A 54,103-nucleotide genomic window follows, 5' to 3' on the forward strand; every position below is an offset into this window, starting at 1 on the left:
GTGAAAACCTAGGGGGCGGGTGGGCCTTCGAAAGACCCCGACAGACGGAAACAGGTGAGTTCGCTGGTCGCCAAGACTCCGGACGGTCCCGCGCCGCCGCCGGTCGTGCAGCGCGTGCGCGTGTGTTACGCCAAGCGCGGCCGACTGAGATTCACCAGCCATCGCGACATCCAACGGGCCTTCGAACGGGCGCTGCGGCGCGCCGAGGTACCGATGGCGTATTCGGCCGGGTTCTCGCCCCATCCGAAGATCTCCTGGGCCGGCGCCGCGCCGACCGGGACGGCCAGCGAGGCCGAGTACGTGGAGCTTGGGCTGTCCGTGACGGTCGACCCGGAGCGGCTGCGGCGCGATCTCGACGAGGCGCTGCCGCCCGACCTGGACGTGCTCGAGGTGGTCGAAGCCACTGGTGTCGCCCTCGCGGAGCAGTTGGAGGCCTCCATTTGGCGGATCGAGCTGCCCGGGGTCTCCGACGCCGACGCGCTCGCCGCCGTGGGCGCCTTCACCGCGGCCGAGCGGGTGGAGGTCAGGCGGATGACCAAGAACGGAGTGCGTGTGTTCGACGCGCGCGAAGCCGTCCTCGAGTTCGCGACTCTCGACGGGTCGACGCCTGCGTGTGCGATACTGCGAGTGGTTGTCCGGCATACCACCCCCGCGGTGCGTCCCGACGACGTACTGACCGGCCTCGGCGAGGTCGCGGGCCTGGTGCCTCCGGTTCCCCCCAGGGTGACCCGGCTGGCGCAGGGACCGCTGGCCCAGCTGGTGGCGGACGTGCCGACAGCCCCGGATCGCGGCGCTTCGCCGGTGTCCGGGCCGACGGATGTCGCGGCCCCAGGTGTGGAAAACCCAACGCCCGGGGATTGACTAACCGACCGGCCCGGTGAGCGGACCCCGCGTTCCGAGCCGCCACGACTTTTTGCGTACGACGAGCCCCTGCGCGGCGCCGACGCCCTCTCGTATCCGGGGGAGCGCCCCGAGCGCCCGGGGGCCATGACGGGAGAACCGCCCGAATGCTCGACCATGAGCCTGTAGAGAACAACGACAGCGCACCCGAATCCAGGGACGCGTCCGCCGGGGGCGAGGCCTCCGGTACCCGGCCCGCCGCCAAGCGGGTCCGTCGCCGTGCGGCCAGCCGCCCGGCCGGATCGCCCGACGGCCCGAACCCGGCCGCGGACGCGCCGCAGGAGAGCGCCCCGAGCGCGCCGGAGCCGGCCGCCGAGGCCGCGCCCGAGACACCCGCCCCGGCCAAGCGCGCCGCGCGCAAGCGCACCGCCAAGAAGACCGCCGCGGCGCCCGAGGCGCCCGTCCCGACCGAGGTCGAGGCCGAGCCCGCACCCGCCGCCGCACCGGAGCCCGAGCCGGCCCCGGCCGCCGAGGAGCACGCCGAGGCCGCCAAGCCGGTGGCCAACGCCAAGCGCACCCGCAAGACCGGGGTGAAGCCGGCCAAGCGCGTCTCACGCGCCGCGGCCGCCGCCGAGGCCGAGGCACGGCCCGAATCCACGCCCGAGCCCGCCGCCGAGACGCCCGCCGTGGTGGTCCCGCTGCCGGAGGATCTCGACGAGGACGAGGCCGAGCAGCTGGTCGAGGCCCTCGCCCAGACCGAGGGTGCCGAGCAGCAGGACGAGAAGTCGGCCACCACCCCGATGGTGCCGGCCTGGTCCGGCAACCTGTTCCAGGCGCCGGTCGTGCCGATCTCCCCGTTCCGCCCGGCCGGAGCCCGGCCCGAGCCGCAGCCGCAGCCGCAACCGCAGGCCCCGGCCGCCGAGACCACCGAGGAGGCGGAGGACGGCGAGGAGAACGAGCAGTCCTCCACCGCCGCCAGCCGGCGCCGCCGCCGCTCGCGCAGCCGCCGCGGTGAGACGGGCGCGCCGGGCGCGAACGCCCCGGAGCAGCCGGCCGAGCACGCCGCCGAGTCCGACGCCGAGGACGCCGAGCCGTCCGGCGAGAAGGACAAGGCCGCCGCGCAGCACCCGGATGCCCTCGACCTGCCTGAGGAGTCCAGCCGTCGCCGCCGTCGGCGCCGTCGCCGCCAGACCGCCGAGGATCTCGCCTCGGGCAACGCGGAGACCGCCGACGACCCGCCGAACACCGTGGTGAAGGTGCGCGAGCCGCGCCAGCGCCGCTCCTCCGGCGGCCCGGACACGGTGACCACCGAGGACGACGTGATGGGCCTGCGCGGCTCGGTCCGCCTGGTCGCCAAGCAGCAGCGCCGCCGCGAGGGCCGGGCCACCCGCTCCCGCCGCGCCCCGATCGTCACCGAGGCCGAGTTCCTGGCCCGGCGCGAGTCGGTGGAGCGGATCATGGTGGTGCGCCAGTCGGCCGGCCGCACCCAGATCGGCGTGCTCGAGGACGGCGTGCTGGTCGAGCACTACGTCAACCGGGAGTCCTCGGTCTCCTACGTGGGCAACGTCTACCTCGGCAAGGTGCAGAACGTGCTGCCCTCGATGGAGGCGGCGTTCGTCGACATCAACAAGGGCCGCAACGCCGTGCTCTACGCGGGCGAGGTCAACTTCGACGCGGCGGGCCTGAACGGCCAGCCGCGCCGGATCGAGTCCGCGCTCAAGAGCGGGCAGTCGGTGCTTGTGCAGGTCACCAAGGACCCGATCGGCCACAAGGGCGCCCGGCTGACCAGCCAGATCTCGCTGCCCGGCCGCTTCCTGGTGTACATCCCGGGTGGCTCGATGATGGGCATCAGCCGCAAGCTGCCGGACACCGAGCGGGCCAGGCTCAAGCAGATCCTCAAGAAGGTCGTGCCCGAGGACGGCGGCGTGATCGTGCGCACCGCCGCGGAGGGTGCGAGCGAGCAGGAGCTGTCCCAGGACGTGGCCCGGCTGGTGGCGCAGTGGGAGGAGATCGAGCGCAAGGCGAAGACCGCCTCGGCTCCGGCGCTGCTGTCCGGCGAGCCCGACCTGACCGTGCGGGTCGTGCGCGACATCTTCAACGAGGACTTCAGCAAGCTGATCGTCTCCGGCGACTCGGCCTACAAGACCGTGCACGAGTACCTCACCGGGGTCGCGCCGGAGCTGGCCGAGCGGATCGAGCACTGGACCAGCGAGACCGACGTGTTCTCGGTCTACCGGATCGAGGAGCAGCTGGCCAAGGCGCTGGACCGGAAGGTCTGGCTGCCCAGCGGCGGCTCGCTGGTGATCGACCGCACCGAGGCGATGGTCGTCATCGACGTCAACACCGGGAAGTTCACCGGGCAGGGCTCCTCCTCGCTGGAGGAGACCGTCACCCGCAACAACCTGGAGGCGGCCGAGGAGATCGTCCGGCAGCTGCGGCTGCGCGACCTCGGCGGCATCGTGGTGATCGACTTCATCGACATGGTGCTCGAGTCCAACCGCGACCTGGTGCTGCGGCGCCTGCTCGAGTGCCTGGGCCGGGACCGCACCAAGCACCAGGTGGCCGAGGTCACCTCGCTGGGCCTGGTGCAGATGACCCGCAAGCGGGTGGGCCAGGGCCTGCTCGAGGCCTTCTCCGAGCCCTGCGAGCACTGCAACGGCCGCGGCGTGATCGTGCACACCGAGCCGGTGGAGCACCCGGGCAAGCGGCCCGAGCAGCAGCAGTCGGGCAAGCAGGGCAAGGGCCAGAACCAGCCCGCCGCCGCGCACGTGGAGCACGAGCACGCCGAGAGCCCGGCGAGCCCGGCCGAGGAGGCGCGGTCGCAGGACGGCGCCGGCGAGCAGCACGCGGAGTCGGCCGGCGAGGGTCGGCGCAGCCGGCGCCGGCGCAAGGCCGCCCGGGCCGCGGGCGCCGCCGAGCAGTCCGACGAGCAGGGTGTGGACGAGGAGCAGGCCGAGCAGGTCGAAGCCGCGGACGCGGTGGAGGCCGAGGCTCAGACCGAGCCCGAGGCTCAGGCCGCGGACGAGGACGAGGCCGAGCAGGTCGAGACCGCGGCCGAGCCCGAGGAGCCCGAGGAGCCGGCCGAGCCGCTCAACCTGCGGGCCCACGCCGAGGACCCGGACGCGTTGGAGAACGCGCTGGCCGACTCGGGCCGCCCGCGGCGCCGGGCGCGCCGGGCGGCCTCCCGTCCGGCCGGGGCCCCCTCGGCCTGACCCGCCGTGGCCACGCCTCCCGCGTGACCAGCACCTGAACGAAAACCGCGACCCGGCTTCGGCCGGGTCGCGGCGCGCCAGGGCCGGTTTGACCCGGATGCGACAAGCCACGTAATCTGGAGCGTCGGCGTGTCGTGGCCGCTCAAGCCACAGACTCGCCTTTTATTGACCAGCCTCGCGTTGGCAGACTCCGTGTCCGGATCCCAGCGGCGCCCTGCGCCCGCCCCCGTGACAGTCGGGAGAGAGTTGCGCGCTGGCCAGACGCAGACCCGCGCAGCGACGCGGGTGGGAAGTGGTAAATCGTGTACGCGATCGTCCGCAGTGGCGGCAGGCAGCACAAGGTCGCCATCGGCGACATCGTCGAGGTCGACCGTATCGTCGGCAAGCCCGGCGCTCCCGTCGACTTCAAGGCGCTGCTCGTGGTGGACGGTGACCAGGTCACCTCCGACCCGTGGGTGCTCGAGGGCGTGAAGATCTCCGGCGAGATCGTCGCCGAGGTCAAGGCCGCCAAGATCGACATCCTCAAGTACAAGAACAAGACCGGCTACCGGGTGCGGCAGGGTCACCGCCAGAAGTACACCCAGGTCAAGGTCACGTCCATCGAGACCGGGAAGAAGTAACGACATGGCACACAAGAAGGGCGCCTCGTCCACCCGGAACGGGCGCGACTCCAACGCTCAGCGACTCGGCGTCAAGCGCTTCGGCGGCCAGGTCGTGAACGCCGGCGAGATCATCCTGCGCCAGCGCGGCACCCACTTCCACCCGGGCGTGAACGTCGGCCGCGGCAAGGACGACACCCTGTTCGCGCTGGCCGGCGGCGCCGTCCAGTTCGGCACCCACCGTGGCCGCAAGGTCATCAACGTGGTGGCGTCCGTCTGAGCACGGTGCACACGAACGCGTGAGGCGAACTCACGCGACGCGCATCCTTCGGTGAGCCGGGTCCATCGGACCCGGCTTATCGTTTTTTCACACGCCTCACCCGCCTTATCGTCAGGAGAAATACCGATGGCCAGCTTCGTGGACCGCGTGGTGCTCAGTGTCGCCGCCGGCAAGGGCGGCCACGGCTGCGCCTCGGTGCACCGGGAGAAGTTCAAGCCGCTCGGCGGCCCGGACGGGGGCAACGGCGGGAACGGCGGCGACGTCGTGCTTGTGGTGGACGCGGGTGTGACCTCGCTGCTCGACTACCACTTCTCCCCGCACCGCACCGCCGGCAACGGCCGTCCGGGCGCGGGCGGGCACCGACAGGGGGCGAACGGCGCGGACGTGGTGCTGCCGGTGCCGAGCGGCACCGTGGTCAAGACGCGCGCGGGCGAGCTGGTGGCCGACCTGATCGGCGCAGGCTCCCGGCTGGTACTCGCTCAGGGCGGGGCCGGCGGGCTCGGCAACGCCGCGCTGTCCAACACCAAGCGCAAGGCTCCCGGCTTCGCCCTGCTGGGCGAGGACGGCGAGGGCGGCGGCGAGTACGTGCTCGAGCTCAAGTCGGTGGCCGACGTGGCCCTGATCGGCTACCCCAGCGCGGGCAAGAGCTCGCTGGTCGCGGCGATGAGCGCGGCCAAGCCGAAGATCGCGGACTACCCGTTCACCACGCTGGTGCCGAACCTGGGCGTGGTGCAGTCCGCCGGGCACGTGTTCACCATGGCGGACGTGCCCGGCCTGATCCCGGGCGCGAGCCAGGGCAAGGGCCTGGGCCACGAGTTCCTGCGCCACATCGAGCGGTGCGCGGTGCTCGTGCACGTGCTGGACTGCGCGACGCTCGAGTCGGACCGGGACCCGATCAGCGACTTCGACACGATCGAGGCGGAGCTCGCCGCGTACGAGGCGACCATCCCGGACGACCAGCACGGCGACTACGGCCGGCTGACCGAGCGCCCGCGCCTGGTCGTGCTCAACAAGACCGACATCCCCGACGGCAAGGACCTGGCCGAACTGGTGCGCACCGAGCTCGAGGGCCGCGGTCTGCGCGTGTTCGAGGTCTCCGCGGTCAGCCACGCGGGCCTGAAGGAACTCGGCTACGCGCTGGTCGAGATCGTCGAGCAGGCGCGCGCGGCCCGGCCCGAGGTGGTCGAGGAGCGGATCGTGCTGCGGCCGCGGGCGGTGGACGAGGCCCCCTTCAAGCTGCGCTTCGAGGACGACCACTACGTGGTGCTCAGCCGCAAGGCCGAGCGCTGGATCAAGCAGACCGACTTCCAGAACGACGAGGCCGTCGGCTACCTGGCCGAGCGGCTCTACAAGCTGGGGATCGAGCAGGCGCTGCTGGAGATGGGCGCTCGCGAGGGCGACGAGGTCGTCATCGGCGACGGGCCGGAGGCCGTGGTCTTCGACTGGCGCCCGACGCTGTCCGGCGGCGCGGAGCACCTCGGGCCGCGTGGGCAGGACGACCGTCTTTACGGTTAAGAGGTTGAGCCGGGTGAGCCGGGGCGTCTCGCCATGAGGCGCGCGCCCGCTCACTCTGTGAAATCGGTTTGGGTCGCTTCGCCCGGCGCGGGCACAATGGCCTGGTGAGCACGTTGCAGCAGGTCGTCGGCGCGCGCCGGATCGTGGTCAAGGTGGGTTCGTCCTCGCTGACCACCACGGGCGGCGGGCTGGACGGCAGCCGCGTGGACGCGCTGGTGGACGCGCTGGCCGAGACGGTGCCCGGCGCCGAGGTGGTGCTGGTCTCCTCGGGGGCCATCGCGGCGGGCCTGGCTCCGCTGGGGCTGACCCGGCGGCCGAAGGACCTGGCCACGCAGCAGGCGGCGGCGAGTGTGGGGCAGGGGCTGCTGATCGCGCGCTACACCCAGTCCTTCGCGCGGCACGGGCGGCGGGTCGGGCAGGTGCTGCTGACGGCGGACGACGTCACCCGTCGCTCGCACTACCGCAACGCGGTCAACACGCTCAACAAGCTGCTCGAGCTGGGCGTGGTGCCGATCGTGAACGAGAACGACACCGTGGCCACGCAGGAGATCCGCTTCGGCGACAACGACCGGCTGGCCGCGCTGGTGGCGCACCTGGTGGACGCGGAGCTGCTGCTCCTGCTGTCCGACGTGGACGCGCTCTACGACGGGGATCCGAGCCGGCCGGGCACCAGCCCGATCCGCGAGGTGCGCGGGCCACAGGACCTGGCCGGGGTCTCGGTCGGCTCCGCCGGGAAGGCCGGCGTGGGCACGGGCGGCATGGTCACCAAGGTGGAGGCAGCCCGGATCGCGACCGGCGCCGGGATCCCGGTCGTGCTGACCACCGCCGCCTACGCCGCGCGGGCACTGCGCGGGGAGCCGGTGGGCACGCTCTTCCACCGCACCGGGGAACGCGGCGGCGCGCGGCGGCTGTGGCTGGCACACGCCACCGCAGGGCGCGGAGTACTCACCCTCGATCAGGGCGCAGTGGCGGCCGTCACCGAACGCGGGTCCTCGCTGCTGCCGGCCGGGATCACCGAGGTGACCGGCAGTTTCGTCGCCGGAGAGCCGGTGGACCTGCACGGGCCGGACGGCCGGCTGGTCGGGCGCGGCCTGGTCAACTACGACGCGGCCGAACTGCCCGCGCTGCTCGGCCGCTCCACCCGGGAGCTGGCCGCCGAACTCGGCCCGCACTACGAGCGCGAGGTGGTCCACCGGGACGACCTCGTGGCGTTCCCCTGACCGCGCATCCCTCCCATCCTGAGGATCGAAGATGACGAATACGGTGACCGACGCGGCACTGGCCGCGCGCGAAGCGGCTGCCGAGCTGGCCGTATGCACCCGGGCGCAGAAGGACCGGGCGCTGCGGGCGATGGCGGACGCGCTGGTGGAGCAGGCGCCGCGGCTGCTGGCCGCCAACGCCGGGGACGTGGCGCGGGCCGAGGCGGCGGGGACCGACACGGGCATCGTGGACCGGCTTCGGCTGACCCAGGCCAGGATCGAGTCCATCGCCGAGGCGCTGCGCGAGGTCACCGCGCTGCCCGACCCGGTCGGCGAGGTCGTGCGCGGCTCTACCCTGCCGAACGGGCTCGAGCTGCGGCAGGTGCGCGTGCCGTTCGGCGTGGTCGGGATCATCTACGAGGCCAGGCCGAACGTGACCGTGGACGCGGCGGGCCTGTGTCTGAAGTCCGGCAACGCGGTGCTGCTGCGCGGCTCGTCCTCGGCCAGGGAGTCGAACACCGCGCTGGTCGCGGTGCTGCGCGAGGCCCTGACGAGCAGCGGTCTTCCGGCCGACGCGGTGCAGCTGGTGCCCGGCGACACGCACGACTCGGTGACCGAACTGCTGCGGGCGCGCGGACTGGTGGACGTGGTGATCCCGCGCGGCGGGGCGGCGCTGATCCGCAACGTGGTGCAGAACGCGATCGTGCCGGTGATCGAGACCGGGGTCGGCAACTGCCACGTCTACGTGGACGCCGACGCCGATCCCGAGCTGGCGGTGGAACTGCTGGTGGATTCGAAGGCGCAGCGGCCCAGTGTGTGCAACGCGGCCGAGACCTTCCTGGTGCACAAGGACATCGCGGACGTCTTCGTGCCGAAGGCGTTGGAGGCGCTCAAGGACGCGGGCGTGACCGTGCACGGCGACGCGAGCATCGCGGCGTACTCGGCCGACGTGGTCGCGGCGCAGGAGTCTGATTTCGAGGACGAATACCTCTCGCTGGACATCGCGGCGACGGTGGTGGACTCGCTGGATGCGGCGGTGGCGCACATCCGCAAGTACTCCAGCGGCCACACCGAGGTGATCGTGACCCAGTCGCAGGCGGCGGCACGGGCGTTCACCGCGCGGGTGGACGCGGCGGCCGTGATCGTCAACGCCTCCACCCGGTTCACCGACGGCGGCGAGTTCGGATTCGGCGCGGAGATCGGCATCTCCACCCAGAAGCTGCACGCGCGCGGCCCGATGGGACTGCCGGAACTGACTTCCACCAAGTACATCGTGATCGGCGACGGCCAGACCCGCGCCCGCAACGCCAGCAGCTGAACCGTGGAAGGGGTCTGGTCAGTCGAGGTCCGATCAGTCTCGTGAGACGCGGATCGACGTGCGGGACTGTGACACAACAGAGGGAAACACGCCACAACTTCACCAAACCCTACTGATCAAGCTACAAATTGGTTACAGTGCGGCAATGGCCGATAGTGAGCTTTCAGGCAACGGTGCCTCGGAGCCAGGCCGCATTCCCGGGCAGCGCAGCCGCCACTGCGGAGCCCCCGAAAGCGACGTGGAATGGGTGCCGGCGAACGTCACGACCACGACGGACGCCCGTGTCGAAGAGATCGATTACGTGGAGCTGGACGAGGCTTTCGTGCGAGCGGCGCACGTGCACGAAGCCTCGGCCGAGGCACGCTGGATGGAGAGCTTCTTCCAGTGCGAGAGCGTGGATCCGCACACCCCCGCCCCCGGGGTGAGCTGGACCGTACGACCGTCCCGACATCTCAGAGCCCTGCGTCCGAGCTCGGTGTGGCTGCTGGTGGGCCTGTTCACGGTGACCACCTCGCTGCTCGTCGGCCTCGGCTCCGTGCGCTGAGCCCGGTACTGGGCACGGCACAGGGCACAGCACGGCGCGCCGACCACCGGACGCCGCAGAGCCCTGACCCACAACCCAACAGCCCCCTGATCTACGCGAGCGCGGCCACCGCCATCGCGGACTCGTCGTCGGGCTGGTTCTGCGCGGCCCGCTCCCCGGCGATCCGCGCCTCGTAGGACGCGACCTCGGACTCGACCCGGGCCGCGTCCCAGCCCAGCGCGGCCGCGAGCAGCTCGGCGGCCGGACGGGCCGCGCGCACGCCGCGGTCGAAGGTCTCGAAGCAGATCCGGGTGCGCCGGGTGAGCACGTCCTCCACGTCGAGGGCGCCCTCGTGCGTGGCCGCGTACACCACCTCCGCGCGCAGGTAGTCCCCCGCGCCCTCGAGCGGTCGGCCGAGCTCGGGCGCGCTCTCCACCAGCTCGAGCAGTTCGGCGGTCGCGGTGCCGTAGCGGCGCAGCAGGTGCTCGATCCAGGCCACGTGCAGCCCGGCCGCGGCGGCGAGCTTGCCGCGGGAGTTCCACAGGGCCGGGAAGCCGTCCGCGCCGAGCAGCGGGACGCTCTGGGTCACCGAGGCAGGCACCCGCCGGTCCAGGCCGTGTACGGCCGCGTCCACGGCGTCCTGGGCCATCACCCGGTACGTGGTGTACTTGCCGCCCGCGACGACCACGAGGCCCGGCACGGCGTGCGCCACGAGGTGCTCCCGGGAGAGCTTGGAGGTCTCGTCCGACTCACCCGCGAGCAGCGGCCGCAGGCCGGCGTAGACGCTCTCCACGTCGGCGCGCCCGAGCGGGGTCTTGAGCACCTTGTTGACGTGGGCGAGGACGTAGTCGATGTCGGCCGCGGTGGCCGCCGGGTTGTCCTTGTCCAGCTGCCAGGCGGTGTCGGTGGTGCCGATGATCCAGTGCCGGCCCCACGGGATGACGAACAGCACGGACTTCTCGGTGCGCAGGATGATCCCGGAGTCCGACTGGATCCGGTCCCGCGGCACCACCAGGTGCACGCCCTTGGACGCGCGCACGTGGAACTTGCCGCGCTCCCCCACCATCTCCTGCACGTCGTCGGTCCACACGCCGGTGGCGTTGATCACCTGCGCGGCCCGGATCCGGTGCTCGACGCCGGTCAGCTCGTCGCGCACGACCGCGCCGGTGACGCGCTCGCCCTCGCGCAGGAACCCGACCACCCTGGCCCGGTTGGCCACCTGGGCGCCGTAGCCCGCGGCCGAGCGCACCAGGGTGGCCACGAAGCGGGCGTCGTCCACCTGGGCGTCGTAGTACTGGATGGCCCCGACCAGGGACTCCTTGCGCAGCGAGGGCGCGATCCGCAGGGCGTGGCGGCGGGTGAGGTGGCGGTGCTGGGGCAGACCGCGGCCGTGGCCTGAGGACAGGCTCATGCCGTCGTACAGGGCCACTCCGGAGCCCGCGTAGGCCCGCTCCCAGACGTGGCCGGTGAGCGGGTAGAGGAAGGGCACCGGGCGCACCAGGTGCGGGGCGAGCCGGTCCAGGAGCAGCCCGCGCTCCTTGAGGGCCTCGCGCACCAACCGGAAGTCGAGCATCTCCAGATAGCGCAGGCCACCGTGGATGAGCTTGGAGGAGCGGCTCGAGGTGCCCGCGGCCCAGTCGCGCGCCTCCACCAGGCCGACGGTCAGGCCGCGGGTGACCGCGTCCAGGGCACAGCCCGCCCCGACCACCCCGCCGCCGATCACCAGTACGTCGAGTTCCCCGGCGCCCATGGCGGCCAACGCGGCGGAGCGCTCCTGGGGTCCGAGCTTCGCAGTCTGCTGCATGGCAGCAGTTTATTACCCATCAGTAGCGAGTGCGCTCCGCGGGCCTGCCGCGCCGGCGACAGGCCCGCGGAGCGCACTCCGGCCGACCAGTGTGCGCTAGCGAACGGTCAGCTCGCAGCGCTGGAACTCCTTGAGGTCGGAGTAGCCGGTGGTGGCCATGGCCCGGCGCAGCGCGCCGAACAGGTTCATCGTGCCGTCGGCCGTGCTCGAGGGGCCCACCAGGATCTGCTCGAGCGTGCCGACCGTGCCCAGGTTGGTGCGCACGCCGCGGGGCACCTCGCGGTGCCAGGCCTCGGCGCCCCAGTGGTGGCCGAGGCCGGGGGCGTCCACCGCGCGGGCCAGCGGGGAGCCGATCATCACGCCGTCGGCGCCACACGCTATGGCCTTGGCGATCTCGCCGCTGCCGCCCATCGCGCCGTCCGCGATGACGTGCACGTAGCGGCCGCCGGACTCGTCCATGTAGTCGCGGCGGGCCGCGGCCACGTCCGAGATCGCGGTGGCCATCGGGACCGCGATGCCCAGCACGTTCTTGGTGGTGTGCGAGGATCCGCCGCCGAAGCCGACCAGCACGCCGGCCGCGCCCGAGCGCATCAGGTGCAGCGCGGCCTTGTAGGTGGCCACCCCGCCCGCGACCACCGGGACCTCGAGCTCATAGATGAACTGCTTGAGGTTGAGCGGCTCGCTGCGGCTCGAGACGTGCTCGGCCGAGACGGTGGTGCCGCGGATGACGAACAGGTCCGCCCCGGCGGAGACCACGGCCTTGGCGAACTGGGCGGTGTGCTGCGGGGAGAGCGCGCCCGCGGCCACCACGCCGGCCGCCCGGATCTCCTTGATCCGCTGGACGATCAGCTCTTCCTGGATCGGCTGGGTGTAGAGCTCGCGCATCCGCTTGACCACCTGCTCGGCCGGGAGCTCGGCGATCTCCTGCAGCAGCGGGGCCGGGTCCGGGTAGCGGGTCCACAGGCCCTCGAGGTCGAGCACGCCCACGCCGCCGAGCCGGCCGATGGCGATCGCGGTGGCCGGGGAGACCACCGAGTCCATCGGGGCCGCGAGGAACGGCAGCTCGAGCTCGTACGCGTCGATCTGCCAGGAGATCGAGACCTCCTCGGGGTCGCGGGTGCGACGCGCCGGCACGAGTGCCACGTCGTCCAGGCCGTACGCCTGTCGGGCCCGCTTGGCCCGGCCGATCTCCACCTCAGTCAACGCAGCTCCTCTTTCCACACCGCCGTCGTGCCTGCTTACTGTGAGTTTCTATCACCGGGAGTGGTAGTTGGGCGCCTCGACCGTCATCTGGATGTCGTGCGGGTGGCTCTCCTTCAGGCCCGCCGAGGTGATCCGGACGAACTGGGCCTGCTGCAGCTCGGCGATCGAGCGCGAGCCGGTGTAGTGCATGGCCTGGCCGACGCCGCCGATCAGCTGGTGGGCCACCGCCGCGACCGGGCCGCGGTAGGGCACCTGGCCCTCGACGCCCTCGGGGATGAGCTTGTCGTCCGAGCTCACTTCCTGCTGCGCGTACCGGTCGCGGGAGTAGGACTTGCCGTCCGCCTTGCCGCGCGAGGACATGGCGCTGAGCGAGCCCATGCCGCGGTACTGCTTGTACTGCTTGCCGTTGATGAAGATCAGCTCGCCGGGCGACTCCTCGCAGCCGGCCAGCAGGGAGCCGAGCATGACCGTGTCCGCGCCCGCGGCCAGGGCCTTGGCGATGTCGCCGGAGTACTGCAGGCCGCCGTCGCCGATCACCGGCACGCCGGCCGGCCGGGCCGCCTTGGCCACCTCGTAGATCGCGGTGATCTGCGGCATGCCGACGCCCGCGACCACGCGGGTGGTGCAGATCGAGCCGGGGCCCACGCCCACCTTGACCGCGTCCGCGCCGGCGTCGATCAGGGTCTGCGCGCCCGCGGCGGTGACCACGTTGCCCGCGATGACGTCCACGTGCGAGTTCGCCTTGATCTTGGCCACGGTCTCGGCCAAGGCGCCGGTGTGGCCGTGCGCCACGTCGGAGACGATGAAGTCCACGCCGGCCTCGATCAGGGCCATCGCGCGCCGGTAGGCGTCCTCGCCCACGCCGACCGCCGCGCCCACCACCAGGCGTCCCTCGGAGTCCTTGGTGGCGTTCGGGTACTGGTCGGACTTGGTGAAGTCCTTGACGGTGATCAGGCCGTGCAGCCGGCCCTCGTCGTCCACCAGCGGCAGCTTCTCGATCTTGTGCGCGCCCATCAGCGCCATCGCCTCGACGCCGGTGGTGCCGACCTTGCCGGTCACCAGCGGGGCCTTGGTCATGACCTCCTGCACCCGCCGGGTGTGGTCGGTCTCGAAGCGCAGGTCGCGGTTGGTGACTATGCCGATGAGCAGGCCCGCCTCGTCGACCACCGGAAGGCCGCTGATCCGGTACTTGCCGCACAGCGCGTCCACCTCGGCCAGCGTGGCCTGCGGCGAGATCGTCACCGGCTGGGTGATCATGCCAGACTCGGAGCGCTTGACCAGGTCGACCTGGGCCGCCTGATCGGCTGCCGGGAGGTTGCGGTGCAGCACCCCCGCGCCGCCCTGCCGGGCCATGGCGATGGCCATGCGGGCCTCGGTGACGGTGTCCATCGCCGCGGAGATCAGCGGGATGTTGACGGTGATGTTCCGGCTCAACCGCGTGGTGGTGCGCGCCTCGCCCGGGGCGAGATCCGAGAACGCCGGGACGAGCAGCACGTCGTCGAAGGTGAGTCCTTCGAGGACGAACTTCTCACTGAAGATGTCGGACGCGGACACGAATGCCTCCCAGGCGGCGATGGAGTGGGATGCACTCCAGTCTAACCTGGGCAAGCCGTGCCCCAGGACGCGTTCCACGCATCCGCGGTGGGTCAGGCCGGAGGGACGGGGTAAGTCCCTCCGGTTCGCCTGGCCCGCTACGTTCTGTGGTGCGCGTGCGCCGGCTAGCGCACCAGGCCCCAGCGGAAGCCGAGCGCCACCGCGTGGGCCCGGTCCGAGGCGCCGAGCTTCTTGAACAGACGCCGCGCGTGCGTCTTGACGGTGTCCTCGGACAGGAACAGGTCCCGCCCGATCTCCGCGTTCGAGCGGCCGTGGCTCATCCCCTCGAGCACCTGGATCTCCCGGGCGGTGAGGGTGGGCGCGGACCCGACCTCGGCCGGGCGCAGCCGCCGTGGGGCGAGCCGCCAGGTGGGGTCGGCCAGGGCCTGGGAGACGGTCGCGCGCAGCTCGGCGCGCGAGGCGTCCTTGTGCAGATAGCCGCGGGCTCCCGAGGCGACGGCGAGCGCCACCCCGTCGAGGTCCTCGGCCATCGTCAGCATGACCACGCGGGCGGTCGGATCGCTCGAGACGAGCCGACGCACGGTCTCGACTCCGCCCAGGCCGGGCATTCGTACGTCCATGAGCACCAGATCGGCTCGGTCGGCGGTCCAGCGGCGCAACACCTCCTCCCCGCTGCTCGCGGTCGTGACCCGGTCGACGCCGGGCACGGTGGCGACCGCGCGGCGCAGGGTTTCACGGGCCAGGGGTGAGTCGTCGCAGACCAGAATGGATGTCATGGGGTGCCTCCACGCACTGCGGACCAGGATCCGTCAGACTCAACGAGCGTCACCCGAAAGCGTTACGCCCCGGCCGCACTCTTCTCCGGTCCGTCCCTGCTCATGATCGATTTCAGCCCGTTCCGGTGATCACCTGATCGAGCGACGGCGGGCGCCGGACCGAACACGCCACGCGACCGTGTGGTCACCGCGAGCTGTACTCAATCTAGCCCGCGACGGGCGGGTTCGGACAGATGAAGGGTGATTTCGCCACCGGAGGACCGGGATCATCCGGCCATGCGCCCCCCGGACTCGGCGAGCTCGTCCAGGCGCCGCGCGGCGCTCTCCGCGGTCAGCCCAGCGCGCACCAGCCGGGCAAGCGCCTCCAGCCGGACGATGTCGTACGGGGTGTAGCCGACCACTCCGCTCGGACCGGTCAGATGCCGCAGCTCCCAGCCCCGCAGTGTGCTCGGCGCCACACCGGCGCGTCGGGCCGCCTCCGCCCTGCGGCATCCGCCGGAGGCTGCTACCGGCCGCCGCGGGCCGGGCAGGCGCTGGTCAGGGCGTCGGGGGGCGGGCAGGACGACGGGATGCGCCCCGGTCCGGGCTGCGCCATTCGGAGGGTGCGGGCTCGGCCGTTCGAACTGCGTCGACATACCGGGTTCATACCGAACCAAGCGGTGGGTATAGAGCCCATACCGACAAATCCACTCGAACCGGGGAAGAGCCGGTCACTGGACGTCCAATCACTGGAACACTCGAGATCATTCAAGGAGTGCTCATGGCGGACTACTCCCGACTGCCGGGTCCGAACGCGGATCTGTGGGACTGGCAGTTGCGCGGTCTGTGCCGCGGCAAGGACAGTTCGCTGTTCTTCCACCCCGAGGGCGAACGGGGCGCGGCGCGCGCGGCCCGCGAGCAGTCGGCCAAGGAGATCTGCCTCAACTGCCCGGTCCAGAAACAGTGCTGTGAGCACGCACTGCGGGTGCGCGAACCGTACGGGGTGTGGGGCGGCATGACCGAGGAGGAGCGCGAGGCCCACTACCAGCGGCACAAGGCGCTGGCCCGGGCACGCGCGGTGCGGGAGAAGGCGGCACTGGCCGAGAAGGCGAAGCTCAAGGAGAAGCTGCTGCGCGACCACGAGCGGCAGTCGGCCCGCCAGGTCGAGCCGACTCCGGCGCAGCAGGAGGAGCTCGAGCTCGCCGAACTCGAACCGGCCGCGCTCGAGGCCGCCGAGGCCGAGCCGGCGGGGGTCACCCGGGTGGCCGGTGCGGTGGCCGCGGAGGCGGCGGCGCCCACGCTGCCGGTCGGGCCGGTCAAGAAGCTGCCGACCGTGGCCAAGCCGGTCGGCCCGCGCAACCGGACGGGCCCGAACAAGCCCGCGGGGCAGAACACCCCGGCGCCTCCGGCGAAGAAGCGCGCGCCGGCGAACGTCTAGCCGCGTTCCTCAACTACACAGGCGCCCTTGCGCACGTCGGAGGACGTGCGCAAGGGCGCCTGTGTTCAGTCAGCCGTGCTCAGCCAGCGACTAGTGGCTGTGCCCGTGGCCGCCGTGCGAGTGCCCGGCGGGCTCGTCGGCGGACTCGGGCTTCTCCACGACCAGGGCCTCGGTGGTCAGCAGCATCGAGGCGATGGAGGCGGCGTTGGCCAGGGCCGAACGGGTCACCTTGACCGGGTCGATGACGCCGGCGGCGATCAGGTCGACGTACTCGCCGGTGGCGGCGTTCAGGCCGTGGCCGTCCTCGAGCCGGGAGACCTTGTCGGTCACCACGTAGCCCTCGAGGCCGGCGTTCTCGGCGATCCAGCGCAGCGGCTCGACCATGGCCTTGCGGACGATCGCGACGCCGGTGGCCTCGTCCCCGATCAGGCCGAGGTTGTCGGCCAGCGCGGCGGCGGCGTGCACCAGGGCGGAGCCACCGCCGGAGACGATGCCCTCCTCGACCGCGGCGCGGGTCGCCGAGATGGCGTCCTCGAGACGGTGCTTCTTCTCCTTGAGCTCGACCTCGGTGGCCGCGCCGACCCGGATGACGCAGACGCCGCCGGCCAGCTTGGCCAGGCGCTCCTGCAGCTTCTCGCGGTCCCAGTCGGAGTCCGAGTTCTCGATCTCGGCCTTGATCTGCTTGACCCGGTCGGCCACGGCCCCGGCGTCGCCGGCACCGTCGACGAGGGTGGTGTCGTCCTTGGTGATGGTGATGCGGCGGGCGGTGCCGAGCACCTCGATGCCGACCTGGTCCAGCTTCAGGCCGACCTCGGGCGAGACGACCTGGGCGCCGGTGAGGATCGCCATGTCCTGCAGCATCGCCTTGCGGCGGTCGCCGAAGCCGGGGGCCTTGACCGCGACCGAGTTGAAGGTGCCGCGGATCTTGTTGACCACCAGGGTGGACAGGGCCTCGCCGTCGACGTCCTCGGCGATGATCAGCAGCGGCTTGCGGGCCTGGGCGACCTTCTCCAGGATCGGCAGCAGGTCGGTGATCGCGGAGATCTTGCCCTGGTTGATCAGCACGTAGGCGTCCTCCAGGACGGCCTCCATGCGCTCCTGGTCGGTGACCATGTACGGGGACAGGTAGCCCTTGTCGAACTGCATGCCCTCGGTGAACTCAAGGTCGAGGCCCATGGTGTTGGACTCCTCGACGGTGATCACGCCGTCCTTGCCGACCTTGTCCATGGCCTCGGCGATCAGCTCGCCGATCGCCTTGTCCTGGGCGGAGAGCGAACCGACCTGGGCGATGGCCTCCTTGGACTCGACCGCCTTGGCGGAGGCCAGCAGGGCCTCGGAGACGGACTTGACCGCCGCGTCGATGCCGCGCTTGAGCGCGATCGGCTGGGCGCCGGCCGCGACGTTGCGCAGACCCTCGCGGACCATGGCCTGGGCCAGGACCGTCGCGGTGGTGGTGCCGTCACCGGCGATGTCGTTGGTCTTGGTGGCCACCTCCTTGGCGAGCTGGGCGCCGAGGTTCTCGTACGGGTCCTCGAGCTCGATCTCGCGGGCGATGGTCACGCCGTCGTTGGTGATGGTCGGGGCGCCGAACTTCTTGTCGATGACGACGTTGCGGCCCTTGGGGCCGATAGTCACCTTGACCGCGTCGGCGAGGGCGTTGACACCGCGCTCGAGCTTCCGGCGGGCGTCCTCGTCGAACTGCAGCTGCTTGGCCATGCGTGCCAAGTCCCTTCTTGATCCTGGGGATGCGTGCGGGGGATTACGTAGGGGCGCGACGCGCGAAGGCCGCGCCCCGCCGCTGTCAGTCGATGCGGGACGGAACGCGGCCTACGCGCAGGAGCGCTAGCTCACTTCGAGACGACGGCGAGCAGGTCGCGCGCCGACAGGACGAGGTACTCCTCGCCGTTGTACTTGACCTCGGTGCCGCCGTACTTCGAGTACAGGACGACGTCGCCTTCCTTGACGTCCAGGGGCAGGCGGTTGCCGTTCTCGAAGCGGCCGGGGCCGACAGCCAGGACGGTGCCCTCCTGGGGCTTCTCCTTGGCGGTGTCCGGGATCACCAGGCCGGAGGCGGTGGTCTGCTCGGCGTCCAGCGGCTTGACGACCACACGGTCCTCAAGCGGCTTGATGGCAACGTTAGCCACGGTCGTGACCTCTCCTTCGGAGACGTTCGCATGTCTGGGAGCGAGTAGTCCGGGTCCTGTCGTCGCGGGTGCCAGGAGCGGGTTCGCGTTGGCACTCTCGGGCTGAGGGTGCCAGTCCGCAGATTATGCCGAGCGCTGGCACTCGGTCAACCCGAGTGCCAACCCCGGCACGCGGGCGCAATCCCTGTTCGCGGCCGAGGTATCCGGACCGCCGCGGGTGCCCGCGGACAGGCCGCGGTCCGACGTCTCGGTGAACGGGAGAGTGGCTCAGAATGGCCGGAACCGGTCATGATAGGCGTTGGCGTGCTCGCCGCCCGGTGCGACACGCCGCACCGGTAGGACGAAAGAAAGATCAGGGAGCGACGTGCTCGGCATACTCGGCCTCGACGAGCTGACCGAGCGCGTCTACCGCGAGCTGATCCACCTCGGTCCGAGCAGCGTCGAAGCCCTGGCGCTGCGTCTCGGGCTGGACCGGGACCGGGTGCACCGGGCGGTGCGGATGCTCGAGGCCAAGTCGCTGGCGAACCGCAACCCGGTCGGCCAGGTGCAGACGGCGCCGCCGCAGCTGGCCCTCGGCGCGCTGCTGACGGCGCAGCGGCACGCGCTGGGCCAGGCTGAGCTGACCGCGGCCGCGTTGGCCGAGGCGTACCACGCGGCCAGCGCGCGCACCTCGCACGACCTGGTGGAGATAGCCGTGGGCGCGGACCAGGTGCGCCAGCGCTTCGAGCACATCCAGATGAGCGCGGAGACCGAGCTGCTCGCGCTGGTGCAGTCAAGGCCCGAGGTGGTGGACCCGGGCGAGAGCGCGGCCGAGGCGGACGCGGTGCGCCGCGGCGTGTACTACCGGGTGGTGATCGAGCGGCCCATGCTCGAGGAGCCCGGCTCGGTGGAGTTCCTGCTCGGCGAGATCCTCGGGCCCGAGCGCATCCGCGTGGTCGAGACGGTGCCGACCCGGCTGCTGATCGCGGACCGCAGCACGGTGATGCTGCCGCTGACCGACAACCCGCTGCGCGGCGCGGACGGGCACGAGGACGGCCGGCCGCGGCGGCTGGAGGAGCCGGCCGAGCCGATGGCGCTGGTCTCCCGGGCTCCGGGCCTGGCCACCGCGATGCTGAGCCTGTTCGAGGGCGTCTGGCAGCGGGCCGTGCCGGTGCGGCTGACCGACGACGGCCAGGACGCCTCCGCCCCGGACTTCGCGCCCACCACGCTGGACCTGCGGATCCTGTCGCTGCTGCTGGTGGGCTCCACCGACGCGGCCATCGCCAAGCAGCTCGGGCTCGGCCTGCGCACGGTGCAGCGGCGGGTGGCGCACATGATGGACCTGGCCGGGGTGACCACGCGGCTGCAGCTGGGCTGGCAGGCGCACGAGCGCGGCTGGCTGGCGTAGGGACAGTGCGCGCCGCGGGCGGAACCCGCGTGCACGACGCGGTGAGACAATAGGTGGAGCAGGTAGGAGATCCGCACGGTGGAGGGCACGTGAGCGCGGCGAATTCCGAAGAGACGGCGGGCGAGTCGCTCTACGACCGGATCGGTGAGAAGCCGTTCCGGCGCATCGTGCACGGCTTCTACCAGGGCGTGGCCTCGGACCCCGAGCTGCGGGCGATGTACCCGGAGCAGGATCTGGCTCCGGCCGAGGACCGTCTGGCGATGTTCCTGATCCAGTACTGGGGCGGGCCGCGGATCTACTCCGAGCAGCGCGGGCACCCGCGGCTGCGGATGCGGCACGCGTCGTTCCACATCGACCTGGCGGCGCGCGACCGCTGGCTGGCGCACATGCGCGTGGCCGTGGACAACGAGAATCTGGCCCCGGCGGACCGTGACGAACTCTGGAACTACCTGGAGCACGCCGCCGACTTCATGGTCAACGCCTGAGCTCGTCGAACATCAGCGCTCTGGGAAGCCGGGCGCGTGTCGGGAATCCGCGCGCCCACCACCGAAGATCCGAGACCGTTGCCGGGCTCGGAGAAGCCTGATACCAATGAACCATGACGACGGACAGCGCCATAGCCATCGCGCTGGTCACCCGTGAGCACATCGATCTGTGCCGGGTGTGGTCCTCGTCGTGTCGCTGCTCCCTCTGACAGCCGCACGCACGAATCCGTCGTTTCCTTTTCCTCAGAGGTGAATCTTCCATGCGCACGCTGCTCGCGCCCTCCCCTGCTCTGATCGAACCGCCCGACCTGCTGCTGCTCGAGTCCGCCGACGCCCTCGCGGTCGAGCTCGCGGCCTGCTTCCTGGCCGAGGAGTCGGCCCGCGGCGGCGGGGCGGCCGCCCGCTACCTGGAATCCGATCCGCGCGAATACGAGACCTGGCTCGGCGGCGGCCTGATCGGCGTGCGCGGCGCCGACGGCTCGCCCGCGGCCGGCGGCGGATTCCGCCGCTACGACACGACCACCGCGGAACTCGTGCAGCTGTGGACCCGGCCCGAGCTGCGCCGCACCGGCCTGGCCCGGCGGGTGCTCGGCCAGCTCGAGCCGCTGGCCCGGCGCGCGGGCTACCGCCGGCTCTACGCCGTGGCCGAGCCGGGGCAGGACGCGCTGCGCCGTACGCTCGCCGCGTGCGGCTACGAGCCGCTCGGGATCGCGGAGTGGGAGTACCTGGGATTCGTCAAGGCTCTGTGAAAACGGCGGCCTGACACGTGCCGGGTGGGAACGGTGCGCGCCGGATCGTGTTGGCGCGCACCGGGATCGGCGCAAGGGGACCGGGTGGAACGACGGGCGTGGCGGCGGGTCAGTCCCGCTGCAGCACCGTTCCGTAGGGCGCGTCCAGCCGCAGCCAGCGGCCGATCCGGGCCAGCGGCGCGAACTCCTCGCAGGCCTCGGGGTCCGGGCCGAGGAAGCCCAGCGCGTGCGCGGCGTGCGCCGTGCGCAGCGTCAGGGTGCTGTCTCCGTCCTCGCCCTGCACCGCGTGCACCGGGCGCGACCAGATCTCCTCGCCCAGCGCGTCGAGCGCGGCGCGGTCCAGGCCGAGCGCACGGAAGCGGAAGTCGGCGTTGCCCTCGTTCGCGGCCTGCGCCAACGCGCGCACCCCGACCAGGCCGAGCCGGGTCCAGCCGGTGCGCGGCGGCAGCAGCCCGGCCCAGGACGGGCCCCCGGCCAGCGCCGGCGGCAATGTCAGGGTCCTGTCGTCCGCGGCCAGGCCGTCGAGCAGCTTGCCGGCCGAGACGGTCAGGTCGAACGGCGCGGTGTCCGGCTTGAGCGCGGCCAGCCGCAGCGCCAGCACCGGCCGGCCGCCGAAGGGCGGCCCGCTGTAGGCCGCGAGCGCGTGGCCGACACCGACCACGCGCACCGCCGCCGTCTTGTCGAAGTGCAGCAGCCGCTCCAGGTACGCCCCGAGGGCCGCCCCGTCCCGTCCGCCGCCGAACTCGACCTCGGTCATACCGCTCGCGCCGCCTTCACCGCGGGCGCCGGGTCAAGCAGGTACTGGCGCAGGTAGAAGTTCTCCTCCGGCGCGATCCGGCGCGGACGCTGCTCGGCCAGGTCGAACGGCACCAGCGTGGTCTGCGCCACCGCGTAGAGCGCGTCCTCGTCCCGCACCTCGTAGGCGCAGACGAAGGACGCGGCGGCGATCTTGGTCACCCAGATCTCCACCCGGACCGGAGCGGCCCGGTACACCAGCGGCCGCTTGTACTCGATCTCGTGCCGGGCCACCACGGTGCCGAGGCTGAACTGGTCCACCCCGGCCTCGCGGGCCGTCTCGAACATCCAGTCCACGCGGGCCTGCTCCAGGTAGCGCAGGTACTCCACGTTGTTCACGTGTCCGAACGCGTCCATGTCGCCCCAGCGCAGCGGGCACAGGTAGACGTGCCTGCGGCCGCCGGTCGGTGCGGCCGCAGGCTCGTCGCGCTCCCGGCGCTGAGCGGTTATGGGCGCGATATCAGTCACGGGTGAGCTTCCGGTAGGTGACGCGGTGCGGGCGGGCGGCCTCCGGGCCGAGCCGCTCCACCTTGTTCTTCTCGTAGGAGTCGAAGTTGCCCTCGAACCAGAACCACTTGGAGTCGCCCTCGTAGGCCAGGATGTGCGTGGCCACCCGGTCCAGGAACCACCGGTCGTGGGAGACGACCACCGCGCAGCCCGGGAAGTCGAGCAGCGCGTTCTCCAGCGAGGAGAGCGTCTCCACGTCCAGGTCGTTGGTCGGCTCGTCGAGCAGCAGCAGGTTGCCGCCCTGCTTGAGGGTCAGCGCCAGGTTCAGCCGGTTGCGCTCGCCGCCGGAGAGGATCCCGGCCGGCTTCTGCTGGTCCGGGCCCTTGAACCCGAAGGCCGAGACGTAGGCGCGCGAGGGCATCTCGACCTGGCCGACCTGGATGTAGTCGAGCCCGTCGGAGACGACCTCCCACAGCGTCTTCTTCGGGTCGATGCCGGAGCGGCCCTGGTCCACGTAGGAGATCTTGACCGTCTCGCCGACCTTGACGATGCCGGAGTCCGGCTGCTCGAAGCCCACGATGGTCTTGAACAGCGTGGTCTTGCCCGCGCCGTTCGGACCCACCACGCCGACGATGCCGTTGCGCGGCAGGGTGAAGGACAGGCCGTCGATCAGCACCCGCTCGCCGAAGCCCTTGTTGAGCTTGTCCACCTCGACCACGACGCCGCCCAGGCGCGGGCCCGGCGGGATCTGGATCTCCTCGAAGTCCAGCTTCCTGGTCTTCTCCGCCTCGGCCGCCATCTCCTCGTACCGGGAAAGGCGCGCCTTGGACTTGGCCTGGCGGCCCTTGGCGTTCGAGCGCACCCACTCGAGTTCTTCCTTGAGCCGCTTGGCGCGCTTGGCGTCCTTCTGCCCCTCGACCTTCAGCCGCGCGGCCTTGCTCTCGAGGTAGGTGGAGTAGTTGCCCTCGTACGGGTAGGCGCGGCCGCGGTCGAGTTCGAGGATCCACTGCGCGACGTTGTCCAGGAAGTACCGGTCGTGGGTGATCGCGACCACCGTGCCGGCGTACTTGGCCAGGTGCTGCTCGAGCCAGAGCACCGACTCGGCGTCCAGGTGGTTGGTGGGCTCGTCGAGCAGCAGCAGGTCGGGGGCCTCGAGCAGCAGCTTGCACAGCGCCACCCGGCGCTTCTCGCCGCCGGACAGCACCTTCACATCGGCGTCCGGGGGCGGGCAGCGCAGCGCGTCCATGGCCTGCTCGAGCTGGGCGTCGAGGTCCCAGGCTTCGCGGTGGTCGAGCTGCTCCTGGAGCCTGCCCATCTCGGCCAGCAGCTCGTCCGAGTACTCGGTGGCCATCAGATCGGCGACCTCGTTGAACCGGTCGAGCATGGCCTTGGTCTCGGCGACACCCTCCTGGATGTTGCCGAGCACGTCCTTGTCCTCGTTGAGGACCGGCTCCTGCATCAGGATGCCGACCGAGTAGCCGGGGCTGAGCGTCGCGTCACCGTTCGAGGGCTGTTCGAGCCCAGCCATGATCTTGAGCACGGTGGACTTGCCGGCGCCGTTCGGACCGACCACGCCGATCTTCGCACCCGGCAGGAAACTCAGCGTCACGTCGTCGAGGATGACCTTGTCGCCGTGGGCCTTACGGGCCTTGCGCAGGGTGTAGATGAACTCAGCCATGCGGCCAGTCTATCGGCCCGCCCGCCCGCGCTTCGCCGCCTTTAAACCCGCCGTTCGGGCGTCGCGCGCACGGTCCGCCCGCGCGCAGTGTGGCGCACGGCCTAGCGCACGACCGTGCCGAAGGCCTCGAGCGCCCGCTGGTAGCGGTCCAACTCCTGCGCGGCCGGGGCGAACATCGCGTCCTGGGCCACGGCGGCTAGCTCCACCGAGAGCGTCCCGGCCGCGACCTGCCCGGACTTGATCGCCCTGGCCCTGGCCGAGGCCCGCGCCCGCACGTCCACCAGCACCGAGCCCAGCGCGCCGAGCACCAGCGCGGCGGCGCCGAGCGGGCCGAGGAAGCCGGGCAGCGCCCCGGCCGCGCCGCCGAGTCCGCACACCAGGCCGAGCGCGGCGAGCAGCAGCAGCGCCGCGTGGCCCAGGCGCGCCGCCCCGGCACCCGCGCTCGCGCCGTCCACCGCGGACAGCTCGCACTGGCTCAGGGCGTGGTCGAGCTGCTCCGCCACCTCGCGCCGGGATCCGGTGATCCGCGTCTTCACCGCCCGGCCCCACTCCTCCGGCAGCCGCTGGGTGGCGGCCCCGGCGAACTGGCCGAGTACCTGGTCGAGGCCGCCGCGGTCCACCGGGACGGCGGCCGGGGCGTCCGGGCCGACCACCGGGGTGCTGCGGGCCTGGTTGCCGCGCCAGATCCGGCCCACCGCGCGCAGCGGCGTGGAGACCATCGGCAGCGTACGGGCCACCGCCCGGGCGGCCACCGCGTCGGCCAGGCTGGCCACGCCCGCGGCCGCGCGCAGTCCGGCCAGCGCCCGCTCCCGGTCGGCGTCGGAGACCTGATCCGCCGGCTGCGGCCCGAGCACGATCGAGCCGGTGTCGGTCGGGGACGGCGCGGGCTCGGCTGCCGAGACGTTGCCCAGCAGCGGGCCGAGGCCCACCACGATCCGGTCCACGTCCGCGCCGAGCCGGTCCGCCGCCGCGCGCCGCCCGGCCACCAGGTCGGCCAGCCGGGCCCGCAGCTGCGGCAGGCCGTCGCCGGTACGCGCGGAGACCGGCAGCACCTCGACGTCACGCAGCCCGTCGAGATCGAGCAGCCGGCGCAGGTCGCCCATGCACTCCGGGCCCGCGCCGGCAGGCAGCTTGTCGATCTGGTTGAGCACCACCAGCGTCACCCCGCCGTGCGACGACAGCGGCTTGAGGTAGTCGTCGTGCCAGGAGGCGTCGGCGTACTTCTGCGGGTCGGTCACCCAGATCAGCAGGTCGGCGAACTCGACCGCGCGGTCCACCACGGCCCGGTGTTCGAGCCGGGTGGAGTCGTGGTCCGGCAGGTCCACCAGGACCAGGCCGGCCAGCGGGTCGCGCGGCGCCAGACTCTGCCCGGGCGTACGCCGGCCCAGGTCGAGCGGGGACTCGCGGCACAGCTGCTTGCGCTGGTCCACCCCGAGCCGGTCGAGCAGCGGGCGCGCCTCCTCGAGCCGCTCCGCCTCCCAGACGCAGGCCAGCGGCTCCGAGGTGGTCGGTCGGCGCACCGCGACCGGCGAGAGGCCGATCCCGACCAGCGCGTTGAACAGCGAGGACTTGCCGACGCCGGTGGCCCCGCCGAGCACCACCAGGGTGTGCTCGGCGGACAGGGCGTAGCGCTCGGCGGCCCGGGCCAGCAGCTCCCTGGCCGGTTCCAGCTCGCCCGCGGCCAGCCGGCCCTCGGCGAGCTCCACGACTCGGCCGAGCGCGTCGAGCCGGGAGCCGGTGCCGGCCTCCGGGGACGTGGCGTCCGCCGCCGTTGTCATCGCCTGATCTCCCGTCCGTCATGCTTTCGACCGCTGTGCTCATCCCGGCCGCGCGTCCGCTCGGGCCGGCCGTGGGGTCTGCGCCCGTCGCGGGCCTGGTCCGCCGCGCGGCTCATCGGGCCCGCTGGACCGCGTAGCCCGCCTCCAGCAGCGACTTGGCCGCGTCCGGATCCACGCCGAGTTCGGTCAGCACCCGTTGATGCCGGTAGGCGTGCCGGTCGAACAGCGCCCCGAGCGAGGCGTCGAGCGCGGCCGCGGCCTGCTCGGCCAGCCGCTCGGCGAGTCCGCCGGGAAAGACCTGGTCGGCCAGGCGCCGGGTGGCGGCCACGGCCGGGATCGGCGGCTCGGTCCGGCGGCGGCGCCGCTGCCGGGGCAGTTCCCGCCCGCACAGCACCAGCGCGATCAGCACCGCGACCCGGAAGTCGGGCTCGTTGCGGCCCTCCTCGGCCTGCATCCGGGTGCGCGCGATCAGCTCGCCGAGCCGGTTCGCCCACTCCTCGAGCTCCGGCGCGACCGCCCCGGCCCTCGACCCGGCGGTGACCGCGAGCCGGTCCTCCTCCTCGACCGGCACCATGCCCCGCCACGCCGCCGCGACCTGGTCCGACGCGCGCGAGACCGCGGCCGAGACCTGGTCGGCCACCGCGGCCAGCAGCAGCCGGCGGGCGGTGCCCCCGGCCGCGGTGGCCGGGTCGAGCAGGCCCTCGACCCGCCCCGGCGCGATCATCGTCTGCCACTCCACCAGCGCCGCGCCGCCGATCAGCTCGCCCGCGGCCACCGCGTCGTGCAGGGCCGCGCGCTCGCCCGAGTAGGCCAGGTCGGCCTGCACCCGCAGCCGGTTAGCCAGCTCCACCTGCGACGCCAGGGCCTCGTAGAGCACGGATATCTGCTGCGGCAGGTCGTCGAGCAGCCCGAGGACGGTGCGGCGCACGGCCGCGAGGCGCACCTGCGGGTCGTGGCTGACCGCGTGCAGCCAGGTGCCGAGCTGGTCGAGCAGGTACTCCGGGATCAGCCCGGCCGTCAGCGTGGTCTCCGGAACGGTGAACACCGGGATCTCGGCCGAGGCCTGCGGCAGGTAGGTGTCGAGCATCTCGCCGAAGGCGCCGGTGATGTCCGCCGCGGACTCGGCCGGCACCCGGTTGAGCACGACCGCCACGTTCATCCGGCGGCGCCAGGCCTCGTTGAGCAGATGCCAGGGCACCGCGTCGGCGTAGCGCTCGGCCGAGGTGACCAGCAGCCAGCTGTCCGCGGCACCGAGCAGCCGGCGCCCGGTCTCCCGGTTGCCCTTGGCGACGGAGTTGACGTCCGGCGCGTCGATCAGCGCGAGACCGTAGGGGATGGCCGGGTGCGCGGCGAGGGTGAAGCCCTCGGGCCGCCCGCCGGTGAGCGAGGCGCCGGCCGCGGCCCGGGGCGCGCCGTCGCGGGAGAAGGCGGGCAGCAGCCGGTGCGGTCCGGTGGCGGAGGCGACGTCGGCGGGATTCACGCACAGCACCGCGCCGCGGGTGGTCGGCCGCAGTACCCCGGCCCTGGTCAGGTCGTATCGCACCAGCGAGTTGACCAGGGTGGACTTGCCGACTCCGGTGGACCCGCCGATGACGAGGTGCAGCGGGCCGCCCGACTCGCGCAGCCGCGGGATGAGGTAGTCGTCGATCCGGTTGAGCAGCTCGTCCCTGGTCTCGCGCACGTCCGCAACGCCATCCGCTGCCAGCGGAAAGCGTGGAGCCGCGATGTGGTCGCGCAGTGCGCCGACGGCGCTGAGCAGGTCCGCGTCCGGGCCTGTGATCGTCACAGCGGCTATCCTTGCCGCAGCCGCACGGGCAAGGGAACCCCGGGCCGGGTTAGTTCGGTAACTTCTGCATTGCGAATTCGATGCGGAACGATGCCAGAGCAGCCGAGGAGCAGTGGGGTGTGCCGGTCTGTCCGGTTCCGCACCTTACGCTCCGTCGCGGCCCGGGAAGGGTCCGGTACCCTAATGCGCGACGAACGAGAAGCCCCCGTAGCTCAGCGGATAGAGCAGGTGCCTTCTAAGCACTTGGCCGCAGGTTCGAGTCCTGCCGGGGGCGCAGCGCGGGGCGAGCGGGACAGTGAGCGGGTGCGCGCGGCGGCGAAAGCCGACGCGGATCGCGCCGGAAGTCGATCAGGAGGCACGGGCACGGTGGCCGGCAGGCGGCGGGTACGCAGGGCGGCATCGGCCGCGGCCGCGGGTCTGGTACTGGCCGCCGCGGCCGGATGCGGCAACACCGTGCCCATGGGCGCGAGCACGCTGAGCCCCACCACCAGCATCTCCGCCTCCACCCCGGCCTCGATCCTGGCGGCCGAGCGCAACGCCGTGACGCAGCTGCAGGACTGGGTGTGGGATCCGGACGGCGGGTCCCTGACGTACAACACGATCCAGGTCACCAGTGGCGGGAACGTCAATGTGATGACGATCCTGACCGGCCCGTTCGACCCTAGCGGCACCGCCTCGCTGACCGGTTCGATCGAGACCCTCGGCTCCGGTTCCACCGTCTCGGGCACCTCGTCCGCGATCGAGACGAACGCGGTGGTGTACACCACGATCCCGACCGGGCTGCAGACCGCCGACCGCGCGGACAAGCAGTGGGAGTCGAGCCGGGTGGACGCCACCTGGCAGGGCAACGCGGTGCACTCCGGCTGGTGGCAGCTGCTCTACCAGGTCCGCGACCTCAAGGCGCAGGGCGCCACCGGCCTCGGCGGCATCAGCGTCGACGTGTTCACCGAGGTGCTCGACCTGTCCAAGCTCTCGGACATCCCGAAGTCGCTGCTCGACTCCGAGGCGCTGCGCAAGGCGGGCACGACCAAGGTCGAGGTGGACGTCTACACCCTCTCCGGCAGCGGGAAGCTGGCCCGGGTGACCTACAAGCTGGGCCTGCCGGTGGCCATCGACGCCGCCGCCACGACCACCAGCACCGCCGGGTACGAGGTGGACCTGTCAGGCCTCGAGGAAGCGACGGCCACCCCGTCCGCCACCCCGGTCGCCTCGGCCGGCGCCCCCGACCCGACCACGGTGGCCTCCGGCGCCGGGGACGAGGACCTGGCGGCGCTGCTGCCGTTCTGAGGCGGCGGAACGTGAACCCGTCTCCGGCACCGGGAACCGGCCGTACGAGGTGATCGTTGGACTGGGTGTCGGGCGCAGCACGCGGGAGACGGGCCGAGCTTTGCCGGGCCGGGCGAGGCGCGGCGCGGTGGGTTGTTCAAGCGACACAGGGTTTGTTGGGCGACACAGGGCTTGTTGGGCACACAGGGTTGTTGGGCACAGGGATTGTTCGGCGGCACGGCGTGTGTTGGGCAGTACGAGGGATTGTTCGGCAGTACAGGGCTTTCGAGCAGGACTGGGACTCGAGCGGGACAGCGGGACATTGAGCATGCGCGGATCTGGACTGGTGAGTTCGGCACGGGCGAAGACCACCGTGCTGATCTCCGTGTTCAGCCTGGTCGCCCTCGGCACGGGCGAGCTCGCGGGCGGCCGCGAGGGGCTGGTGGTGGCCGTGGTGGTGCTGGTGGTCGTGCTCGGCTACGCGTATCACAATGCGGACACGCTGCCGCTGCGCACCATGCACGCCCAGCCGATCGGTGAGGCGGGCGCGCCCGTGCTCTACCGGATCGTGCGCGAGCTCTCGCACGAGGCGCGGCGCCCGATGCCGCGGATCTACGTCTCCCCCACCGAGTCCCCCAACGCCTTCGCCACCGGCCGCGACCCGCGCAACGCTTCGGTGTGCTGCACGGTCGGGCTGCTGCGGACCCTGGACGAACACGAACTGCGCGCGGTGATCGCGCACGAGCTCGCACACGTCTACAACCGGGACGTGCTGGTCTCCTCGGTGGCCGGAGCGCTGGCCGGCGCGCTGGTGTGGTCGGCGAGCCTGCTGTGGCTGCTGCCCGGGCTCGGCGGCAGCGAGGACGACGAGGGCTGGGCCGACCTGCTGGTCAGCTTCCTGCTCGGCCCGCTGGCGGCCATGCTGGTGCGTACGGCGGTGGGCCGCTCGCGCGAGTTCCACGCCGACGCCAGCGCCGCCCGCCTCACCGGCGACCCGCTCTCCCTCGCCACCGCGCTGCGCAAGCTCGACGCCGGGGTACGCGCCCATCCGCTGCGCGGCGGTCCCGGTCCGCTGACCGGCATCGGCCACCTGATGATCGTCCACCCCTTCGGCGGCCCCGACGGCTCCCACGGCGGCCTGCGCCGGCTGTGCTCGACCCACCCGCCGGTGGCCGAGCGCATCGCCCGGCTCGAGCACCTCGCCGGCGTGCGCACCCGCGTGCAGAAGTGACCGAGGCGCGCGGGCGCTCCCACCGCCCGCGCGCACATCCGGCCGCATTCTCTCCGCCCGCCCTCGGTCGGTCTCGGTCACCGCGTCGGCTCTCTCGGCCTCAGCTACTCACGTCACGCGTCGTCAGCCGGGCCCAGGCCGCGAGCGTGAACACCGCGACGTAGCCCGCCTGGATCTCCAGGTTGTGCTCGATGCCCGAGAAATACACCGGGTCGCGCAGCACGTCCGCGTAGGAGGGCCATTGGGCGGTGTAGAGCCAGGGCTGGATCGCCGACAGCTGCGGGATCACCTGCATGATCCCGCACAGGATGGTCACGCCCGTGGCCACCGCCATCGCCGCGATCGGCGTGTCGGTCAGCGTGCTGACGAACAGTCCGAGCGCGGCCAGTCCGAGCAGCGACGCCGCCACCAGCAGCGTGATCCACACCGCCTTCACCGTCGCCGCGCCCATGCTGATCGAGTCCCCGGACAGCAGCGTCACCGGGCCGGTCGGGAACAGGGCGAGGCCGGTGAGCAGCGCGGCGAGGGAGACCACGGCCGTGGACACCAGGCAGAACACCACGAGCGAGACGCCCTTGACCGCGAGCAGACGAATCCGTCCGACCGGCGCGACCAGCAGATACCGCAGCGTGCCCTGCGACGCCTCGCCCGAGATGGAGTCCCCGGCGACCACGCCGAGCGCCATCGGCAGGAAGATCGGCAGGGTCAGCGAGAGCGAGGCGAAGACGAGGAAGAGCCCGTTGTTCGAGACCTGCGCCAGGAACCCGCCCGCGTTCTGGCCGTGATGACGCAGCGACACCTTGATCGCGATGCCGATGGCGATCGGGATCGCGGCGAGCGCCGCCAGCAGGACGAGGTTCCGGTTGCGCCGGAACATCGTGCGCAGCTCGTTGACCAGCAGCGTGCCGCCGATCCGGGAGATGACGGATCGCCAGGGGGATGGCGTGGCGCTCGAGGGCGCGGCAGCGGCCGGCCCAGTCGTCCGCACACCCGTCTGGGCGACGGCCGGCGTGGCGGTCTGCACCTCCGTCCGTGCGGCGGTCTGCGCGACGACGACGGTGGCGGTGGCGAGCACCTCATCCTGCGACATCGAATCCCTCCCCGGTCAGGGCCACGAACGCGTCCTCCAGCGAAGGCCGTTCCACTCCGAACGCCAGGACTCTGACGCCCGAGGCGACGAGCGCGGCGCAGACCACGTCCGGCGCGAGGTCCTCGCGCGCGTCACAGTCGACACGGTGGCCCGCCACCTGCACATCGGTTCCGCCCTGCTCGGCCAGGACGCGCGCGGCGTCGGCCGGGTCGGGCGTGGTGACGGTCAGGCGTGCGCGCTGGCCGGCGCGCAGCTGCGTCACCGAGCCTTGGCTCACCAGCCGGCCCCGGCTCATGATCGCGACGTCCGTGCACACCTGCTCGATCTCGTCGAGCAGGTGCGAGGAGAGGAACACCGTCGTGCCCTGCGCGGCCAGCGACGTGATGAGTGAACGGATCTCGCGCATGCCCTGCGGGTCGAGGCCGTTGGTCGGCTCGTCCAGGATCAGCAGATCCCTCGGCTGGAGCAGCGCGCAGGCCAGGCCCAGACGCTGCTTCATGCCCAGCGAGTAGTTCTTCGCCTTCTTCTCCGCCGCGCTGCCCAAGCCCACCTGCTCGAGCGCCCGATCGATCCGCCGCGCCCGGGTGGCCGGATCGGCGGTGCGGTCGGCCGCGTCGTAGCGGGCCAGGTTGGCCCGGCCGGTCAGATACGGGTAGTGCGCCGGGCCCTCGATCAACGCGCCGACGCGGGTGAGCGTACTGACCCGGCTCGCGTCCACGGTCTCGCCGAACAGCCGGCAGCCGCCCGCGGTCGGTGTGATCAGGCCGAGCAGCATCCGGATCGTGGTCGTCTTGCCGGAGCCGTTGGGGCCGAGGAAGCCGAACACGGCGCCCTGCGGCACGGCCAGATCCAGGGTGTCCACCGCGAGTTGCCCGCCGCGGAAGCGCTTGGACAGCCCGCTGGTGGCGATCGCGGGCACCGATCCGTCGGCCTGCGCCGCGACACCGGCCTTGACGCCTCCGGCCACGCCGGTCGCGACGGGTGTGACTCCCGCCGCGACCGGCGCCGCCGCGCCGACCACCTCGGCCCCTGTGCTCACTTCGTGCCCTGCTTCGCCGCGTCCGCCTCGAGCACGCTCGCGGTCACCGGCCCGAGGAACATCCGGCCGTCGTCCGTGATCAGTACCGTGAGCACGCTCGTCGAGTACAGCTTGCCGGTGCCGAACGCGCCGCTGACCGTCTTACCCGAGCCGAGCAGGGTGTCGAGGTATCCGCTGACGCCGCCGCTGAACAGCTGCTGGCTTCCGCCGTCGGACTCCGGCGAGGTGGCGGAGCTCTGGCTGGACTGGACCTCGCGACCGGTGGAGGACAGAGCCTGGTTCAGTTCGGCGAGGCTGACGCCGTGCAGCTCCACCGCGGTCAGCCAGCCGGTGCCGAGGACCTGCGGGTCGAGGCTCTGCCCGCTCTCCGCGGCGGGCGACTTGGCGCTGCCGGACTGGCTGCCGTCGAGCGGACTGACGGTCGCGCCCTTCGGCGGGGTGAAGTCGAACCGGGAAGCCGCCGGCGCGGTCAGGTCCACCTGCGTGAAGGAGAGCTCGAAGAACGGCGTGGCCGAGGCGACCGGGTAGAGCGCCACGCCCAGCGGGGCGCCGGTGGCGGAGTCCACCGAGATCTCCACCTGGCCGATGAGCGAACCCTGCTGCTTGGGCTGGAGTACCAGCAGGTACGCCGAGCGTCCCGCGACCGAGCGCGGCGAGCCGACGCTGACCTGCGTCGTCGGCGAGATCGCGGCGAGCAGCTGCTGGGCGAGCGCCTGCGGAGTCAGGTTCTCGAGCGACTGTTCCTTCTTCTGCTCGGCCTGCTTGCGCGCGTCGAGCTTCTTGGCCTGGGCGGAGGAGCTGTCCTCGGTGCCCTCGCCGACCGCGTTCGTCTCGCTGTCGTAGGTCCAGATCTGCTTGCCGTTGTGAATGAGGTCGTATTCGGACAACTGGTCCATCAGGGCGATGCGCTGCTGCGTCTGGCCGTTCACCGCGACCTGCAGCAGGTGCGTGCCGCTGATCAGGGACAGCGGGTTGGCGCTGCCGAGCAGGTCGTCCGGCAGCGCCGGCAGCCCGAGGTTCGCGGTCACGCTGACCGTGCCGGAGAACGCGTCCACGTGCGAGTCGGCGATCCGGGTCAGCAGTTGCTGCGCGGAGATCGACGGCAGCGAGGGCGCGGCGCTGGCGAGCGTCGGCGCGAGGGCCGCGTTTCCGGCGATCACGGCGACCACCGACAGCGGCACGAGAGCACGGACGCCGCCGCGGCGGTACCAGGTCTTGCTCGTCTTGGTCGTCTCGTTCATAGACACCATCACAGCACTGATCCAGTGTCGCGGGATCCGACCGAGGGCCCTAGTTCACGTCATCCTCACGACGGACCCGGCTCACCCGTTCGGCCGCGAGCCGGGGCAGGAGCGAACGGTGCGCCAGATCCACCCCGAGCCCGAGGCCGAAGACCGCGAGCAGGAAGACCTGCACGTAGAGCCGGGAGCCCTGGGAGGCCAACGGGTGCGCCAGCGCCGAGCCGATGCCGGTGAGCGCCGCGGCCGAGACCAGCGCCGCGAGCAGCCGCTCGCCGCGCCACAGCAGCACCAACCCGGCCACCACCAGCAGCGGCAGGATCGGATCGCCCCCGTAGAGCCGGCCCAGGCTGGCGATGTAACGGCCGATCAGGGACAGCCAGTGCCCGTACAGGTCGCCGGGCACCGCGTGGGTGAAGTGGTCGGAGAACGTGTCGGTGAGCGACTCGCGGAAGCCGGGCCAGCCCAACAGCATCGGGATCACCGTGAGGATGACGAAGGCCCCGGCGTGGTAGCCCGCGAGGCGGATCGTGCGCCGGGTGCGCAGCTCCTCGGGGCCGAGCAGGGCCAGCACGAACAGGCACCCGGCCAGGCACACGGCCTGGAGGGAGAAGGTGGAGTAGCGGATGAGCAGCCCGGCCGCATAGGCGAGTGTGCTGACGACGAGTCCGGCGACGACGCGGCCGCGCAGCACCAGGACCGAGCCGACCAGCAACACGAGCGTGCACGCCAGCGTGACCCCCTCGGTCAGGTCCTGCTGGAGCCAGAAGAACGTGGGCAGGCAGTAGAGCGCGACCATCGAGCCCAGCGACCCGGCCACGCCGAGCCCGGCCAGCCGCGCCAGCAGCAGGCACAGCCACCCGGCCGCGATCGTCACCAGCCAGGCGACCACCGCGAGCCCCGCGTTCAGGCCGAGGACCGCGGCGAACGGCGCGACCAGCAGCGGATACCCGGGCCGGGCGTCGAAGATCGCGTTGTACCGCGCGGTGTTCGGGGCCAGCCCGCCGATCCTCGTCCAACCCGCGACGCACGTCGCCGCGTGGGTCGCGCCGCCGCTGGTGCGGGCCTCGTCGGCGCAGTACCAGTGCAGCGCGATCGACCGCGCCTCGGCCGCGTCGTGCCCGAGGATCCGTTCGATGGTCGCGACGTAGCGGTAGGTGTCGTTCCAGGTCGTCTGCTGCCGCTGCGGATCGAGCGCGACGAGCAGCCCGACCAGCAGCGTGATGAGCAGCCCGCCGCCCACCAGGATCCCCGTCGCGCCCGTGCCCCGTCCCGTACCCCGTCCCATGGCCACATCAGGACGCTATCGGACATATATGACTATTCGTCAGTCGAGGCAGCCGAACGGGTCAGCCGGCGCAGCACCACGCCGCAGGTCAAGGCATACGAATGCTGAAGAAGGGGGACGAGCGGCCCGGCCGCCCTGGTGTACCACTTCGCCCCCACGCTGAAGGCCCTGACGGTCAGCCAGACCGCGCCGCGCTGGTCGGGCTCGCCGGCCTCGGGGCCGCCGCCGCTTGGCCCGCCGTCGTCCGGCCCGTCCCACTCGACCAGGAACATCTCCTCGCCGCGCTCCGGATGCCCCCGCAGCGTCCCGTACGCGAAGCCCCGGCGCCGCGGCTCGTCCACCGCCCACACCACCTCGCACGGCGCCGATATACCCAGCCAGGCCGGACGGGTCAGCCCGAGCCGCACCGTCACCCGCGCGCCGGGCTCGGCCCGCGCCCGATCCGCGCGCGGTCGCACGTGCATCCCGGCGTGCAGCCGCCAGTCGAGCACCGCCTCGCCCGCCACCGCGAACGCCCGCTCCCCCGTCCCCACCCGCATCCGGTGCTCCAGATACCGGTAGCCGCTCGGCGGCGGCCCGGCGCCCCTGGTGGTCCCCACCTCCGGATATGTGAATCCGCTCATACGCCGAGCATAGAAGTGGCCTGGTGCGGCCGGGACGTCGCCCCCGGCCGCACCAGGCCCCCGCGTACACCGCTCACCCCGCTCGAGCTGCTCGCGCCACCCGAGCGCAGCCCGCGTCAGATGCTCAGCGGTAGTTCGTGTACTACCTCCAGCCTTTCCATGACCTGCCAAAGGCTATGGAACGAGGCCCTGAAGTGCAGAAACGGCTGTCGATAACTGCCAACGTCTTCCGGCAACTTCCATTGTCGAGTGCCCTTGTTGTGCCCTCTACAGGGCGCTGCATAGTAGTGCATGGAGACGTCGGATGGATCTACGCGGTCCCGTCCGCAGACGGGACCGTCTCGCCGACGACGTCTGGACGGCTCGGGAGCTCGGCGTCGGGGCGCCTGACGAACCATTCGATGAACTGGCGACACAGGTGCGATCTGTCGTGCCCGACGACTCGTGCCGCGGCCTCGAACTCGTTCCATAGCTCGTCGCTGATGCCGCGCAGCCCTCGGACGGCGTGCTTGTGCTGGTTCACCATGCGCGAATCCTCTCAAGGTGGTTGACCACCCGTCAAGGTTGTGCTTCACTAGAGGTGGTCAACCACCTCTGATCAGCACTTTAGATCGGAAAGCAAAGCGGCCCAAGACCGAAGTAGCAGCTCCGGTCAAGGGCCTGGGACCGAACCCTTCTCTCGAAAGGGACGACCTTGTCCACGAAGACTAGTGGCACTCTTGCCGCACGCGCATCCCGCGCCACGCACCTTTCCCTCGTCCGCGAACCGTCCGCCGTCGCCGACATCCCGGTCCCGGACGACCTGCCGGACGACCCGCGCCGCGCCTACCGGCTCGGCCGGCTCACCACGCTCGTGGAGGCGCTCGACGAGCGCACCCGGGCCGCCGCGAACCTCCAGAAGTTCGAGTCGATGAGCTTCGCCGAGCTCGAGAAGCTCATCGAGGTCCTCGGCTGGTTCCGCGACGCGGCCCGCCCGTCGCTGCGGCTGGTCGACGAGCGCGACGACATCGCCCCGATCGTCGAGGCCGCGCTCTCCGAGATCCGTCCGGTCAAGGACGAGACCGCCGGGGTGACGGCATGACCATCATGATGCCGGGCCTGATCCAGGCCGTCCGTGACGCCGCGCAGGGCCACTACGCGTGGTGCAACCTCGGCGAACATGATTATGAGACGCCGGAGCACGAGGCCCAGCTGTGCAAGTCCTCGTCCACGGTCCGTTTCCCGCGCCCTTTCCCGAACGGCGACGAGGTGCGCTCGTTCGAGGTCGAGCTCGCCGGCTCCCCGGCCGACGTCGCCCACAACGTGCCCGTGCCGCTCGCGTCGCTCGGGTTCAACGGCCAGATCCCCGGCTGGGACATGGAGCCGTGGAAGCTCATCCCGCTGGCGATGACGCTGCTCTCGGCCGAGGCCCGCTCGCGCGGCGACCTGGCGATGGAGCGGGCGTACCTGGACGCGGCGAACGAGGCGATCGACGCCCGCGTGATCGAGGTCGAGCACGCGAAGGACACGGTCGCGCAGCCGCCGCACCACTGGTCGCAGGGCCCGTTCTCCTACGTCATGGGCGGAAACCCGGACGACGGGGTCATGACCTGGGACGAGTACCAGGCCGCGCAGGAGACCGACGGGACGCCGCTCACCGACTGGGAGCGGGAACTGATCGAGAACTCGAACCCGGTCGAGAACGACTTCGGCCCGGGCGTGCCGCGGTTCGTCGTGCAGCACACCACGCCCGGCCACTGGCAGCTCACCTCGATCGAGACGGGCAAGTCCGTCGACGGCATCGACTACACCAGCTTCGACACCGCCCGCGCCGAGCGGGACCTGCGCAACGCCGAGCAGGCCGGCGGTGCCCGATGACCGTCATTCCGGAGCACGGCCTGACCGGCGAGCAGCTCGACCTGCTCATGCGGCCGCTCAACGGCAACCGGGTCCAGGAGCACAAGGGGCAGGCGCACCTCGAAGCGTGGGATGTGAGGCGCTGGTTGACCCGCGTGTTCGGGTTCACCGGGTGGAAAGACGAGATCCTCTCGCTCGACCTGGTGCACGAGTCCGTGTGGCCGTGGGTCGACGGCAAGACCGGCGAGCCGGTACCGGGCAAGCACCGGGCGACGGTGGTCTACCGGGTCACGCTCCGCCTCGTCGTGAAGGACGTGCACGGCCGGGAGCTGAACTCCTGGGAGGACGTGGCGACCGGCGAGGCGATCAATCAGGCCTCGGTCGGTGACGCGCACGACCTGGCCGTGAAGGCCGCGGTGTCGCAGGCCCTGAAGCGGTGCGCGGTGAACCTGGGCGACCAGTTCGGGCTCTCGCTGTACAACGACGGCGGCACGGCGCCTGTGATCGTGCGGACGGTCGGGCACCCGAACGTGCCGAAGCCCGGCGCCGAGCAGCCGGCGGTGGAGGACGCGCCCGTGGTCGGCGGGGAGTTCGCCGAGCAGGCGTGTTCTGAGACCTCACCTCAGCCGGAAGCGACCGCACAGCCGGACGTGTCCTTCTGGGACACCGACGAGGGCAAGCACCTGATGAAGGTCCTCCACACGGTGATCGCGGCGAAGTACGGGCCGAAGGGCGACGCCGAGCGGCACGCCGCATTCTCGAAGTTCACCGGCCGTCAGATCACCTCGGCGAAGCAGCTGACGCGGGACGAGGTCGAGAACTTCATCGCGGCGCTGCGCCAGCAGCCCGACTACGCCAAGCCCCAGCCCGCGCCGGCGGACGAGAACGCGAACTTCCGCATCGCCGAGCAGCTCGCCCAGCTCCCGCAGACCGACCCGGCCGAGCAGCTCGAGGAAGACCTGCGCGACGCGGTCGAGAGTTCGGACAACAAGTTCGAGCTCGACGCCGCGATGAACGCCGCCACGGACGCCCGCAACGCCGGGAAGCTCTCCGCCGAGCAGTACACGCGACTGACCGCCGCAGCCGATCAGCGGGCCGCCCGAGGCAGGCAGTTGGCAGGTGCTGCCGTATGAGCACCATGGCCCTCGACACGCTCGTCAACGCCCTCGAGATCCGCGCCGTGGGCAACAGCAGCCCGAGCCGGGCCCGCTCCTGGCTGACCCAGGTCCTCGAGGCCGCCGGCACTTCACAGGACACGATCGACACCGCCCTCCTGGCCGTCTCGGAGCTGGTGACGAACGCCGTGGTGCACACGGACTCGGCGCGGATCCTCGTCTCGGCCCAGGTGGTCGACGGCGGTGTCCGCCTGGTCGTGCACGACGACGACGCGCCGGCCGACTGGCAGGGGCCGAGCCGTGGGCTGGCCGAGCGGGGTCGCGGACTGCTCCTCATCCAGGCGCTCGCCGCCGAGTTCGACATCGACCGGCACACGGCCGGCACGACCGTGACTTGCCTGATTCCGATGGCTGCCTGATGGCCGCCACCACTACCGCCGTGCCTGCCCCTTCGGGGGCGGGCTCGGCCCCGGCCGGGCTGACCCCGGCTCAGACCCGGGCGTGGGAGCGCCTGCAGGCCGCGCGTGCCGCGATGGCCCAGGTCCCGCCGCTCGACCCCGAATTCCTCGCCGCAGAGCGCTCGTACGAGCGGCTCCGGCGGCTGAACGGAGACGAATCATGAGCATCACCGACGTGGCGCCGGTCATCGCGGCCGAGCGCATCTTCCCGACCTGCATCCACTGGTGTGGATGGCACTGGGCCGAGGACACGCCCGAGGAGCCCGGCTGCTGCTGGGCGCAGGACGTGCAGGTCGACGGCGTGGTCGAGGTCATGGCGACCTACGACGAGCACCGCACCCGCAACCACTACGAGTGGCCCAAGAACGATGAGGGCGGCAGCGACTACGCCGCCGAGCCCGTCGTCACTCAGGAGCCGCTCCCGCCGCTGCTGATCACCGCGTTCCGCGCGGACCTGCCCAGCTTCGACGAGGGCATCGAGTTCGCCTCGATCGAGGCCGCCGAGGCGACCGCGCACAGCATCTTGGCGATGGTCGCCCGGATCCGCGGCGACGAGCAGCTCGCCCAAGTCCACCTGACCGCCGGCATTACCGCCGCGACGGAGGCGGGTCGATGAACGGGCCCTACGAGACGAGCCGCGAGGCGTACGACGCCGCGCGGGTACTGCGGGAAGCCGTGGCCGCAGCCGACCCCGGCGGCTCGATGACCCAGAACGTGATCGCCGCGAGGTCGACGGCACGCACCCAGTACGTGCGTGGCGTCCTCGAGGTCTACGGCGTCCAGCTCGCCGCGTACGACAAGCGGATGGCCGAATGGCTCGCGGGCTGGGACGTCGAGACGATCCAGACCATCACGGCATGGATCGCACGGGCGTATGCCGCCGGCCAGGACGCGCTGCGCGAGGAGATCACTGACCTGAACGCCCGGATCGCCAAGCTCGAGGCCGAGGCCGCCGGTCACGTCCCGCCGCTGCCCGTCGACCTCGAGGCGTGCGGCCGGTGCGCCGTGCCGTTCGACCCGGCCGACACGGCGTTCGACGGCCGCGCCCGGTACGCCAAGACCCTGTTCTGTCGCGGCTGCGTGGACCAGTGCCACGAAGCCGACGCCGACCACCGCTGCATCATCTGCATGGGCGGTGCCCGATGACCGCGCTCAGTCAGCCGCTCGGGCCGTTCGACACGTACGCGCAAGCGACGGACGCCGCGGCCGTGCTCCACGTCGAGCTCGACCTGCTGCGCCTGTCCGGCCGCACCCCGAATCAGGTCCGGATGATGCAGCGTGGCGCCCGGCGCCGCTACATCACCAAGCACCTGCGGGCCGCGCACGTCGAGCTCGGCCAGTACGACAAGGCGATCGTCATGTGGGTCGCGTCGGTCGCGGACGAGTCCCCGGAAGTCCTCGTGACCATCCTCGGATGGGTCCTGCGATCCAAGGGAGTCAAGCGATGACCGCCGAGGAGCACCTGGCCGAGGCCGAGAAGCTGCTGCAGACGGCCCACGGCGCGGGAGGCAACCACGCCCGTGTGACCGCGCTCGCGGCCCTCTCGACCGCCCACGCCACCATCGCGCAGGCCAAGCGGAAGGAGACGAAGCGATGACCGAGCGCACTGCCGCCCAGAAGACCGCCCGCCGTGCCCGGCTCGTGACCGTGGGCCTGCTCGTCCCGGCCGCGATGGGGCTGGCGCTGTCCGCGTCGACCTCGTACCGGTTCGCGCAAGGGCGACTCGGGATCACCGACTTCGCCGAGCGCGTGACCCTGTGCGGCACAGCTGAGGCCGCCATCATCGCCCTGACTTTGCACAGCTGGGGCACTAAGTCGAAGGCCTCCGCGTGGCTGGCGTACATCCTGGTCGCGGTGCAGGCCGTGCCCGCGTTCAGCGTCTCGGGCGGGACCGGCGGCATCGTCCGGATCGTGCTCGGCCCGATCCTGCTCGCGGTCATGCTGCACAAGCTGCTCGGCCTCGAGATGAAGCTGTCCGGCGAGAAGTCCACGGGGCTGCTCGCGTCGGCGGGCCGTGAGATCCGGGAGCGGCTCACGGCCCGGCTCGGGATCGGCCGGCGCGGCGCGGACTCCGCTGCGATCGCCCGCAGTCGTGCCGCCGACAAAGCCGTGTGGCTCGCGACCCGCCGACGCTGGACCCGCCGCTCGCATGCCCGTCTCGGTGCGGCGCTCGACGCCGCCCAGCACGGCCTGGACGCGGCGGACGCGGCTGCGGCTGAGGCCTCGATCGTGGCGCGCATCGTGCGCCGCAACTCCGTGACCGACCTGCGTCGCCTCACCGCCCGGCACGTGTGGATGTCGTCGGCCGTGTCCGGCGTCGCGGTGATCGAACCGCAGGCCGGAGAGATCGCCGAGGCGGACACGGCCGAGGACACGCAGGGCCCTGCGGAGCCCGTCATCTCGGGCTGGACGGGGCCGCGTGTGTCCGGCCGGCGTCGCCCTCGCAGGGTGCCGCGGACTCTGCGCCCCGCCAGGACGGTAGCGGCGACGCAGACGGCGCCTGAGCGGCCGGAAGCGGTCCTCGAGCCCGTACGGGTGGACACGGTCGAGACGGAGTCCACGGTCCCGCCGCAGGGCGCGAAGCGTCGCCCGTCTGTCCGCCCCGCGGTGATCGCGCTCAAGGCGCAGAACCCGGACATGGCCACGGACACCATCGCCGAAATCCTCGGCGTCGCCGAGCGCACCGTCACCCGGCACCTGTCCGCGAAAGACGCCCAGATCCAGCACGCCAACGGCACCACCAATTAGGAGGAACCATGGCCGCCACCCCCAGCACCGAGCCCGGCACGGTCGTCATTCGCTACCGCAACCAGTCCGGTGCGCTCGTCACCGTCACCCGGCTCGAGCCGCAGGGCAGCCGCTTCGAGCGGTTCGGCGCCGAGTGCGCCGCCTGCCTCGACGCCATGAAGTGGCACCTGCGCCTGAGCGACACCCTCGACGACGGCCGCAACTGGGCGAGTGCCCACGCCGCCGAATGCCACGCGCTCCCGCAGCCCGAGACGCAGGACTGACCGCCTCACCGCCGCCGGCAGTCCCGCAGGGGCCTGTCGGTGCGCGGCGGGCGCTCAGCCCGGACCCTCACGCGAAGGAGATCACGAACATGGCCGGAACGCACTCGTACAGCTGCCCCAAGTGCGGGGTGACCAAGGGCGGCTACTACTTCCGCTGGACCGCCCAGGACGCCGCCGAAGTCCACCTGTGGAAGAAGCACCGGGTCGACGTGACGAAGAACCGCCGCTTTTCCAACTGACCGTCCGACGGGCCACGATCGCCGGCGGCCCTGAGCTCCTCCCCAGGACCGCCGGTCCGCGCGGCCAACCGGCCGAAACCCCAGTTCACGAAGGAGACGCACCGTGGCGAGGAAGTACGACGACAGCGACACGTCGGCCGAGGCGACGCGCGCGCGGTACGACCAGATGCTGGCACTGGCCCAGGACGGCAAGGACGTGCCCGCGGAGCTCTCCAGCCAGATCCAGCGTGGCGCCGACGCCGCGATGGACCGGGCGATCCGCAAGCACGGCAGGGACTGACGGATTCCATAAACCACAGGTAGACGGCCGACCGCCCGGTTCGTGGCGATGAGCGTAGGCGGCCGGCCTTACTCCCGAGAGAGGAGCAAAATCATCATGTCGCTGGACGAGACCGAAATCCAGCACGTCAACGGGCTCGCGCACAAGCGTGTCCGCCTCGATGACCCGACCACGGATCAGGGCACTGACCAGCCGGAACAGGCCGCGCCGGAACTTATCACTGGTGATAAGTCGCCGGAGCCCGAGGTTGGCACCAGTGCCAACCTGCCGGACCCGGAGCCGTTCCAGCCCCGGCGGCGCGTCACCGTCCGGTCCGTGGCCACGCACCCGCACACCAAGACCGCGGCCCGGCACGGCGCGTACGTCGTCGCCGGCGGCAAGGTCGTGGCCCGCAAGGCGTGGGACGCGCGCACCACGGCCCGCCACCAGCGGTACCAGCGCCTCGCCGAGTCCACCGGTGACCACGAGCTCGCCAAGCACTGGGAGCAGCGCGTCGAGCACCACCGCGAGGCCCGCCACAAGCGGCGCCTCGCCATGCTCCACGCCCCCGTCATCGCGGCGAAAGCCCTGGTCTACGGCGCGATCGGCCTCGTGTTCCTCGGGATCGTCCTGTCCGTCGCCGGGTCCCACGCCAGCCCCCTGATGCCGCTGGTCGACGTCGCGCACGCCGTCCAGGCCGTCATCACCCTCGCCCGCGAGGCGTGGGAGATCGGGCGCTGGTTCCTGCCGTTCCTGGTCGGCTACGGGTTGTGGTCCGCCGGGCGCAAGGGCGCCGAGATGCCGTCGTGGCTGGTCACCTCGACCGAGGGCGAGGACCTCGTCATCGACGAGCGCACCATCACCCTCGCGATCAAGGCGCTGCGGATCCAGGGCGTGACCGAGCACCTGAAGAAGGGCATTCCGCTGCAGTACCTGACCCCGGCCAGGGAGGACGGGCGCGGCACGTTCGCGGCGCTGCGCCTGCCCAGCGGCGTGTCGGCGGAGAAGGTGGCCAAGCGGCGCACCGACTTGGCCACGGGCCTGCACCGGGCGGCGAAGGAGGTGTTCCCGACAGTCGGGGCCGAGGCGGGGATCCTGAACCTGTGGATCGCGGACAAGGGACGGCTCGAGGAGGGCGCGGGCCCGTACCCGCTGCTGACCGAGGGGCGCACGGACTTCTTCAAGGGCTTCCCGCTCGGGCAGACGCTCCGCGGGAACCTGATCACCGCGCCGATGATGGGCTGCAACACGATTGTCGGAGGCATGCCGGGCCAGGGTAAGAGTTCGGCGGCGCGCGCCCTGATGGCCGGCGCGTCCCTGGACCCGTCCTGTGAGCTGCGGATCTGGGTGCCGGACGCGAACTTTGACTTCGAGCTGTTCAAGCGGCGCTGCTCGACGTACGTCATGGGCGCCGAGAGCGAGTACATCGAGGAGATCCTCGAGGGCTGCGAACTGTTGCACGAGGAGATTCAGGCGCGCGGCCGGCTCCTGACGGACATGGAGCAGCCCGAGGTCACCCGGAAGATCGCGGATGCGAACCGGCGGCTGCGGCCTCTGGTGACGCTGCTCGAAGAGGCGCACGTGGCCTTCCAGCACGCCAAGTACGGCAAGGCCATCTCGCAGCTGACCGTGGAGAACGTCAAGCTCGGCCGCAAGCGCGCCGTGCACCAGATCGTCTCGACGCAGGCCCCGACGAAGGACTCGATCCCGCGCGACGTCACCCGCAACTGCAGCAACGGCCTGGCCTTCGCGGTCGGCGACCACGTCGCGAACGACGCGCTGCTCGGGCAGGGGGCATATCGGGGCGGTCACCGGGCGACGGAGCTGCTGCCGGGCGTGGACCGGGGCGTGTGCCTCGCGAAGGGCCTGACCGGGGCTCGCAGCGAACTGACGCAGGTGCACTTCGTCAGCATCACGCGTGAGCTCGACGAGCTCACGCCGCTGATCGACCGGGCCGTGGACGCGGTGCGCGACTACGACGCGTCCGCGCTGGCCGCGCCCGTGCGCCAGGAGCAGCGCGACCTGCTCGCCGACCTGGGCGCGGTCCTCGCCGGCGATGTCGACCCGGTGCCGATCGCGGACGTCCCGCGCCGGCTGCGGGAGCTCGCGCCGAAGTGGTCGGCCTACCAGAACCTGGCGGGCACGGCGCTGGTGAAGCTGCTCGCCGAACTCGGGATCAAGGTCCCGAGTACCGGCAACCGCTACCCGCTCGACCCTGCCGCGGTGCGTCGCGCTCTCGATGAGAGGGACGCCGAGGACGACTGACCCGGGTTAGGTCGCTCGATTCCGAGTTAGATCCGTAACCTAACGATAGATCAAATAGTTAACAGCGCTGGTCAGGGCGAATGATCCGAGTTAGCCCACCGGCGCGGGTTAGGCCGGCCGTCCGCGAGGCCCCAGAAACGCGGTTTCGCGGATAGCCAGCCGACCTACCTAACCCCGACTCCCAGGAAGACGCGACATGACCGAGACCGAGATCACCACCGGCGCCGAGCGCGCCCAGACCGACACCGCCGAGCCGACCCTGACCATCAGCGAACTGCGTGCCCTGCTCCGCGACGCCACCGCCTACGCCGCCGCGCAGCGCCCCATCGTCCTGCACGCGCCCGCCGAGCCCGTCACGGCCACGCAGACCGCCCCGGCCGGGCACGCGGGCATCACCGTCGCCGTCCCGGCCGCCACGGCCATCCAGGACGCCCCGGAGCGCCGCTACTCGATCCACGAGCTCGTCGGCCACTGCGGCATGGCGGTCGCCGGCACCGGGTTCATCACGGCGATCCTGCTCGCCGTCGCGGGCTCCCCCGACATCACGACTGCGGCCGTCGCCGGCGTCGCCGGGCTCGCCGTCTCGTTCGGCGCGGCGGTCACCGGTACCAACGCCGACGACCGGGCGCAGGCCGCGAGCTGGGCCAAGCGGCAGGAGACGCACCAGTGAACCCGAACGAGCGCGTTCCCCTGACCTGCTGCTACCTGTTCGCCGCGCTGTCCTTCCTCGGCATCCTCGGCATCTTCATCACGGGCGCAGCGACGGCCGCGATCGTGCTGTTCGTCGCCGGGTTCGCCGGCGTCATCGCGTCCACGGCCGCATTGGTCCAGGCCGAGCAGCACGCCCAGTCACCAGCGCGCAGGACCGGCTAACCCTTCCTGGACGTCGCCCAGGTCACCGTTGACCTGACGAGGTCCGGCGCCGACGGCGAGCGCGGAGTCTCCACGCGAGCAGAGCGCCCCCTGCCGCGACGACCAGGACAACCCCGAGAACGACCAGCCAGAAGACCTCGAAAACGCCGCTCATGTAGCCCATGCCACTGCCCAGATAGGTCACTTCTCCGCCCCCTCCTGCCCGACATATTGACGGCCGGGCGCTCGGTCCGGGACTCGCGGCAGTCTCGATTGCACTCCGACCCCGCAACGCACGCGGCGCGTCGCAGACTCGGCCCGACCGACGAAACGGCGGATTCTGTCAGTGCATGGGCGTATCGTCGGAATTACTCACTTCAGCCCTGTGGCCAGATGCTGCAGAGCGCGGAACGGCCCCGGCGGATTCGACACCACCGGGGCTGTTCTGTGTCCAGCGCAGGTCATGAAGGGCCGGTCCGGGTGCGTGCTGCGGGCGGAGCCGAGATGGCCGCGGCCTGAGAGTTGGCGTTGCTCGGGGGACCGCTTGAGCAGCCAGCCGCGGCGGCGGTCGACACGACGGCGAGGACGGCAAAGCGTCCGACGTCAAGACAGCTTCCACTGCGCCGTGTCGTCGTCCATCCCGCTCAACGGCGTGAACTGCACCGTCGTCACCTTGTCGCCCTTCGGGACCTCGAACACGATCCAGCCGAGCGTCGAGTCGCCGGCCGCGAGGTTCGCCGTGTCGGCCATCATCGGGCCGGAGGAGATCGCGGAGACGATCGTGGACTGGAAAGTCTGGCCTTTCGCGTCCTTCACGACGACGCAGTTCGACGGGGAGTCGCTCCACGCCTTGCCGCCGACGTCTTTGATCTCGAACTGTGCGGCGTAGTACTGATCGCCCGAGTCCGGCGACTCGAACCCGCTCGTTGCGTGCGGGCTCGCGTCGACCTTCTTCAGGGTGACGGCGAGCTTGTCGCCGGCGACGTCGGTCACCTCGATCGTGTCGCCGAGCCCGGCAGCCTTCGATCCGGCGCCCGCGGCGGACTTGCCGGCGGCGGCCGGGGTGTTCGCGGCGGTCGTGTTCACGGTCGTGTTGTTCTTCGACCCGACGGCCGCCGCGACGACGATGAGGACGACCAGCGCGACGACGCCGAGGCAGCCGAACCCGGCGATCTTCGCGCCGCGCTTCTTCTTCGGCGGTGGCGCCTGCGGCGGGTAGGGCTGCCCGTAGTACGGCTGCTGGCCGCCCGCATACGGGTCCTGCCCGCCGTACTGCGGCACCGACGCACCGCCGCGGCTGCGCGTAGGCGCCTCGTACGGGCCGGGCTGCTCGTCGTACGGCTGGCTCGGGTCGCTGGGCCGCTGTTCCATGGTCCCCCCTCGGGATGGTGAATCTGGCGAGGGGGACCGTATCGGCGCGGCCAGGATTGCGTCAGGGGTTTGCGGATCCGTGACCGGGCCGTATGGCGAACGGAATGCGCGCGGGTCGCACGCGTAACGCGAGGCATCAGGCGACGCTGGCGTGACCTCCGACTTGCGCGCGGGCTGGCCGCCGCCGCCGTTGCCGGGCCGCTTCCCTCGACTGGCCGACGCAGGCTCGCGGCCGACCACGCAGCGCGGTTCCATGGGCACATGAGCGAGGAGCCGAACGTCGTCCTACGCGGTGGCCAGCTCGACGGCCTCCGCGTCACGGCGGACACCCGGAAGCCCATCACCCTCACGGCCGGCGAGCTGCTGTTCGTGTACCGCCCGCTCGGCGAGATGGACAGCGAGTACCCAGAGCTTGCCGTGTACGTGTACTCCCACACCGAGGACCGTTGAGCCACAGGCCGTAGCCCGGTCGGTGGCCACCCGCTCGCGCCCGGCTGGCAGTGGCCGTTGGATGGGGTCATGGACCCCCACGGCTTCGACGAACACCCCGATCCGAACGTAGTGCTGCGCGGCGGCCCACTCGACGGTATCCGCGTCCGGGTGCACACCCAGGCGCCCATCACCCTCGACGCTGGCGACCAGATATGCGTGTACAGGCCGCTCGGCGAGATGGACTCGGAGTACCCGAGCTTCAGCGTCTACGTCTTCGACCGCACCGAGGACCGCTGAGCGGAATCCGCGACGCGGCTCGGAGTCGCCCGCGCGGCCCACACGGGCTCGCGCACGGTTCACACGGGCGGTTCGATGGGCCTATGAGCGATAGGTCGGGTTACGCCGCGGTCGTGCCGAACGTGGTCCTGCGCGGCGGCCCGCTCGACGGCGAACAGCGGCACGTCGAAAGCCGGGCGCCGATCGGCATCGAGGTCGACGACCACCGGGCGGTCTACCGGCCCACGGCCGAACTCGACACCGAGTTCCCCACGCTCGCCGTCTGGGTGTACGACCACGCCGAGACGGCCTGAGCGGGCGACCCGCCGCGCGAGCTGACGCTCGGGCATAGTTCCGCCATGACTTCAGCGGAGTCCACACTCCTCGGCATCGTCATCGGCGCGGCGCTCGCGTGGCTGGGAAACGTGCTCTCCAGCCGCGCGCAATGGCGGCGCGAGGAGCAGCGCAGGCTGGCCGAACGGCGAACTGAGCTCTACCAGGACATGTTCGTAAGGACGCGCTACCTCGTGCGCGTCCAGAAGCTGCACGGTATCGAGCCTCACCCAGAGGCAACGCCGGAAGCGGTCGCCGAACTGGACCGGTGGAGCGCCCGCGTGAGCCTGTTCGCATCAACGAAGGTCTCGATGCTGTGGGATATCTGGTTCACGATCCACATGCAGGGCTGGGAGATCCACCGGACCAAGCTGGAGACTCTCGAGGATCGCCGGCGCTACGCCGCCCACGGAACTCGTCGTGAGCAGGCTCATGAGGCGATTGTCGATCAGATGCGCCGAGAGATCGGGTTCGGAACGCCGCGAGGTCGCATTCGTGGTGCGCTACCCCGACGTCAGAGCGTCGAGCGGTAGAACACCTTCGACCCGTTCTCGGCATACCCGAGCGACGCGTAGAACGCCCGCGCCTGCTCGTTCGGCGCGTCCGTCGTCCACTCCACCCGGCTGCACTCGTTGAAGCGCGCTATCCGGTGCAGCTCGTCCATGAACTGCCTGCCGAGCCCGGTCCGCCGGTACGCCTCGGCCACGTAGAGCTCTTTCAGGTACAGGCTCTTGGTGAATCCGGCCGCCGGCCACAGGAACGAGTACGACGCGAACCCGGCTGGCTTGTCCTCGTCCCACGCCATCAGCACATAGGCGGCCGGCGCCGTGCAGAACAAAGCCGCTTCGATCTGCGCGAGCTGGTCATCGAGCGGTTCCGTGGGTTCGCCTCCATAGAACCGCTCAAGCTCGTCCATCAGGCCGACGAGCGCCTCGGCGTCCCTGGGGCGAATGGGATCAAGGTTGATCAAGGCTGTTCCTCGTCGTCAGGGGTCATCAGTCGGTCGTCCAGTTCACCCGCGACCGGCAGCGCGCGCCGCCGGGACTCGGGCAGCCCGGCCAGCAGCTGCCGGCCGCGCAACGCGATGATCCCGGCCCGCTGGTGGTCGTTCAGGTCGTTCATGGCGTCCAGAGCGTACGCGAGGCCGTCCTCGGCGTCTCCGTCGCGGATCAGGCACGCGGCCCGGTCCAGGCGCGTAAAGGCCCGGTCCATGTAGTCCGCCGGGCCGCACAGGTCCAGGGCCCGCTGCTGCGCCGGCCACGCCTTCCGGGTGTCGCCGAGGTGCGTGTACGCGTTGCCCTGGTGGAAGCGGAGCTGTCCCTCGTCGTAGCCGAACGCGGAGTCGTTGACCGAGCCGGCGGGGAGCTGGCCGAGCCCGGTCTCCGCGCGGCCGATCGCGTGCTCGCACCCGGGTCTGTCCCCCCTGGCGGCGAGGATCCGCGCCTCGAGCGCCGCGGCGAGGACCGCGCCGACCCTGGGGACCGTGCCGGCCACGTGCTGGGCGCCGCGTGCCACGAGGAGCGCCTCGTCGAAGTCCTGGGCGTAGTAGTGGCCGTAGCACTCCTGCGCCAGGACCCAACTGATCGTCTCGGGGTCGCCGGTCTCCCGGGCGGTGGTGCGCGCCACCCTGGCCCAGGACCGGAACTCCGGGCGCCGGTCCAGCTTGATCAGGGTGAGGCAGACCAGTCCGCACATGTTCGCCGCGACCCGGGTCAGCGCGTACGTCGAGGAGAGCGGCCGGGGCCGGTCCATCAGCGCGTACACCTCGGCGAGGTCCGCGGTCAGGTCGGCGAGCAGCAGCGGCGCGGGCCGGTCCCGGGAGAGCAGCCCGTAGCGCACGACCGTCTGTTCGAGGTCGTCTATCGCGATGGACGAAAGGGCGCCGTCGCTGACCGAGGCGGCCAGGGCCCGGCGCAGCTGGTCGAGCCGGCCGACGGCGAGCGCGGACCCGACGGACGGGGCGCGGTCGGTGAACCCGAGCGAGGCGTACGGGCGGCCGGTGACGAGTTCCAGGGCGCGCCGGTAGACGGGGCGGGCCGAGTTCGACACCCCGGTCTCCCAGCGCTGAATGAGCCGCTTGTTCGCCTCGTTGGGCTCGCCGAGGCGCCTCCCGGCTTCGCGCAGCCGCTCCGCGAACTCGTCCTGAGACAGGTTCAGGGCGCGGCGCACCGCCCGCAGGGTCTGATTCGGTATCCGGTCGGCAGACACGGCCATAGAGCGACCGTAGGGCGCCACGGGGGCGCCAGGAAGGGTTTTGCGGCATGGCGCAGGGCTGTTTGACGCCGGAATGACGCCCTGGGCGCAGCCGCACCGACGCCGGAATGACCGGTTCGCTGGTCGTGGACATCAGCGACGGTGAAGGCGGGTCTGACGATGGACACGGTGAACGGGGCGATGCGCCCGGACGCGGCCGACTTCCATGTGGAGGTTGGCGAAACCACCTCGGGCACCGTGACGACGCTTCGGCTGATCGGCACGCTCAACGTGTATACCGAGCCCGCATTGGCTGCGCGGGTCCAGGAAGCGATGAAGGGCGGCGCGTGGTCCCTGGTCGTGAGCCTCGCCGAGGTGGACCACGTGGACGCCGAGGTGGGCGTCGGTGCCCTGCTGCGGGCCCTGCGACGGCTCCAGGCCGGCAACGGGACGCTGCTGCTCGCCGAGGTGCCCGAGCAGGTCCGCAAAGCCATCAAGGCGCGAGGGCTGGGCTTGGTGCTACCAGCGTTCCCGACCGAGGAGTCCGCTGTGGAATTCCTCGCTACCTGGCGCAGTGCGGCATGATTGCTGGCCCGCTGATCGCGTCGATCGAGGCGGTAGCGACCGCGGACACCGAGGACGTGGAGATCCGCGTGACCGCGTCGTGCAGACCCCTCGCGTCCAGGACGGTGCGCCGCCTCGTCCGCGTGCTCGCGGCGGACTGCCCTCGCCTGGACGACGTGCTACAGATCACCTCCGAGCTCATCGCCTGCGCGGTCCTGTACCCCGGGCCCACGGACATCATGGCGGTCTCGATCGTGCTCGGTACGCGCATGGCCCGGGTCACCATCGCGCAGGACATGGCGCCGCTCCAAGCGAAAACCGCCGTCCCCGGCTTCGGTCTCGCCATGGTCGTCGTCCATGAGCTCGCGGATACCTGCCATCACTACAACCGCGGCGAGTACGCGCAGATATTCGCGGAGGTGAAGTGGTGAAGTACCTCGCGAACAACGGGATCACCGGTGCCGTCATCCTCGACGAGGACGAGGCCCGCCAGGACTTCGACTCTGCGCCGCGTGTCGTAGGTGAGTTCGGCCAGGAGTTCACCACATTCCCCGTCGGCGAGTACGGGCACGTACTCATGTGCGCCGCGATCACGTACACGCCTGTCAAAGAGGCGCCGAGGCGGAAGCGGCGACGCGCCCCGTAGCTCGTAGCGCCCCGGCCGCGCCACCCGGCATCCATGCCGGGCACGGACGAGGATTAAACCCGATGCACCACCAACCCTCAGAAGGACCCTCATGCCGACCACCGACACCACGACAACCGACGCGCTCGCCCAGGTCGTGGCGCAGCGCTTCACCGACACGCCGCTGCGCGTCGGCACCCGCACCTCACCCATGGCCCTGTGGCAGGCCGGGCACGTCGCGGACCTGCTCGCCAAACGCGTCCCCGGCCTGCGCACCGAGCTTGTCGGGATCGAGACCACGGCCGACAACTGGCCCGGCGACCTCGCCGAACTCGGCGGGAAGGGCCTGTTCACCAAAGAGATCGACCGGGGGCTGATGGCCGGGCAGGTCGACGTCGCGGTGCACTGCATGAAGGACGTGCCCGGCGATGTGCCGCTGCCGCCCGGGACCGCGTTCGGGGCGTACCTGACCCGCGACGACGTGCACGACGTAGCCCTGTTCCCGGCAGCCTCGCCCATCCGGCGGCTCGAGGACCTGCCGCAGGGCGCGAAAGTCGCGACCTCCTCCGTGCGCCGGCGCGCCCAACTCCACCAGTACCGGCCGGACCTGCGGATCGAACGGATCCGCGGGAACGTCAACTCGAGGCTGCGGAAGCTGGACGAGGGGACGGACGGGTTCGAGGCGATGATCCTCGCGCGTGCGGGTCTCGGGCGGATCGGCGAGGCCGGTCAGCGCCCCTACCAGCTGCTGCCGATGGAGCACCAGGGCAAGAAGGTCGCGGTGCTGCCCGCCGTGGGCTCCGGCGTCATCGGGCTCCAGGCGCGCACCGCCGACGCCCCCGTCATGGCGCTGCTGGACGAACTCAGCGACCCGGACACGGCAGCGTGCGTGACGGCGGAACGGGTCATGCTGCACATGCTCCTCGGCCACTGCAACTCCCCGATCGCCGGACACTGCGTGCGCACCCCGGACGGCCGGGAGTTCCACCTGCGCGGCATGGTGTTCAACCGGGACGGATCGAGGTTCGTGCACGCCGCCGCCTGGCATAAGGACCCCGCCACGGCCGGGTCGCTGGTCGCCGCCGACCTGTTGCGCCAAGGCGCCAGAGACCTCATCAACGCGACAAAGAACTGACCGAGGCGGTAGGCGCGTTCCCCGTCACCGGGCATCTCGTGGTCGCGGACGAGGCTGGCCGCTGGCTGATCCTGCGCCGCACCCGCCCGCCCGAGCAGTGGATGCTGCCCGGCGGGCGGGTGCTGCCGGGCGAGTCGCCTGCCGCCGCCGCGATCCGCGAGACACGGGAGGAGACCGGGCTGCGCGTCGATGCCGGGGACCTGCTCGCGGTCGCTTTCGTCGCGCCCTCGTACCCCCGGCTCTCCGGCCGGCTCGCCTTCGTGTTCGCCGCCGCGCTCCCCGCGCCAGGGCACGAGATACGGCCCGATGGTGTCGAGGTCGACCGGTGGCAGTTCGCCGAGCCGGCGCGGGCCCTCGAGCTGCTGCATCCGCTGATGGCCGCGCGCCTCGCGACACCAGAGCGGCGGAGTGTCTACATCGAGCAGCGACCGCAAAGGGCTGATCATTAGCGGCCCACAGGCTCCCGGCCCTGCCGCCACTCCCTGCCGGCCGGGTCGGGCCTTCCCCGCTGGCACTGGTGTCGTGGCGGGACCCGCGGTTGATGCGGCGGGTCCTCCAAGGCCTGCGGCGGCTATCACCGCCGCGAGAGGCGACTCGCCGTCCCGGTCGTTGGTCCTCCGCGTTTACCGGCGCACTTGGATCATCAGATCCCGCTCCCCTCGGAAGCAGATGAGGTCGCCGTCGGACGTGCAGGTGGGCCGGATGAAACCATTGATCCGCACGTGCCCCAGGCCACCAGCGGACTCGTACACGGCGTAAGAGAGGTCATCGACCGGGAAGGAGTTGATACTGTTTTCCGGCAAGCGCGCCGGCCAGGCGCCCCCACCCTCCTGTACCACCTTGTAGAGCGACTGCTCAGAGGGCAGCCTGCCCACCCGGAATTCGACTCGCACAGTGGGCGGTAAGCCGACGCCGGGCATCTCGCCGGTCCCGTTGTCGTTCCCGACGATGTTGTCCCGGCCGGCGTTGAAGATGTCTCCGCCCGCGATCTGGCAGTACTCGCAGTTGATCGTGATGCCAGGGGTTTGTTCCGCAGCGTCTGCCGAGGCGATGGCGGGAATGCCGGCGAGCGCGGCAGTAGCGAGCAGCCCGATGAGGGCGGCACTCCTGACGGTACGGATCACGGCTCTTCCTTCCAGGTCAGGACAGGTTCGCCGTGAGCGTAGGAGCCGTGTTGCGGGCGGCGGCGGACCGTCACCCGCCCGCGTGGTGTCGCTGAGCCGAGCAGACCAACACCCGGTTTTGGGCTCCAAATGCGCGGAGACCAACCTGCCGACCAAGGAGGTGGCAGCCGTGCCCTGGATCGTTGCCGGGCTGGCGCTGCAGTTCGTCGGCGCAGTCGTGATGACCGTGGGGTTCCGCGCGACATGGATGCAATACCGCGGCGACAAGCGTTTGGTGAAGCCCTTCATCCTGGCAATCGAGACCACTCCGAAGCGCCTCGGCAGGTTTGTCGAGACGGAATTGCGGATGATCAAGAATTTTCGTCGCCGGGAGGCCCTTGAATCATTGGGCCGTCGGGGCGCCTCTTCGGCGTCGGCCACCGCGACGGATGAGGGCGAACTCGTTGCTGAACTGCAGCGTCGACTGACCGACCTGGAGTGGCAGGTTGCGGAACTGGACGAGGAGAATGCGAAAGAGCACGAGGCCATGAATGGCTTGATCTATATAAGCGTACAGTCGCTGGCGATTGGCGGACTGGCCACGCAGGCGGCGGGCTTGTTCCTGGTGACCGTCGGCGCGTTCGTCGCTGCCGTGCCTTCGCTCGAGGCCGGTTGGTAGGCGACGGCCACCCCGCCCATGATCACTGATCAAACAACATAATTGGTGTTATGTGGATTGATCGAAAGCTGGATTCTGGCGCTCCGCCGGGGT

Annotated in this window: 61 protein-coding genes, 1 tRNA gene and 1 pseudogene; 41 read left to right on the top strand and 22 right to left on the bottom strand. The window is 71.4% G+C overall.

Annotated features, from left to right (window positions below; all coding sequences use genetic code 11):
* Window positions 1-54: 54 nt before the first annotated feature.
* The 8 genes from KDL01_RS04050 (at window position 55) to KDL01_RS04085 (ending at window position 9,507) form a co-directional block, all read left to right on the top strand.
* Window positions 55-861, top strand: a complete 807-nt coding sequence (locus KDL01_RS04050) for a TIGR03936 family radical SAM-associated protein (protein WP_307846073.1) — start codon at window positions 55-57, stop codon at window positions 859-861.
* A 146-nt stretch (window positions 862-1,007) separates the two neighbouring features.
* Window positions 1,008-4,052: an Rne/Rng family ribonuclease gene (locus tag KDL01_RS04055; RefSeq protein ID WP_212526945.1), complete on the top strand. Its 3,045-nt coding sequence runs from the start codon at window positions 1,008-1,010 to the stop codon at window positions 4,050-4,052.
* A gap of 302 nt (window positions 4,053-4,354) precedes the next feature.
* Window positions 4,355-4,672, top strand: a complete 318-nt coding sequence (gene rplU, locus KDL01_RS04060) for a 50S ribosomal protein L21 (protein ID WP_212526946.1) — start codon at window positions 4,355-4,357, stop codon at window positions 4,670-4,672.
* A 4-nt stretch (window positions 4,673-4,676) separates the two neighbouring features.
* On the top strand, window positions 4,677-4,931 hold the full coding sequence (rpmA, locus tag KDL01_RS04065) for a 50S ribosomal protein L27 (RefSeq protein WP_212526947.1): 255 nt from the start codon (window positions 4,677-4,679) through the stop codon (window positions 4,929-4,931).
* Window positions 4,932-5,057: 126 nt separating this feature from the next.
* Window positions 5,058-6,446, top strand: coding sequence for a GTPase ObgE (gene obgE / locus KDL01_RS04070; protein WP_212526948.1), 1,389 nt, complete (start codon window positions 5,058-5,060; stop codon window positions 6,444-6,446).
* A 104-nt stretch (window positions 6,447-6,550) separates the two neighbouring features.
* Window positions 6,551-7,666, top strand: a complete 1,116-nt coding sequence (gene proB / locus KDL01_RS04075; RefSeq protein ID WP_307846074.1) for a glutamate 5-kinase — start codon at window positions 6,551-6,553, stop codon at window positions 7,664-7,666.
* Between the two features lie 31 nt (window positions 7,667-7,697).
* The gene (locus tag KDL01_RS04080; protein ID WP_212526949.1) at window positions 7,698-8,963 is read left to right on the top strand and encodes a glutamate-5-semialdehyde dehydrogenase; all 1,266 of its coding nucleotides are present in this window, start codon (window positions 7,698-7,700) and stop codon (window positions 8,961-8,963) included.
* A 238-nt stretch (window positions 8,964-9,201) separates the two neighbouring features.
* A complete protein-coding gene (locus tag KDL01_RS04085) occupies window positions 9,202-9,507 on the top strand; it encodes an SCO2583/SCO2584 N-terminal domain-containing protein (protein ID WP_212526950.1) in 306 nt (101 codons plus the stop codon).
* A gap of 91 nt (window positions 9,508-9,598) precedes the next feature.
* Here KDL01_RS04085 and KDL01_RS04090 read toward each other — a convergent pair whose 3' ends face one another.
* The 5 genes from KDL01_RS04090 to KDL01_RS43030 all read right to left on the bottom strand — a co-directional run bounded on the left by KDL01_RS04090 (window position 9,599) and on the right by KDL01_RS43030 (window position 15,458).
* Entirely contained in the window at window positions 9,599-11,290 is a 1,692-nt protein-coding gene (locus tag KDL01_RS04090) for a glycerol-3-phosphate dehydrogenase/oxidase (RefSeq protein ID WP_212526951.1), read from the bottom strand.
* A 96-nt stretch (window positions 11,291-11,386) separates the two neighbouring features.
* The gene (locus tag KDL01_RS04095; protein ID WP_212526952.1) at window positions 11,387-12,493 is read right to left on the bottom strand and encodes a GuaB3 family IMP dehydrogenase-related protein; all 1,107 of its coding nucleotides are present in this window, start codon (window positions 12,491-12,493) and stop codon (window positions 11,387-11,389) included.
* Between the two features lie 51 nt (window positions 12,494-12,544).
* Window positions 12,545-14,047 carry an IMP dehydrogenase gene (gene guaB / locus KDL01_RS04100; RefSeq protein ID WP_307846075.1) on the bottom strand — a complete coding sequence of 501 codons (1,503 nt, stop codon included), beginning with the start codon at window positions 14,045-14,047 and terminating at the stop codon, window positions 12,545-12,547.
* Window positions 14,048-14,211: 164 nt separating this feature from the next.
* Window positions 14,212-14,823, bottom strand: coding sequence for a response regulator transcription factor (locus tag KDL01_RS04105; protein WP_034267954.1), 612 nt, complete (start codon window positions 14,821-14,823; stop codon window positions 14,212-14,214).
* Window positions 14,824-15,089: 266 nt separating this feature from the next.
* A complete protein-coding gene (locus tag KDL01_RS43030; protein WP_246575931.1) occupies window positions 15,090-15,458 on the bottom strand; it encodes a MerR family transcriptional regulator in 369 nt (122 codons plus the stop codon).
* 125 nt (window positions 15,459-15,583) lie between these two features.
* On the opposite strand from KDL01_RS43030, the pseudogene KDL01_RS45825 reads away from it, so the two are divergent.
* Window positions 15,584-15,898 (top strand): annotated as a pseudogene (locus KDL01_RS45825) (WhiB family transcriptional regulator); the annotation flags it as partial.
* A gap of 432 nt (window positions 15,899-16,330) precedes the next feature.
* Here KDL01_RS45825 and groL read toward each other — a convergent pair.
* Together groL and groES are read right to left on the bottom strand one after the other, a co-directional pair.
* Window positions 16,331-17,956, bottom strand: coding sequence for a chaperonin GroEL (gene groL, locus KDL01_RS04120; protein ID WP_212526955.1), 1,626 nt, complete (start codon window positions 17,954-17,956; stop codon window positions 16,331-16,333).
* A gap of 131 nt (window positions 17,957-18,087) precedes the next feature.
* Window positions 18,088-18,384 carry a co-chaperone GroES gene (gene groES, locus KDL01_RS04125; protein WP_034267947.1) on the bottom strand — a complete coding sequence of 99 codons (297 nt, stop codon included), beginning with the start codon at window positions 18,382-18,384 and terminating at the stop codon, window positions 18,088-18,090.
* Between the two features lie 364 nt (window positions 18,385-18,748).
* Here groES and KDL01_RS04130 point away from each other — a divergent pair, with 364 nt between their 5' ends.
* The 3 genes from KDL01_RS04130 (at window position 18,749) to KDL01_RS04140 (ending at window position 21,005) form a co-directional block, all read left to right on the top strand.
* On the top strand, window positions 18,749-19,771 hold the full coding sequence (locus KDL01_RS04130; protein WP_212526956.1) for a helix-turn-helix domain-containing protein: 1,023 nt from the start codon (window positions 18,749-18,751) through the stop codon (window positions 19,769-19,771).
* An 89-nt stretch (window positions 19,772-19,860) separates the two neighbouring features.
* Complete coding sequence (locus KDL01_RS04135; RefSeq protein WP_212526957.1) at window positions 19,861-20,256, top strand: globin; 396 nt, start codon at window positions 19,861-19,863, stop codon at window positions 20,254-20,256.
* Window positions 20,257-20,516: 260 nt separating this feature from the next.
* A complete protein-coding gene (locus KDL01_RS04140) occupies window positions 20,517-21,005 on the top strand; it encodes a GNAT family N-acetyltransferase (protein ID WP_212526958.1) in 489 nt (162 codons plus the stop codon).
* Between the two features lie 109 nt (window positions 21,006-21,114).
* Here KDL01_RS04140 and KDL01_RS04145 read toward each other — a convergent pair whose 3' ends face one another.
* The 5 genes from KDL01_RS04145 to KDL01_RS04165 all read right to left on the bottom strand — a co-directional run bounded on the left by KDL01_RS04145 (window position 21,115) and on the right by KDL01_RS04165 (window position 27,489).
* Window positions 21,115-21,762: a DUF8185 domain-containing protein gene (locus KDL01_RS04145; protein ID WP_212526959.1), complete on the bottom strand. Its 648-nt coding sequence runs from the start codon at window positions 21,760-21,762 to the stop codon at window positions 21,115-21,117.
* On the bottom strand, window positions 21,759-22,250 hold the full coding sequence (locus KDL01_RS04150; RefSeq protein WP_368861512.1) for an acyl-CoA thioesterase: 492 nt from the start codon (window positions 22,248-22,250) through the stop codon (window positions 21,759-21,761). Before KDL01_RS04150 ends, KDL01_RS04145 begins: the two co-directional genes overlap by 4 nt.
* 10 nt (window positions 22,251-22,260) lie before the next feature.
* Window positions 22,261-23,925, bottom strand: a complete 1,665-nt coding sequence (ettA, locus tag KDL01_RS04155; RefSeq protein WP_212526960.1) for an energy-dependent translational throttle protein EttA — start codon at window positions 23,923-23,925, stop codon at window positions 22,261-22,263.
* A 101-nt stretch (window positions 23,926-24,026) separates the two neighbouring features.
* Complete coding sequence (locus tag KDL01_RS04160; RefSeq protein WP_212526961.1) at window positions 24,027-25,703, bottom strand: GTPase; 1,677 nt, start codon at window positions 25,701-25,703, stop codon at window positions 24,027-24,029.
* Between the two features lie 112 nt (window positions 25,704-25,815).
* Entirely contained in the window at window positions 25,816-27,489 is a 1,674-nt protein-coding gene (locus KDL01_RS04165) for a GTPase family protein (RefSeq protein WP_212526962.1), read from the bottom strand.
* Between the two features lie 201 nt (window positions 27,490-27,690).
* Here KDL01_RS04165 and KDL01_RS04170 point away from each other — a divergent pair.
* The 3 genes from KDL01_RS04170 (at window position 27,691) to KDL01_RS04180 (ending at window position 29,986) form a co-directional block, all read left to right on the top strand.
* Window positions 27,691-27,763, top strand: a tRNA-Arg gene (locus KDL01_RS04170).
* Window positions 27,764-27,855: 92 nt separating this feature from the next.
* The gene (locus tag KDL01_RS04175; protein WP_212526963.1) at window positions 27,856-28,776 is read left to right on the top strand and encodes a hypothetical protein; all 921 of its coding nucleotides are present in this window, start codon (window positions 27,856-27,858) and stop codon (window positions 28,774-28,776) included.
* 325 nt (window positions 28,777-29,101) lie between these two features.
* Complete coding sequence (locus KDL01_RS04180; RefSeq protein WP_307846077.1) at window positions 29,102-29,986, top strand: M48 family metalloprotease; 885 nt, start codon at window positions 29,102-29,104, stop codon at window positions 29,984-29,986.
* 100 nt (window positions 29,987-30,086) lie between these two features.
* On the opposite strand, the gene KDL01_RS04185 is transcribed toward KDL01_RS04180, so the two are convergent.
* From KDL01_RS04185 to KDL01_RS04210, 6 genes are all read right to left on the bottom strand, one after another.
* Window positions 30,087-31,076, bottom strand: coding sequence for an ABC transporter permease (locus KDL01_RS04185; protein WP_212526965.1), 990 nt, complete (start codon window positions 31,074-31,076; stop codon window positions 30,087-30,089).
* On the bottom strand, window positions 31,063-32,115 hold the full coding sequence (locus KDL01_RS04190; RefSeq protein WP_212526966.1) for an ABC transporter ATP-binding protein: 1,053 nt from the start codon (window positions 32,113-32,115) through the stop codon (window positions 31,063-31,065). The genes KDL01_RS04185 and KDL01_RS04190 overlap by 14 nt, the downstream gene beginning before the upstream one ends.
* On the bottom strand, window positions 32,112-33,356 hold the full coding sequence (locus tag KDL01_RS04195; protein WP_212526967.1) for a LolA family protein: 1,245 nt from the start codon (window positions 33,354-33,356) through the stop codon (window positions 32,112-32,114). Before KDL01_RS04195 ends, KDL01_RS04190 begins: the two co-directional genes overlap by 4 nt.
* Before the next feature lie 49 nt (window positions 33,357-33,405).
* Complete coding sequence (locus KDL01_RS04200; RefSeq protein WP_212526968.1) at window positions 33,406-34,647, bottom strand: hypothetical protein; 1,242 nt, start codon at window positions 34,645-34,647, stop codon at window positions 33,406-33,408.
* A 26-nt stretch (window positions 34,648-34,673) separates the two neighbouring features.
* Window positions 34,674-35,264 (bottom strand): DUF1990 domain-containing protein, encoded by a 591-nt coding sequence (locus tag KDL01_RS04205; RefSeq protein WP_212526969.1) that lies wholly within the window; start codon window positions 35,262-35,264, stop codon window positions 34,674-34,676.
* Between the two features lie 310 nt (window positions 35,265-35,574).
* Complete coding sequence (locus KDL01_RS04210) at window positions 35,575-35,790, bottom strand: hypothetical protein (RefSeq protein ID WP_212526970.1); 216 nt, start codon at window positions 35,788-35,790, stop codon at window positions 35,575-35,577.
* 168 nt (window positions 35,791-35,958) lie between these two features.
* On the opposite strand from KDL01_RS04210, the gene KDL01_RS04215 reads away from it, so the two are divergent.
* From KDL01_RS04215 to KDL01_RS04290, 16 genes are all read left to right on the top strand, one after another.
* On the top strand, window positions 35,959-36,345 hold the full coding sequence (locus tag KDL01_RS04215) for a hypothetical protein (RefSeq protein WP_212526971.1): 387 nt from the start codon (window positions 35,959-35,961) through the stop codon (window positions 36,343-36,345).
* Window positions 36,342-37,121: a hypothetical protein gene (locus KDL01_RS04220; RefSeq protein WP_212526972.1), complete on the top strand. Its 780-nt coding sequence runs from the start codon at window positions 36,342-36,344 to the stop codon at window positions 37,119-37,121. Before KDL01_RS04215 ends, KDL01_RS04220 begins: the two co-directional genes overlap by 4 nt.
* Window positions 37,118-38,233 carry a Rad52/Rad22 family DNA repair protein gene (locus tag KDL01_RS04225; protein WP_212526973.1) on the top strand — a complete coding sequence of 372 codons (1,116 nt, stop codon included), beginning with the start codon at window positions 37,118-37,120 and terminating at the stop codon, window positions 38,231-38,233. Before KDL01_RS04220 ends, KDL01_RS04225 begins: the two co-directional genes overlap by 4 nt.
* Complete coding sequence (locus tag KDL01_RS04230) at window positions 38,230-38,634, top strand: ATP-binding protein (RefSeq protein WP_212526974.1); 405 nt, start codon at window positions 38,230-38,232, stop codon at window positions 38,632-38,634. Before KDL01_RS04225 ends, KDL01_RS04230 begins: the two co-directional genes overlap by 4 nt.
* A complete protein-coding gene (locus tag KDL01_RS04235; protein ID WP_212526975.1) occupies window positions 38,634-38,837 on the top strand; it encodes a hypothetical protein in 204 nt (67 codons plus the stop codon). Before KDL01_RS04230 ends, KDL01_RS04235 begins: the two co-directional genes overlap by 1 nt.
* Window positions 38,834-39,289, top strand: a complete 456-nt coding sequence (locus KDL01_RS04240) for a hypothetical protein (RefSeq protein WP_212526976.1) — start codon at window positions 38,834-38,836, stop codon at window positions 39,287-39,289. Before KDL01_RS04235 ends, KDL01_RS04240 begins: the two co-directional genes overlap by 4 nt.
* Window positions 39,286-39,819, top strand: coding sequence for a hypothetical protein (locus KDL01_RS04245; RefSeq protein WP_212526977.1), 534 nt, complete (start codon window positions 39,286-39,288; stop codon window positions 39,817-39,819). Before KDL01_RS04240 ends, KDL01_RS04245 begins: the two co-directional genes overlap by 4 nt.
* The gene (locus KDL01_RS04250; RefSeq protein WP_212526978.1) at window positions 39,816-40,121 is read left to right on the top strand and encodes a hypothetical protein; all 306 of its coding nucleotides are present in this window, start codon (window positions 39,816-39,818) and stop codon (window positions 40,119-40,121) included. Before KDL01_RS04245 ends, KDL01_RS04250 begins: the two co-directional genes overlap by 4 nt.
* Complete coding sequence (locus tag KDL01_RS04255) at window positions 40,118-40,270, top strand: hypothetical protein (RefSeq protein ID WP_212526979.1); 153 nt, start codon at window positions 40,118-40,120, stop codon at window positions 40,268-40,270. The genes KDL01_RS04250 and KDL01_RS04255 overlap by 4 nt, the downstream gene beginning before the upstream one ends.
* A complete protein-coding gene (locus tag KDL01_RS04260; protein WP_212526980.1) occupies window positions 40,267-41,421 on the top strand; it encodes a hypothetical protein in 1,155 nt (384 codons plus the stop codon). The genes KDL01_RS04255 and KDL01_RS04260 overlap by 4 nt, the downstream gene beginning before the upstream one ends.
* Before the next feature lie 8 nt (window positions 41,422-41,429).
* On the top strand, window positions 41,430-41,684 hold the full coding sequence (locus tag KDL01_RS04265) for a hypothetical protein (RefSeq protein WP_212526981.1): 255 nt from the start codon (window positions 41,430-41,432) through the stop codon (window positions 41,682-41,684).
* 89 nt (window positions 41,685-41,773) lie between these two features.
* Entirely contained in the window at window positions 41,774-41,923 is a 150-nt protein-coding gene (locus tag KDL01_RS04270) for a hypothetical protein (protein ID WP_212526982.1), read from the top strand.
* Window positions 41,924-42,026: 103 nt separating this feature from the next.
* Window positions 42,027-42,203, top strand: coding sequence for a hypothetical protein (locus KDL01_RS04275; protein ID WP_212526983.1), 177 nt, complete (start codon window positions 42,027-42,029; stop codon window positions 42,201-42,203).
* Window positions 42,204-42,299: 96 nt separating this feature from the next.
* Window positions 42,300-44,447 (top strand): hypothetical protein, encoded by a 2,148-nt coding sequence (locus tag KDL01_RS04280; protein WP_212526984.1) that lies wholly within the window; start codon window positions 42,300-42,302, stop codon window positions 44,445-44,447.
* Between the two features lie 196 nt (window positions 44,448-44,643).
* A complete protein-coding gene (locus KDL01_RS04285) occupies window positions 44,644-45,117 on the top strand; it encodes a hypothetical protein (protein WP_212526985.1) in 474 nt (157 codons plus the stop codon).
* Window positions 45,114-45,320 (top strand): hypothetical protein, encoded by a 207-nt coding sequence (locus KDL01_RS04290; protein WP_212526986.1) that lies wholly within the window; start codon window positions 45,114-45,116, stop codon window positions 45,318-45,320. Before KDL01_RS04285 ends, KDL01_RS04290 begins: the two co-directional genes overlap by 4 nt.
* Before the next feature lie 582 nt (window positions 45,321-45,902).
* Here the strand turns inward: KDL01_RS04290 and KDL01_RS04295 are convergent.
* A complete protein-coding gene (locus KDL01_RS04295; protein WP_212526987.1) occupies window positions 45,903-46,670 on the bottom strand; it encodes a DUF4352 domain-containing protein in 768 nt (255 codons plus the stop codon).
* Window positions 46,671-46,931: 261 nt separating this feature from the next.
* Here KDL01_RS04295 and KDL01_RS04300 point away from each other — a divergent pair, with 261 nt between their 5' ends.
* The 4 genes from KDL01_RS04300 (at window position 46,932) to KDL01_RS04315 (ending at window position 48,244) form a co-directional block, all read left to right on the top strand.
* Window positions 46,932-47,120 (top strand): hypothetical protein, encoded by a 189-nt coding sequence (locus KDL01_RS04300; RefSeq protein ID WP_212526988.1) that lies wholly within the window; start codon window positions 46,932-46,934, stop codon window positions 47,118-47,120.
* 69 nt (window positions 47,121-47,189) lie between these two features.
* Window positions 47,190-47,399: a hypothetical protein gene (locus KDL01_RS04305; RefSeq protein WP_212526989.1), complete on the top strand. Its 210-nt coding sequence runs from the start codon at window positions 47,190-47,192 to the stop codon at window positions 47,397-47,399.
* Between the two features lie 83 nt (window positions 47,400-47,482).
* Entirely contained in the window at window positions 47,483-47,692 is a 210-nt protein-coding gene (locus tag KDL01_RS04310) for a hypothetical protein (protein ID WP_212526990.1), read from the top strand.
* A 45-nt stretch (window positions 47,693-47,737) separates the two neighbouring features.
* Complete coding sequence (locus tag KDL01_RS04315) at window positions 47,738-48,244, top strand: hypothetical protein (protein ID WP_212526991.1); 507 nt, start codon at window positions 47,738-47,740, stop codon at window positions 48,242-48,244.
* On the opposite strand, the gene KDL01_RS04320 is transcribed toward KDL01_RS04315, so the two are convergent.
* Window positions 48,226-48,681: a GNAT family N-acetyltransferase gene (locus tag KDL01_RS04320; RefSeq protein ID WP_212526992.1), complete on the bottom strand. Its 456-nt coding sequence runs from the start codon at window positions 48,679-48,681 to the stop codon at window positions 48,226-48,228. The genes KDL01_RS04315 and KDL01_RS04320 overlap by 19 nt on opposite strands.
* The gene (locus KDL01_RS04325; RefSeq protein WP_212526993.1) at window positions 48,678-49,925 is read right to left on the bottom strand and encodes a helix-turn-helix domain-containing protein; all 1,248 of its coding nucleotides are present in this window, start codon (window positions 49,923-49,925) and stop codon (window positions 48,678-48,680) included. The genes KDL01_RS04320 and KDL01_RS04325 overlap by 4 nt, the downstream gene beginning before the upstream one ends.
* Window positions 49,926-50,084: 159 nt before the next feature.
* Between KDL01_RS04325 and KDL01_RS04330 the strand changes: the two genes are divergently transcribed.
* The 5 genes from KDL01_RS04330 to KDL01_RS04350 all read left to right on the top strand — a co-directional run bounded on the left by KDL01_RS04330 (window position 50,085) and on the right by KDL01_RS04350 (window position 52,677).
* On the top strand, window positions 50,085-50,489 hold the full coding sequence (locus tag KDL01_RS04330) for an STAS domain-containing protein (protein WP_212526994.1): 405 nt from the start codon (window positions 50,085-50,087) through the stop codon (window positions 50,487-50,489).
* Window positions 50,486-50,899 (top strand): hypothetical protein, encoded by a 414-nt coding sequence (locus tag KDL01_RS04335; RefSeq protein WP_212526995.1) that lies wholly within the window; start codon window positions 50,486-50,488, stop codon window positions 50,897-50,899. Before KDL01_RS04330 ends, KDL01_RS04335 begins: the two co-directional genes overlap by 4 nt.
* Complete coding sequence (locus KDL01_RS04340; RefSeq protein WP_212526996.1) at window positions 50,896-51,114, top strand: hypothetical protein; 219 nt, start codon at window positions 50,896-50,898, stop codon at window positions 51,112-51,114. Before KDL01_RS04335 ends, KDL01_RS04340 begins: the two co-directional genes overlap by 4 nt.
* 91 nt (window positions 51,115-51,205) lie before the next feature.
* The gene (hemC, locus tag KDL01_RS04345) at window positions 51,206-52,228 is read left to right on the top strand and encodes a hydroxymethylbilane synthase (RefSeq protein WP_212526997.1); all 1,023 of its coding nucleotides are present in this window, start codon (window positions 51,206-51,208) and stop codon (window positions 52,226-52,228) included.
* Between the two features lie 38 nt (window positions 52,229-52,266).
* Window positions 52,267-52,677, top strand: coding sequence for an NUDIX domain-containing protein (locus KDL01_RS04350; protein WP_212526998.1), 411 nt, complete (start codon window positions 52,267-52,269; stop codon window positions 52,675-52,677).
* Between the two features lie 174 nt (window positions 52,678-52,851).
* On the opposite strand, the gene KDL01_RS04355 is transcribed toward KDL01_RS04350, so the two are convergent.
* Window positions 52,852-53,352: a hypothetical protein gene (locus KDL01_RS04355; protein ID WP_212526999.1), complete on the bottom strand. Its 501-nt coding sequence runs from the start codon at window positions 53,350-53,352 to the stop codon at window positions 52,852-52,854.
* A gap of 169 nt (window positions 53,353-53,521) precedes the next feature.
* On the opposite strand from KDL01_RS04355, the gene KDL01_RS04360 reads away from it, so the two are divergent.
* Window positions 53,522-54,010 (top strand): hypothetical protein, encoded by a 489-nt coding sequence (locus KDL01_RS04360; protein WP_212527000.1) that lies wholly within the window; start codon window positions 53,522-53,524, stop codon window positions 54,008-54,010.
* Window positions 54,011-54,103: the final 93 nt, after the last annotated feature.

This window comes from Actinospica durhamensis, assembly GCF_018139695.1.
In the GTDB taxonomy this organism is placed as follows: Bacteria; Actinomycetota; Actinomycetes; order Streptomycetales; family Catenulisporaceae; genus Actinospica; species Actinospica durhamensis.

What these genes read in the sequence shown, in the direction of transcription:
- KDL01_RS04055 (WP_212526945.1), top strand. Translation starts at nt 1,008, where the DNA reads ATGCTCGACCATGAGCCTGTAGAGAACAACGACAGCGCACCCGAATCC.
- rpmA (WP_212526947.1), top strand. Translation starts at nt 4,677, where the DNA reads ATGGCACACAAGAAGGGCGCCTCGTCCACCCGGAACGGGCGCGACTCC.
- obgE (WP_212526948.1), top strand. Translation starts at nt 5,058, where the DNA reads ATGGCCAGCTTCGTGGACCGCGTGGTGCTCAGTGTCGCCGCCGGCAAG.
- KDL01_RS04080 (WP_212526949.1), top strand. Translation starts at nt 7,698, where the DNA reads ATGACGAATACGGTGACCGACGCGGCACTGGCCGCGCGCGAAGCGGCT.
- KDL01_RS04090 (WP_212526951.1), bottom strand. Translation starts at nt 11,290, where the DNA reads ATGCAGCAGACTGCGAAGCTCGGACCCCAGGAGCGCTCCGCCGCGTTG.
- KDL01_RS04105 (WP_034267954.1), bottom strand. Translation starts at nt 14,823, where the DNA reads ATGACATCCATTCTGGTCTGCGACGACTCACCCCTGGCCCGTGAAACC.
- KDL01_RS43030 (WP_246575931.1), bottom strand. Translation starts at nt 15,458, where the DNA reads ATGTCGACGCAGTTCGAACGGCCGAGCCCGCACCCTCCGAATGGCGCA.
- groL (WP_212526955.1), bottom strand. Translation starts at nt 17,956, where the DNA reads ATGGCCAAGCAGCTGCAGTTCGACGAGGACGCCCGCCGGAAGCTCGAG.
- KDL01_RS04140 (WP_212526958.1), top strand. Translation starts at nt 20,517, where the DNA reads ATGCGCACGCTGCTCGCGCCCTCCCCTGCTCTGATCGAACCGCCCGAC.
- KDL01_RS04145 (WP_212526959.1), bottom strand. Translation starts at nt 21,762, where the DNA reads ATGACCGAGGTCGAGTTCGGCGGCGGACGGGACGGGGCGGCCCTCGGG.
- ettA (WP_212526960.1), bottom strand. Translation starts at nt 23,925, where the DNA reads ATGGCTGAGTTCATCTACACCCTGCGCAAGGCCCGTAAGGCCCACGGC.
- KDL01_RS04160 (WP_212526961.1), bottom strand. Translation starts at nt 25,703, where the DNA reads ATGACAACGGCGGCGGACGCCACGTCCCCGGAGGCCGGCACCGGCTCC.
- KDL01_RS04185 (WP_212526965.1), bottom strand. Translation starts at nt 31,076, where the DNA reads ATGTCGCAGGATGAGGTGCTCGCCACCGCCACCGTCGTCGTCGCGCAG.
- KDL01_RS04195 (WP_212526967.1), bottom strand. Translation starts at nt 33,356, where the DNA reads ATGAACGAGACGACCAAGACGAGCAAGACCTGGTACCGCCGCGGCGGC.
- KDL01_RS04205 (WP_212526969.1), bottom strand. Translation starts at nt 35,264, where the DNA reads ATGAGCGGATTCACATATCCGGAGGTGGGGACCACCAGGGGCGCCGGG.
- KDL01_RS04210 (WP_212526970.1), bottom strand. Translation starts at nt 35,790, where the DNA reads ATGGTGAACCAGCACAAGCACGCCGTCCGAGGGCTGCGCGGCATCAGC.
- KDL01_RS04220 (WP_212526972.1), top strand. Translation starts at nt 36,342, where the DNA reads ATGACCATCATGATGCCGGGCCTGATCCAGGCCGTCCGTGACGCCGCG.
- KDL01_RS04225 (WP_212526973.1), top strand. Translation starts at nt 37,118, where the DNA reads ATGACCGTCATTCCGGAGCACGGCCTGACCGGCGAGCAGCTCGACCTG.
- KDL01_RS04230 (WP_212526974.1), top strand. Translation starts at nt 38,230, where the DNA reads ATGAGCACCATGGCCCTCGACACGCTCGTCAACGCCCTCGAGATCCGC.
- KDL01_RS04235 (WP_212526975.1), top strand. Translation starts at nt 38,634, where the DNA reads ATGGCCGCCACCACTACCGCCGTGCCTGCCCCTTCGGGGGCGGGCTCG.
- KDL01_RS04240 (WP_212526976.1), top strand. Translation starts at nt 38,834, where the DNA reads ATGAGCATCACCGACGTGGCGCCGGTCATCGCGGCCGAGCGCATCTTC.
- KDL01_RS04245 (WP_212526977.1), top strand. Translation starts at nt 39,286, where the DNA reads ATGAACGGGCCCTACGAGACGAGCCGCGAGGCGTACGACGCCGCGCGG.
- KDL01_RS04250 (WP_212526978.1), top strand. Translation starts at nt 39,816, where the DNA reads ATGACCGCGCTCAGTCAGCCGCTCGGGCCGTTCGACACGTACGCGCAA.
- KDL01_RS04255 (WP_212526979.1), top strand. Translation starts at nt 40,118, where the DNA reads ATGACCGCCGAGGAGCACCTGGCCGAGGCCGAGAAGCTGCTGCAGACG.
- KDL01_RS04260 (WP_212526980.1), top strand. Translation starts at nt 40,267, where the DNA reads ATGACCGAGCGCACTGCCGCCCAGAAGACCGCCCGCCGTGCCCGGCTC.
- KDL01_RS04265 (WP_212526981.1), top strand. Translation starts at nt 41,430, where the DNA reads ATGGCCGCCACCCCCAGCACCGAGCCCGGCACGGTCGTCATTCGCTAC.
- KDL01_RS04270 (WP_212526982.1), top strand. Translation starts at nt 41,774, where the DNA reads ATGGCCGGAACGCACTCGTACAGCTGCCCCAAGTGCGGGGTGACCAAG.
- KDL01_RS04280 (WP_212526984.1), top strand. Translation starts at nt 42,300, where the DNA reads ATGTCGCTGGACGAGACCGAAATCCAGCACGTCAACGGGCTCGCGCAC.
- KDL01_RS04285 (WP_212526985.1), top strand. Translation starts at nt 44,644, where the DNA reads ATGACCGAGACCGAGATCACCACCGGCGCCGAGCGCGCCCAGACCGAC.
- KDL01_RS04295 (WP_212526987.1), bottom strand. Translation starts at nt 46,670, where the DNA reads ATGGAACAGCGGCCCAGCGACCCGAGCCAGCCGTACGACGAGCAGCCC.
- KDL01_RS04300 (WP_212526988.1), top strand. Translation starts at nt 46,932, where the DNA reads ATGAGCGAGGAGCCGAACGTCGTCCTACGCGGTGGCCAGCTCGACGGC.
- KDL01_RS04305 (WP_212526989.1), top strand. Translation starts at nt 47,190, where the DNA reads ATGGACCCCCACGGCTTCGACGAACACCCCGATCCGAACGTAGTGCTG.
- KDL01_RS04310 (WP_212526990.1), top strand. Translation starts at nt 47,483, where the DNA reads ATGAGCGATAGGTCGGGTTACGCCGCGGTCGTGCCGAACGTGGTCCTG.
- KDL01_RS04315 (WP_212526991.1), top strand. Translation starts at nt 47,738, where the DNA reads ATGACTTCAGCGGAGTCCACACTCCTCGGCATCGTCATCGGCGCGGCG.
- KDL01_RS04325 (WP_212526993.1), bottom strand. Translation starts at nt 49,925, where the DNA reads ATGGCCGTGTCTGCCGACCGGATACCGAATCAGACCCTGCGGGCGGTG.
- KDL01_RS04330 (WP_212526994.1), top strand. Translation starts at nt 50,085, where the DNA reads ATGGACACGGTGAACGGGGCGATGCGCCCGGACGCGGCCGACTTCCAT.
- KDL01_RS04335 (WP_212526995.1), top strand. Translation starts at nt 50,486, where the DNA reads ATGATTGCTGGCCCGCTGATCGCGTCGATCGAGGCGGTAGCGACCGCG.
- hemC (WP_212526997.1), top strand. Translation starts at nt 51,206, where the DNA reads ATGCCGACCACCGACACCACGACAACCGACGCGCTCGCCCAGGTCGTG.